The organism is Lysinibacillus sphaericus OT4b.31, assembly GCF_000392615.1.
Classification (GTDB): Bacteria; Bacillota; Bacilli; order Bacillales_A; family Planococcaceae; genus Lysinibacillus; species Lysinibacillus sphaericus_B.
On the sequence record NZ_KB933398.1, the window covers coordinates 2,128,362 to 2,186,032 of the forward strand.

Here is a 57,671-nt window from a genome sequence, read left to right on the forward strand (position 1 = left end):
AAGCAGAGGACCTTGTGAAAAAGCAAGGAACGGGAACGGGGCCAAATTTATTTTACTTTGAAACGGGACAGGGTTCTGAACTTTCAGCAGAAGCACATATGGGCATTGACCAAGTCACGTTAGAATCCCGCAATTATGGCTTTGCCCGTCATTTTAATCCGTATATTGTCAACACAGTTGTTGGCTTTATCGGCCCTGAATATTTATACAATAATAAGCAAGTCATCCGTGCTGGTCTTGAAGATCATTTTATGGGCAAAATGCATGGCATCCCTATGGGTGTCGATATTTGTTATACGAATCATATAAAAGCAGACCAAAATGATATTGAGGATTTAAGCGTTTTACTAACGGCGGCTGGTGTGAACTTTATCATTGCCGCGGCAATGGGAGATGATGTCATGCTGAACTACCAGTCGATGAGCTTCCACGATGTAGCCACATTGCTGCAAACGTTTGGCAAAAAGCCAACCCCTGCCTATTTAGCATGGCTAGAAAAAATGGGGGTCTATGAAAATGGCCGTCTTTCAGCGAGGGCTGGCGATTTATCTTTGTTTGAAAGGTAGGTGATTAATGTGAATGAACAGTTAGTATCAATGATTACACAACTCGTAATGGAAAAGATGGGACAAAATACGGCAGCTGATTTACCTAAAGACATCGCTACTCCAATAGAAGAAGCACAAGAAACAGGTATGCCATTTTACGAGACGGCTGTCACGCGTCCTGCTGAAGCGTCAATCGCACCAGCAGCACCTAAAGATACATTGATTAAGCTTTATAACAATGCATCACATAAGCAACAACAGTCGTATGAGCCAAGTTTTGATGAGCCGACTTACTCAACGGACCCTCTGACAACCTTTCAATTTGAAGAGGAGAACGTCTCAGAAAGTGTACAGGCAGCAAGAAAACATACACCAGCTAGGATAGGTGTCGGACGAGCGGGGACAAGACCTAAAACGAAAACATGGCTTAAGTTTCGACTCGATCATGCAGCTGCTGTGGATGCGGTCTATGGAGAAGTGACAGAGGATTTATTGAAACAGTTAAATGTCTTCCAAGTGACAACAAGAGTAACTGACAAAGAGGAATACATTACAAGACCCGATTTAGGTCGCCGTTTATCGGACGAATCAAAGGACCTTATTCAAAGTAAGTGCCAAAAAAACCCGCAAGTCCAGATTATTATGTCGAATGGATTAAGTGCAAGTGCAATTGAAGCAAATGTTCAAGATGTCTATTTAGCATTACAGCAAAGCTTAAGTAATTTAAATGTTGACATAGGGACTACTTTTTATATCGATAAAGGGCGCGTGGCACTAATGGATGAAATTGGGGAGCTTTTACAAGCAGAGGTGGTTGTTTATTTAATTGGCGAGCGTCCTGGTCTTGTCTCTGCTGAGTCGATGAGTGCCTATCTATGCTATAAACCAAGATTTGGCACAGTAGAAGCTGACCGGATGGTTATTTCGAACATCCATAAAGGTGGTATTCCCCCATTAGAGGCAGGTGCTTATTTAGGAACGGTTGTTGAAAAAATATTGCAGTACAAGGCAAGTGGTGTTGGCCTTGTGGCAAAAGAAAGTTAGGAGGAAAGCGACATGAATCCTCAAAAAATATTGGCCGAAATATTAGCTATGCAAATTATTCCTAGAGTGAATAACGAGTTAGCACAGCAATTAGCCTTAAAACCAAATCACACTAGCATTGGCATCGTAACACTGACAATTGATGATGTTGGCTATGTAGCCTTTGACGAAGCAACAAAAAAAGCAGATGTCGAAGTAGTCTATGCAAAAAGTTTTTATGCAGGTGCCGCGCATGCATCGGGCCCGCTATCTGGCGAAGTAATTGGCATCATCGCAGGAAGCTCACCAGATGAAATACGTAGTGGTTTAGAAGCGATTCAGCAGAAAATACAGTTTGATACGTATTTTGAAGCGATTCTCCACAATGAAAATCATGCACTTTTTGCGCATACTGTAGCGAGCTGCGGTACGTATCTTGCCGAACAGGCCAATGTAAAAGAAGGAACAGCTATTGCTTACTTAATCGCACCACCACTGGAAGCTGTTGTTGGTTTAGATGCAGCATTAAAGGCAGCCGATGTGGAGCTCAAGGTATTCTTTGGCCCCCCTTCTGAAACTAATTTTGGTGGCGGCTTATTAAGTGGTAGTCAATCGTCGTGCCAAGCGGCAGCAGATGCTTTTAGGGAAGCAATTGACAATTTGGCGAGAAACCCGGTGATTTAGAAAGGAGGTGGCGTAATGGCCACATTAGATAAAGATTTACTAGCAATTCAAGAAATGAGAGATGCCGTGACCCGTGCCAATAGTGCACAGGCTGCTTATCTACAATTTTCACAGCAACAAGTAGATACGATCGTCAAGGCGGTTGCGGACGCAGCTTTTAAAGAGGCAGATCGATTGGCGAAAATGGCAGTGCAAGAAACAGGGATGGGTATCCCCAATCATAAAAAAATGAAAAATGAAGTTGCTTCAAGAGATGTTTATGAAGATATTAAAGATTTAAAGACGGTAGGCGTTATTGGTGTTGATCGCCTGAAAAAAGTAACGGAAATTGCTAGCCCTTTTGGCGTCATTGCAGGCATTGTTCCAACAACAAATCCGACATCAACAGCCATCTTTAAAACGATTATTTCGTTGAAAACAAGAAATGGCCTTGTGTTAAGTCCCCACCCATATGCTGTTAATTGTACGAAGGAAGCTTTGGATGTTTGTAGAGTAGCTGCTGAAAAAGCAGGTGCTCCAGAAGGATTACTGCAATGCTTAACGATGTCTTCAATGGAAGCAACACAGCAATTGTTAAAGCATCCTAATATTCATTTAATATTAGCGACGGGTGGCGGAGCATTGGTGAAAGCAGCCTATAGCTCGGGCAAGCCAGCTTATGGGGTAGGACCAGGTAATGTGCCAGCCTATATCGAAAAATCTGCCAATATTGCAAAAGCCGTACGTCAGCTTGTTCAAAGTAAGTCATTTGATAATGGCACGATTTGTGCTACAGAGCAGGCCATTATTGTAGATAAAGTGATTGCACAGCAAGTATTGGCGGAGTTAAAGAAAAACCATGCTTATATTTTGAGTGATACAGAAAAATTGAAAATGGAGAAATTGATTTCGCCGATTCCCGGTAAAGTGAACCCACAAATCGTGGGTAAATCTGCGGCATGCTTGGCAGATTCGGTTGGCATTACTGTGCCAGATGACACAAAAGTACTTGTCGGTCTGGAAACGATGATTGGTAAGAATATTCCATTTTCACTTGAAAAACTCTCACCGATATTTGCCTTGTACACAGTAGAGGGCAGTACAGAAGCGAAACAGGTCATGATTGATTTATTGAATATTGGTGGACGTGGACATTCTTGCGCAATCCATACGGAAAACGAAGCCTTAGCTGAGCAGTTTGCCATTGATTTGCCTGTTTCACGAATTGTCATCAATACGCTATCGTCCATCGGTGCTGTTGGAGGGACTACGGGACTTGCACCATCCTTCACATTAGGATGTGGGACGTTCGGAGGCAATATAACGTCCGATAACATTACAGCGAGACATTTAATGAATATCAAGCGCATGGCATACGGCATTAAGGATGTAGAAGTACCAAAACCAGAGTTCGAAGTACCACCAATAGTAGAAACAATCAAGTCACAAGAACCAACTTTGGATACCACAGTGGTTCAGCAAATCGTGGATGAAGTATTAAAACAAATTGTCTTACAAAAAAAATAATTTACTTGGAGGAATGACAAATGAGTACAGCATTAGGAATGGTAGAAACAAAAGGATTAGTAGGGGCAATTGAAGCGGCAGATGCAATGGTGAAGGCAGCAAGCGTTAACTTAGTAGGAAAAGTACATGTTGGTGGCGGTATTGTCACAGTATTAGTACGCGGTGATGTTGGGGCAGTGAAAGCAGCAACTGATGCAGGTGCTGCAGCAGCAGGACGAGTTGGAGAATTATTATCTGTCCATGTAATTCCACGTCCACACAACGAATTAGAGTTAATCTTGCCAAAATCAGAAGCTTAACAACAATGTAGAAGTTTACTAGATATAGAGGTGACCAGCTTGATAACAGAGGTAAAGACATTCCCTGTGGCCGTTTCAGCTCGTCATATACATGTAAGTGAAGAAGATTTACAGGCACTTTTTGGTCCCGATGCCACGTTAACATGGGATTTTGATCTTTCGCAGCCGGGCCAATTTGCGGCAAAAGAACGCGTGTCCATTGTGGGACCAAAAGGTGTTATTCATAACGTACGTGTATTAGGACCAGTCAGAGCAGCAACACAGGTAGAAGTAAGTCGAACAGATGCCGTGAAATTAGGGTTATCAGCCCCGTTGCGACAATCGGGTGACATTGAAAACTCGGCTAGCATTAACATCATTTTTGCAGACAAGGAAGTAACGTTAAAGCAAGGTGCCATTATTGCACAGGCTCATATTCATATGACACCAGCAGATGCTTTAGCTTTACAAGTAGAAAACAATGAATTGGTAGCTGTTGAAGTGGCTAGTGAACGACCTGTTACTTTTCGTGGCGTCGTTGTCCGTGTGTCAGAGGATTTTAGTTTAGAGATGCATATTGATACAGATGAAGCCAATGCCGGTTTTATAGAGCAACAGGCGCAAGGGAAAATTATTAAATCATGGACGTAAGGAGGAGGTCGGATGCAAGAAAATTTAGTGCAAAAAATTGTTGAGGAAGTATTACAGCAAGTGTTAAAAAGTCAACCTTCCCTTCAATATGATGGAAAAATCCCTATTGGTGTGTCAGCACGTCATGTCCATCTAGCACAAGCAGAAGTGGAACTGTTATTTGGTGAAAACTATCAATTGACGCCGAAATTTGAGCTTTCTCAACCCGGTCAGTTTGCCGCAGAGGAAACGGTCGTGATTGCAGGTCCGAAAGGCTCTCTTGAAAGGGTACGCATTTTAGGCCCAGCTCGTGCATTATCGCAAGTGGAGATTAGTTGGACAGATGCCATGAAAATTGGCGTTAAACCACCATTGCGAATCTCAGGAGATATTAAAGGTTCAAGCCCGATTACACTGATTGGACCACAGGGTAGCGTGGTGCTATCGGAGGGACTGATTATTGCCCAAGCACATATTCATATGTCACCAGTGGATAGTAGTCGACTTCAAGTTGTGGATGGGCAGTCTGTGCAGGTCAAGGTAGAGGGGATAAGACCGATCATTTTATCGAATGTTATCATTCGTGTTTCAGAGCGCTATCGCTTAGAAATGCATATTGATACTGATGAAGCAAATGCGGGTTTAATTCAACAAGGTGCCAAGGCTGAAATCGTCAATGCACCGTCTACAGCACGTATAATCCCTATGGAAGTACAGCCAGCGGTGAAGCAAGCTGAGGAAAAATCCATCTACCATTTTGACAAGAAGTTGCTTTCCCAAGGAGAAGTACTTGAAATAGAAGCGCAAGAAATTATTGTCTCAAAGAAGACAATCGTCACAGCATTAGCCTATGACAAGATACGCGAGTTAAACAAAACATTAACGATTAGCACTGGGTAAAGCGAGTAATCTAGCCTAGGGTAAAGAGGGTGAATGCATGCAAATGGGAAGAGTCATTGGCAGTGTATGGGCGACAAGGAAGGAAGAAGGGTTAAATGGTTTAAAATTATTAATCATTCAACCTATCGACTCAAATCAACAGCCGATTCGCACTGAAATTGTGGCAGCAGACCGAATAGGGGCTGGTGTTGGAGATGATGTACTCATAACAAGTGGTGGGTCATCACGTTACATTATGAAAGAGAATCCATTGCCCATTGATGCAGTCGTTATCGGCATTATTGATTCTACAGAAGTTATGCGAGGTGAGGGAAATGAGTAGCGCAATTGGAATGATTGAAACAAAGGGATTAATCGGCTCGTTAGAAGCAGCCGACGCAATGATTAAGTCCTCCGATGTGACCATTGTGAAACAGGAATTTGTCGATGGTGGGATTGTGACAATCGTTGTCAAAGGAGATGTTGGCTCAGTACAAGCTGCAGTCGATGCTGGTAAGGCGGCAGCGATGCGTGTCGGTGAATTACTAGGCGCACATGTGATTCCTAGACCGGATGATGATGTCTATCACATGATTAATGGACCACAAACCCCGAAGAAAAAGCCGTTACCTGCACGTGCCAAAAAAACAACAGAAACAGCGGCTAGTGAAGGTCGAGGTGAGTCGTAATGGCTTTTCAAAAAAGTAAAATTGCAGTGATTGGTGCTGGTCATACAGGAGCAACGTTAAGCTTATTTTTAGCTCAAAAAGAGTTAGGCGACGTTGTACTGTTAGACATTCCGGAGGCAGAAAATCCTACCAAGGGAAAGGCACTTGATTTACTACAAACAGGACCGATTGAAAAGTTCAATGTCTCGATAACAGGAACAAGTAATTATGAGGATATAGCGGATGCAAAAATCGTCGTTATTACAGCAGGCATTCCACGCAAACCTGGCATGAGTCGAGATGATTTAGTGACAACGAATGCGAAAATTATTAAACAAGTATCCGCTCAAATCAAAAGATATGCACCACAAAGTATTGTGCTCGTACTAAGTAACCCAGTAGACGCCATGACTTATGTTTGCTATAAGGAGACTGGTTTTGCGAAAAATCGTGTAATCGGACAATCAGGTGTATTGGATACAGCACGATTTAACACATTCGTAGCACAAGAGTTACACATTGCACCAGAGGATGTCTCAGGTTTCGTATTAGGCGGTCATGGAGATGAAATGGTGCCGCTCATTCGCTATTCTTATGCAGGTGGCATTCCACTAGAAAAACTGATTCCCCAAGAAAGATTACAGCAAATAGTGGAACGCACGCGTAAAGGTGGCGGCGAAATTGTTGGTTTGTTAGGTAATGGAAGTGCCTACTATGCACCAGCTGCGGCCTGTGCCCAAATGGTGGAAATCATCATGAAAGATCAACGAAAAATTATTCCTTCCATAGCCCTGTTAGAAGGCGAGTACGGCTATCACCAATTATTTTTAGGTGTACCGACAATTCTAGGCGGAAATGGTATCGAATCGGTCATCGAATTACAGCTGACAAATGAAGAAAAAGCAGCCCTGCATCATTCAGCAGAGGCGGTCCAACAAGTATTGAAAATTTTCCAAAATATATAATCGCAGAGCAAAGCACTATAAATAGCACGCTTGCTCAGCCACTTGGATATATATTTATCCCCAAATATATATCCTGATATAAGACTTTGCTGTAATTTTGAATTGCGAAACCCATAGAAATTACGCTTGAAAGCCATTTTAATATCTTGCTTGAAAACCCCAAAAAAATTAATATAGAATCAGCAGTTCTCTTCAAGCGTGAAAACGTTAGAGGGAACTGCTTTTTGCATTTACGCAAAAACTTCGAATCCCCGTAGAGGTCAGTAAAAACTATATATCGTTGTGCGCTGTCGAACACTAGCCTATATTGCTTACGTTTCGTTCAAGGTTTCACCTGTCGTTACTGCAAACATCCATCATGTAATTCCGCTTACTAGGATGTAGGACACAGTATTTGGGGATTATATACAGGCCTACTTTACATAAAACCACGGGAGTCTCATGATGCTTGAAATCCTTTAATAGAAAGTGAAGACTACTGTACTCCATGTAATGCCGTTTAATATGATGATGTATACAATATTTGGTAATTGTATACAGGCCTACTTTAAACAAAATTTTGAAGTTGACTTTGCCCTTAGGGAAAGGTGTATAACTGAATGGAACAAGATGTGTATAAAAAAAGGAATGGAGGTGGCTTTTTGCTATCAATTGGAGAATTTTCAAAGATATGCGGCGTATCTACTAAAACGCTGCGATATTATGCCGAAATAGGTTTGATTACGCCTGATGACATAAATACTGAAAACGGTTATCGGTATTATTCTATCAAGCAACTAAAAAAGATGCTCTTTATCAATCGTTTGAAATCCTATCATTTTTCTCTGGAAGAAATTAAAGTCCTGGTGGAATTGGAAGCCGATCTAGCAGAAGAGAAAATTTGTAGTGCTTTTAATCGCAAAAAAAGAGAAATGGAGAGAGAACTAAATACGTTAGCATATACCCTCAAACAAATGAGCACGGATATTGAACATATAGAGAAGGGCATACCCATAATGTCTTACCTTGACAAGTTTGACGTTCAGCTAGTTGAAACGCAGCCAATGACGATCCTTTACATGCGTCAAATCCTGAGTAGTGATGACTTTGATTTGGGCTATGGAAAATATTTCAGCACGCTATATGAAAAGATTGCAATCGAAAACCTTACTATGTTAGGTATGCCAATGACTTTTTATCACAGCACGGAGTTTAATCCTACTGGCAATGATACAGAGTTTGCTATTCCAGTTAAAGAGGCTGTCAAAGCAACGAGAGATTTGCCGGGATGCCTTTGTGCGAAGTCCGTTTTAAAGGGGGGATATCCAGAATTGACATCTGTATACGCAAACCTAATGGCATGGATAGAAAATGAAGGTTATGAGTTGGTGAAATCACCATATGAAGTATATATTACCGACCCTAGTGAAGCCGCAGCTATTCCTGAGGATATGATTACCGAAGTGTACTTTCCTGTAAAGAAAAAAGCAACAAGATAAAGAATCTATCAAAAATTTTAGGAGGACTGTCTCATGCAAAAAAATTACTGGCCAACTGCAACTTGGCAAGCCGTAGATCCTGAAAATGTGAAAATGGACGCGAACAAGCTTTCAGAGCTTGAACCGAAGATAAAATCTGAGTACAGCAATATCAATGGGATTGTTGTGGTGAGAAATGGCAGTATTGCTTATGAAAGATACTTTCATGGATATGGTCCGGATGACACGTATCATGTGGCTTCTGTAACAAAAAGTATCCTATCTGCGCTCATTGGTATTGCCATCCATGCAGGTTATATTAGTGATGTAAATCAGAAGGTGCTAGCTTTTTTCCCCGAATATGTTCCTGATGCTACTGACAAACAGAAACAAGAAATCACCATACGCCATCTTCTTACAATGACAGCTCCCTATCCATTTGCAGATTGGCATGAGCCATTAGACAAATTGTGTCAACAAGCAGACTGGGTAAAATACACCCTAGACATGTTGGGTGAACAGGGTGAAATCGGTACTTTTAAATATTCCACTTCAGGAGCGCATCTGCTTTCAACCATCATGACTCGTAGTACAGGCAAAAATGCCAGAGCATTTGCCAACGAGCATTTATTCAGTCCTATTGGCATGAGAACAATCCCTGATTATGACATGAAATCATTTGGCTTTGAAGATTTATTTGGGCAAAATGTGAAAGGCTGGGTGGAAGATCCAAAGGGCAATGCCACTGGTGGATGGGGACTAACACTAACGGCCCGTGATATGGCCCGTTTTGGATTGCTCTATTTGAACGGCGGTCAGTGGGATAATCAGCAAATTATTCCGACATCATGGATCAGCGAATCTACTGCGATGAATCCCAATAACTACGGCTACCTATGGTGGTTAAAACAAGAGGACGGGGTGTCTGCTTACTTAGCACTAGGCGATGGCGGCAATGTCATTTGTTGCATTCCAGAAAAAGACTTAGTGATAGCCATTGTCTCTACATTCATCATGAATCCCCTTGATAGATGGACGCTCATTAAGGAACAGATTATGCCAGCAATACTAGAGTAAATATATATTCGCCATGGGTCAAGGTCTTAGTACGTTTAGAGTGGGGGGAAACATCTTGGTAGGGGTGAAGTTGGGTGTGTGGAAGAAGCGCTCAGGTAGGCTTCACCATCGCCCGGATCAGCAGAAAGCCCCACTCAATCAAGAGCCTCCCACCCCTCAAGTAAAACCCCCCCATCAACCGAGGAAACATTCCGGAAAAGCGAATATATACAGGCATGGAATCAACAACAAGTATATTTACCGGAGGCTAAATACTTAAAAAGTCCATAATATCCAAAATTTTCGAAAATATGATAAAATAGTAGCGAGAAAAAGGAGGATGATGGCATGGCCGTACAACGATTTATAGACTATGTGAAGAAAATGGAACATTATGAAGAAGCGCTTGGTGTGATTTATTGGGATATGCGCACGGGGGCACCTAAGAAGGGACTAACCCAGCGCTCTGAAGTGATTGGGACGCTATCAGCCTCACTATTTGACATGCAAACGAGTGAAGAATTAGGGGAGCTGCTTACGGATCTTGAAGCGCAAAAGGAAGAGCTCGATCATGTCACACTGCGCTTAGTCGAGGAAGTGCGCAAAAACTACGACAATAATAAAAAAATTCCTGCACATGAGTACAAGGAATTCGTGATTTTGCAATCGAAAGCGGAAGCGATTTGGGAAGAGGCGAAAGCACAAAATAATTTTGCGCTATTTTTACCATATCTAGAAGAAATCATTACTTGGCAAAAGAAATTCATCGGTTATTGGGGCATGAAAAATGGCTCTCCATACAATACATTACTGGACCAATATGAGCCAGAGATGACAACGGAAATTTTAGACCGTGTTTTTGGGGAGTTACGCGCAACGATTGTATCGCTCGTACAAAAAATTACTGCATCATCAAATAAACCAGATACCAGCGTATTATTTAAGCATTTCCCTCAAGAGGAACAACGAGCACTGTCACTAGAAATTTTAGCGCAACTTGGTTATGACTTTGATGCTGGTCGTTTAGACGAAAGTGTCCATCCGTTTATGATTGGTTTAAATCATGGGGATAACCGTATTACAACGAAATATGATGAAGCTGATTTCCGTTCGGCAATATTTGGTACAATTCATGAGTGTGGACATGCCATGTATGAACAAAATATTGATGAGCAGCTTGATGGTTTACCTTTAGCGCAAGGCACATCGATGGGCATACACGAATCCCAATCATTGTTTTATGAAAACTTTGTCGGTAGAAATGAAAAGTTTTGGGAGCATAATTATGAGCGCCTGCAAAAGTATTCACCGGCACAATTTGGTCATGTTGCATTAGACGATTTCCTGCGTGCTATTAATATGGTGGAACCGTCACTAATACGTATTGAAGCAGATGAGTTAACGTATGCACTGCATATTATGATCCGTTATGAGATTGAGCGTGACTTGTTCAATGGCGACTTGCAAGCTAAAGATTTACCACAAGTTTGGAATGCTAAGTATGAGGAATACTTAGGCATTCGACCGCAGACAGATGCTGAAGGGGTACTGCAAGATATGCACTGGTCAGGTGGCATGTTTGGTTATTTCCCATCCTATGCCTTAGGTCTGATTTATGCAGCACAGTGGAAGCATGCGATGGACAAGGATATTCCAAACTTTGATGACCTGCTAGCAAGAGGCGAGCTCCTGCCAATTCGTGAATGGCTAACGGCTAAAGTGCATCAATATGGCGCACTGAAAAAGCCTTTCGAGCTACTACAAGCGGCGACAGGGGAAGGCTTGAATGGCAACTATCTAGCAAACTATTTACAAGACAAGTATACGAAACTGTATCAGCTATAAACGAAAAAGCGATTTCTCTATTACAGAGAAATCGCTTTTTTAAATGAAGATGCATGTGTTACCAAAGCTTATAGCCTTTTGAACCAGGAGGTGCATTCGAAATAATATCAATTATTGGAACGGTGTATGCAAATAAAATTAATGCCACTAAAATAACGATCCATAGTTTGAAGTTTTCTAAAATGGCAGGTGTATGGCCACTGTGTTCATGTACTTCACTCACTGGGAATTCTTCTTCACCTTTTGGAGCGAACCAAGCTAGTTTTACAACGATATACATGATTACTAGAATGGCAATGAATAGAATGGTACCACCAACTGCTTGCGCAATTTGATAAGGAATCCAATCATATGCTTGTTGAGCGCCACCATACTCAGAGTAATCTGAGCGACGGGGTGCACCGATAAGACCTGCGATATGCATAGCAGAAGACATAATGGTCATACCAACTGCCCATAAAATCCCAGCGAAATTACCAAGATTGTTTAAAGATTTTGTTAGCGTACGACCTGTTAAATGCGGAATTAACCAGAACGCAGCACCGAAGTAAGTTAATACGACAGCCGTAGCAATTGTTAAATGGAAATGTCCAGTTACCCAAATGGTGTTATGGATTAATTGGTTCATTTGATAGGATGCATTGACGATCCCGCCAGCACCACCAGGAATAAACGATACCATACCGATAAATGGTACAAAGAAACGTACATCAGTCCACGGTAACTTTTTGAACCAACCGAATAGACCTTTACCACCTAATTCACGACCGCGTAATTCAAACATTGCGAACATAGAGAAGGCTGTCATTAGGGACGGTACGATGACGGCAAATGTTAAAATAACTTGAATGAATTTCCATGTAGCATCAATACCAGGTTCTGTTAATTGGTGATGAATCCCAACTGGTACAGAGAATAGTAAGAAAAGAATAAATGCTAGTCTAGCTAGAGAATCCGAGAAAATTTTCCCGCCAATTATTTTTGGAATCATCGTATACCACACCATATAAGCTGGTAATAACCAGAAGTATACGAGGGCATGCCCGAAATACCAGAATAATGTTCGAGATAAGGCAACATCAACCCGTTCGATGAAACCTAATGACCAAGGCAGTAACTGGAATAGGACAGAAACCGCTACACCTAGCGTTGCAACGAACCACATAAGGTTGTTAATGACAACCATAAATGATAGTAATGGGCTCGGTTGACCGCTTCCTTTGTTTTCTTTACGCCATTGCGTATAGCGTAAAATTTGACCTGCACCGCCAACCCAAGAACCTACAACGACTAAAGTTAAGCCTAAATAGAAAATCCAGTGTGCTTGGAGTGGGGCATAGAAAGTATATAGAACGGTTGCTTTATTTAGTAAAACCATTGTTGCTGCAGCTGCTGTACCAATCGTCATTAGCCAGAAACCAATCCAACCAAGACGACGTTGAAAAGCTGAGAATGTACCAGAAGTACGGCTTACACTGGCAATTTGGAAACCGAAAATAAAGTACGTTGTTAAAATAAGACCGAGTAAGATACCATGTACTGTTAAAACTTGATAATAACCAATACCTGCTGGTAACGTGAATTGACCAGAACGGACAAACACTTGTAATAAACCTGCAAGACCACCTAATAATAATGCGATAAATGCGACATAAATATGCGCCATCGCGAGCTTCGCATCACGACGATCCACCTTTGTCAAATTATTCGTGAGACTCATTTGGATCCACCACCTTTAGCATAGAGTGCATCATCGTATGTCCTGTACCACAGTACTCATTACATACGATTAAAAACTCGCCTACTTTATTTACTTCTGTAACATATTCAGAAATATAACCAGGCTCAAGCATCATGTTAATATTTGTGCCGGCAATCTCAAAGCCGTGTATGACATCTTCACTTGTACCGATGAATTTCACTTTTGCTCCAAGCGGCACTTCGATTTCAGGGGGATTGTAATAGAATGCAGAAGCTAAAACAACAACTTCATAATCCCAATCCTTCCCCTCCACTTTATGGACGCCAGGGTTATCGAATGGCGCAATTTCTTTTGCTTTCTCGTAATCCAGTGTTTTTTTACCGTTGTTCGGATGTGAGCCTTGATGGAATGCACCAATGCCGAGAATAACGAGGAATGCCACTAAAGTAGTGACTCCAAACACTAGCCAATATTTCTCATACTTATGTAAGTGCATATATCTCTGTCCCTTCTTTCTTAAATCAATTACAACTTGCTGAAAATGCTTAACCCGCTGCAGCTATGCTTATGGGCAAAAACACATTGGTAAATCTTCACCGAATTAACGCACGCCAACTACTTTTGTCATACTTAACAAGAATGATAAAAGTAGGTTACTGCGTTAAATTAAAAACGATCGATAAATAAATTGAAGCAGTACACCCATAGTAAAATAATAATGATGCCGACTCCGAACACTGCATAGAGTGAACCTTTTAGATTATCTTCTGATTTCTTTTTATTGGCCATTGTTGCTCCCTCCTACGCTTTCATAGTGGACTTTCTTAATGTCATCATATAGAAATTCGTGTCGTTTTGATGTGAAAAAAATCACACATTCGAGGGCAAAGTGTGAAAAAAATGTGAAATGTATGAAGAAGGGGAATAAAAGTAGTCATTTTCTGAATAGGTAGAAAGGCATTTTAGTAGATTTCCTATCAAAGTTTCATTTATAGACGATCGACCAACGCAGTGAGCATTGAGACCTAGTACATCACTTAAACGATTGCTTTGTGGCGATGCATACGAAATGTTCGTTCAGCAGAAGCCTTAAACAAAGAAAGAGGACTGTCCCTAAGTGATGATTTTATCACTTTAGGACAGCCCTCTTAATTATGCGAATACCGAAACTTATTCATAAACGCTTGATGCTAAGGCATAAGATATATCATTTGCGACACAAGAGTCTAGTTTATTCTTCATCTTCTTCAATTGTTAATAGAACCGTTAGTGCACCAATGTCTGGAATCGTAACAGGGAGTACAAAGGCTTTTTCAAAGCCATATAATTTTGTGTTCCCAACCATGACAGTTGGTGGTGTAATATCAATTTCAATATTTTGTTGTCCGACAGTCGTACATAAATTACCTGCAATCATGTTTCCAAACTCACCTGTAAAGGATTCTAACATTTCTCCTTCAAGCGGCATACCAAACATGGTGTTGCCAATGCCACTAAATATTTCAGGTGAGGAATCAATGATAACACGGCCCTTTAAATCTCCAATGAGCCCAATTAATACGCCCATTTGTTGCTGTTGAAAGGGTTCAGAAATAATACTTGGCGATTTCACCTGGATGTCCATAGGTAGTATCGATTTTAACGCATGGATTGTCCCGTTTAAAATAGTTTGAAAGTACTTCGAATTACTCATCATTACCGCATCCTTTTTCCGACTTTTCTACATCTTACCATGTTGAAAGGGTAAGATGAAAGTATGTCTTGACGAAATTGGATGAAATTTATATTATATTAGTGAGAATGATTTTCATAGTCAATCAATTGAAGTTCTACTTACTTCGGAGTAATTCTTTAGTCCTAAATTTGGGTGAAAAGGAGTGGTCAGCAATGACATTCGTATTCATTGGTGCAGCAGTGGCTATTTATATTGGTGTGGGGAGATACGTCATGAAACAGGCGACTGCACATTTAAAATAGTAAAGTTTACATTTTAGCTATTGCGATATAAGATAATTATTTTAATAAAGGTGAGTATGACACAAAGTTTCTTTTGAGTCATACTCTTTTTTTGTGGTTTTTGGCCTGAATCTCCTTCGTAACACTATCGGTATAACGACCAATCCCGTATATTTTTGCACTTGGCAATGTATAAGTACCGAGAGATGGAAGCGACACTAACTTACTCATCTGTAAGTATTTTACGTTACCCCCAATGGGTGGCACTTGATATAATATCAGAAGTGACAGACGAAATTGTGTATGATGAGAAATTAAATTCATGTATTCAGGCTCATATGTTATTCAATCAGGCAATTATCGAGGCGGCTGTCTCGACACCAGTCAATAAACAAAATCAAAATGGGCGGATGATCAAACAACGTCCAATAGAAATCTAGGTGAATAAAATGACAAAAATATTATTAACAGGGTTTGTGCCATTTCTTGACTATACAATGAATCCAACAATGCAAATTGTAGAAGCGTTGGATGGAACGGTAATGGATGATTATGAGATTACTGGAGGCATATTGTCTGTAGATTTTCAGCAATCTGCCCAGCAGTTGAAACAATATATAGCTGATATTGAGCCCCAAATCATCATTTCATTAGGATTAGCTGGAGGGCGTTTTAAGATTACACCAGAACGAATTGCGATTAATGTTAAAGATGGTGAGGCTGATAATAATGGTTATACACCAGTGGACGAAAGCATTCATGACGGTGGAGTCGATGCCTATCTAACGAATTTGCCTATCCGTAATATGGTGAACCGTTTACACAATGAAGGATATCCTGCCGAAATTTCAAATACAGCAGGTACCTATTTATGTAATAATATTATGTATGAAGGGCTTCGTTACGCAAAGCAAAATGAAGGCGTTCTTGCTGGATTTATTCATATTCCTGCTTCATTTGATTTGGCCATTCAGCATGGCAAAATACCAGGATGGAATATTCAAGATTTAATCACTAGTATCGAGATCTGTATCAAGGAGACAATTTGTGCTGCAAATGATTGATTTTCCTCATACAATGTGGATTAGCCAATACACAGTTCGTTTTGCATTTAATGAGGACATATCCCAAGAGAATTTTCAAATAGTTCAAAAATTTGATCGGTTTCTGAAAAAAAATCTACAGCACAAGCTAGTTGAAACGGTTGCTAGCTATCACACAGTTACGGCGTATATAAATCAGAAAATTGATATGAAAGTTTTACAAAAGCAATGGCTTGTTATGCAAATGTCCACAACAGACGAAGACGTAGCAAGTCGTCATTTACAAATTCCAATTTGCTATGATGAAGAATTTGCCTTAGATATGCAACGTGTTATGGATTCTACGTGCTTATCGTATGAAGAGGTAAAAGCACTGCACATGTCTAAGGCATACCTTGTGTATTTAATTGGATTCTTACCGGGATTTCCTTATTTGGGTGATCTACATGAACAATTGTTTGTACCACGTTTGAAGAAACCAAGAAAATCAGTATCTGCAAGCTCAATCGGCATTGGTGGTTCACAGACAGGGATTTATCCACTCGATTCACCTGGTGGTTGGAATATTATTGGTAAAACGCCATTTACTTTATTTGATGTACATGAGAAAAAAAGCTTTTTATTTTCCCTTGGGGATCAAGTACGGTTTTATGAAATAACAAAGCAGGAGTTTATAGAAATAAAAAGCAAAGGAGTGTAGCAATTGAAGCCACTTCTTATGGTGAAAAAGCAAGGTGTATATGGGAGCTTGCAAGACCAAGGGAGATACGGCTATCGGGCATACGGTATTCCTCTATCTGGACCTATGGATAAAGTGTCATTCCAAGCAGCACAGTATATTTTAAATAACGACAAAAACCAAACTTCATGTGAATTATTTATTGGTGGGTTTGAATTTGAGGCTTTAAATGTGGGCACTTATGTATTAACGGGTGCAAAAAGTGAATGTTGCGTGAATGATACTCCTGTTGAAATGTGGAAGTCTTTTCAATTAGCACAGGGAGATAAATTAACGATAAAAAATGTCAGTGCTGGCTCGATCGTTTATCTAACGCCTAAAGGCGGATTTCAAACAGCGCAAATACTTGCCAGTAGTTCGTGTTTTCCCTTAGGAAGTATAGGCGAAATAGTAAGGAGAGGTAGCATTTTGTATGGGCAAGGAACGGAGTCATCTGAGTCAATGCCATTTACAAGGGGCCTATATGCACCATTTCGCCCAACCTTTAAAAACGCCATTACAGTAAGCGTTTTTAAAGGACCTCATTTTGATTTATTTACAGAAGAGAGTCAACAACAATTATTGCAGGGTTCATTCCAATTTACAGGTGGAAATCGGATGGGCTATTATTTGAAAGGTCCTGTACTGCAGCTGAAGGAAAAGAAAGATATCCTGTCAGAGGCGACACAATTTGGGACAATACAAGTGCCACAAAATGGGGAACCAATTATATTAATGGCAGATGCACAAACGGTTGGTGGCTATCCAATAATTGCAACAGTTCATGAAGATGATTTACATAAAATTGCCCAAATGCGTGTGTTTAACACCGTGAAATTTGCACTAATGGAGGGATAGGTATGCCATTTGATATAAATTGTGATATGGGTGAAAGCAACGATTCTTTTATAAGGGGCAATGATGAAGCGATTTTAGATTATGTGACGTCCATTAATATCGCATGCGGCTATCATGCTGGTAATCATACAATTATGCATCGTACGGTAAGAAATGCCATACGAAAAAATGTCCATATTGGCGCACACCCCGGCTATCCGGATCTCGAGGGGTTTGGTCGCCGTAATAGGGATTTTAGTGCAGAGGAAATTTACAATATGGTTGTTTATCAAATAGGCGCATTACAAGCTTTTGTCACTGTAGAAAATGGAACACTACATCATGTCAAGCCGCACGGGGCGCTCTACAATCAAAGTGCCAATGATATCGAAAAGGCAAAAGCAATTGTGAAGGCGGTATTTGACGTAAACCCTGCATATATTTTATATTGCTTGTCCGGCAGTAAAATGGCCACTATTGCAAAAGAACGAGGATTACTTGTTTACGAGGAGGCTTTTGCAGATCGCAATTATAATGATGACGGTACATTAGTGAGTAGACTGGAACCAAATGCGCTCATTCAGACAGAGGAGGAAATGCTTGTACACGTCAAAGGTATTTTCACAGCAAATGAGGTAATGTCTGTGCAGCAAAAAAAAATCAAAATCTCCGCCCAAACACTGTGTATACACGGAGATGGCCCACATGCACTCGCCTATGCAAAAAAAATACATGGGCTGAATGGTCAAACAGGAAATTAGAAAACGGTAGGCTTAAAAAATTATTAAAGGAAATGACAGCTATACTTATACATGTAGCAAGTAATCCAAACTGGTTGGAGCGCTAAAAAGACCTTGTGAGGAAAAAGTTAAAGAACAGTCGACTTTTACTGCACGCACCATGTCATTTAATCCGTTGATTATGGGCGGGGCCTACGCTAAGGGTCTTCTATTTTGTTATTTATTGGTACACAGTTAAAGCCTGCGTAGACTTATGCGTTCATAGCTGTCAACTTTAGATTTACAATATGGTTATATTTGGATATATTTAGGTAAATTGAAGGTATTTAAAGGCTGACAGTCACTTTGGTGATCTTGGACTAAGTCTTTAAATGCCTTCTCTTTTTATGCTTAGCTCGTAAAATCTCTGTAGCGCTACTCCGGATGCCGACCATCTCACTAATTTCTATTTCCTTCTCTTCCCAAATGAAATTTAATATTCAACTTAATTTACCAACGCAAGTGATATCATTCAAAATTTGGCGGGCACAAACCCACTCAGAGAGATTGGATATATCAATCGGAATGCCTGCTAAATCACGTACCACTTGTTTAGCGCCTTTCCTGATTTATGGGCCGATGCATTGTTATATCTATACAGTAAATAGTTGTTCTAATGGAGTAGGAGTAGTTGTAACGTCAATCAATATACTTTCTTTATATGTAAATATGTATTCATAGTTGCTTGTTTCATCCAGCATTTTCGGTAAGTAATATTTTAAATCTGCTATTCCTACATTTTGTATTCTATAAATAAGTAACACAGCATGGCTGTGTCGAGTGAAAGTAAATAAACGAAAATAAAAACCGGAAAACCTTTCTATGCCGTTGCAAATTTATAAAACGTAATTTTAAAACAAGCGTACCTTTACAAAAGCTCGAAGCAGATACACTCAGTGTTTGTTTATCTGAGGGATGCACACTGCACAGTAATCAAGGTTCAGTGTACATATCTTATCGAAATCAAAAGATATCGAAAAAAAGGGCATAATCATGAGCATATCCCGTAAAGGTACGCATGCTGATAATATCCCCATTTAATCGTATCGTTCAGCAAAAGAAATACTACAACGGCAATCGTAGAACAAACTATCAAAGTTTATTAAAAGTATTATAACTATATTTGAATATAAGCGAAACTAAACAACCGGTCGCCGGTACAATACCGACAACTGGTTGGATGAATGCTTTACCTTTTGTCTTTTATATCGGGACAGTCCTTTGGTCACTGACCAACTTTTCCTACTTCAATCGCTACGTTCCACTCACACTTTTGTTGCGAATATAATTCTAGAGGCAGCAATTAATTTCCGTTATCTATCCATTTGTAGGAAACCAAGGTTACCTTCTGGACGTTAAAGTTCCTCATGTTTGATTTGTGTGAATCGTTCATTCTGCTCACAATGTGCAAGAAGCTTAGTGGTTTCTTTATATGATTGTTATCAATCCGCATAACTAAACCCTAATGTTCTTGCATGTTAAGTTGTCGTCACGAACTCTACAGCCTCTACAACTAATGGCGTTCCAGCAGAAATAAGGCCTGTAACCGTGTTAAAGGTTAACTCGCTTGCAGAAATTGTATACGAATCCCCCTCTTGTAAGACACCATTTACATAAAAATTATAGTAACCATTCGTTACGATAGGAAAGGTAGTTGCAGCAACTCCACTATCATTTAGGAAGGCAGTAGCAGGGATAGTGGTACCGTCAGCGACTGTTAAAGTTGTTGCTAATATATTAAAAAACCTTGTCGAAGACCCAGTCACATTGACATTAATATTAATAATGGAAAGTGGCATTTTTTCACCTCCTTTCATAGTGGTTGCACGTCATGTAGTTGTGAATCCGAGTGACTCCACGATAATCGGAGTTCCTGCATAAATGGTTGTAGCATAAGGATTTAATGTTAAGGAATTTGCCGTTACTGTGTAAATTCCACCTTCTTGCATGACAGCGTTGATGTAAAGATTAACGTAGCCATTTGGGCGGAAAATCATAAATTCAGTCACTTGGTTGCCATCATCACCGTAAAATAAATTCGCAGGAATGGTTACGCCATTCGTTAAATCAATATCTGCCACTGGAAGATAAAAATATCGATTTACTGTGGGGATGATATTTCCTTCAGCGTTATTCACTGGGGGAGGGGTGCTTATGCATGCAGAGTTCGCCGCCTTTATCCGCTGCATGCAAGGCATTCTATCTTCACATGGATGTTCTTCTATTTCCCTCCATATTTTCCGCCTTTTTTGTTTTTCCATAGGTTAATCACTTCCTTCCTCTTCTTTATAAGCACAACAATGTATGGTTTTCTTGAAGCGTTTTCCTGTAAGGGTGAGGAACATCTGTCTTGAGTGCGCTAACAAATCTATCGGACAAAAATATTCATTAACTTACACTATGATGGAATCTCTTGTATGATTGGTTGTACATCCAAACTTTAAAGATTTTCCTACCAAATCCTACTTTTTTATGCAGTATCTTGTATGGAAGGAAATACGAATATTGCGCCTGAAACCTTGATATATATGCTTTTTAAAGTAAATTAGTGTTATACTTTGAATGTCGAATAAGGTAGAATACTAAATATGAATAACTAAAGGGTAAAGGAGTTACAGTTTTTATGAAAGAATTTGAACAACAACTTGAGGGGCTTTTAAAGCAAGCTTCGTTACAATACATAATATATCAGCATAATGGTGATACAGAGCGCATGGAGAAAACATCGCTTTTTGCACGGAAATTGCAACAGAAAGAATATGTCATTGGCTTTGCAGGCCATTTCTCAGCAGGTAAATCGAGCATGATTAATGCATTATCTGGCGAAGATTTATTGGCTTCCAGTCCGATTCCGACGAGTGCCAATATCGTAAAAGTCCATAAATCGGATGAGGATTTTGCAATTGTTTATATGCACAATGAAAAGCCTGTGAAATTTGAGGCAGGGTATGATTTTAAAACGGTAAAAGAGCTAAGTAAGAATGGTGATTTGGTATCACAAATTGAGATTGGCCACAGCACTTCGACATTACCAGTTGGCGTAACCGTTATGGATACACCTGGTGTTGACTCGACAGATGATGCACACCGTATGTCTACAGAATCAGCTCTTCATATTGCTGATATTGTATTTTATACAATGGACTACAATCACGTTCAATCCGAGTTGAACTTTCAATTTACCAAGCAATTAATGAAATACAATCCGAATGTCTATTTAATCGTCAATATGATTGATAAGCATAAGGAAAATGAATTGAGCTTCGAGGAGTTTAAGGCCACGGTTCATCACTCCTTTTCTGCATGGGGTGTAGAGCCAAGGGGCGTATTTTTCACGTCTTTGAGAGAGCCTGAACATCCAAATAATGATTTTGAAGCTGTCAAAAAAATCGTGATGGATAGCATGAATGATTGGCAGGATCAGCTTGTGCAAACAGCAACCAATACGCTGCGTTTATTGCAAAGCGAGCATGACAATTATTTAATAGAAGAAAGACAAGATCGATTAGATTTAGATGAAGACATTTTAAGCGCAGATGATTGGGCAAGCCATCAGGATATTTTAGAGCAATATAATAAGTTGAATCGCCAGGTAGAATTATTCTCAATCGAGGCATGGAACGAAACGTTTGAAGAAGAACGCAAGGAGCTACTTGCGAATGCAGCCATTATGCCGGCAGATTTACGTGACAAATTACGTCTTTATCTAGAAAGTAAGCAGGAGGGTTTTAAGGTAGGTGGCTTATTTACGGCCAAGAAAAAAACCGAGGAAGAGCGTAACCGTCGTAAAGATGATGCATTTAGTAGCTATCAAAAAGTGGTCCATGCACAAATAACTGGGCATTTAAAAGGACTGATGAAAAAGGCGTTAAAGGATGTAGGCGCCTTAGGTGAAGAGCGTGCGGCGGCTATAGATGCTTATGTGTTTGATTTGCCATTTTCACTCATTGAACAGCAAGTGCAAATCGGTGCGATCTTGACAGGGGATGCTGTGTTGAACTTTGCTAACCGCGTAGCAGAGGCGACAAAACGCTATTATATTCAGGAAACGGATAAGTGGAAAGATACGCAAGCTACTACGTTAGAAGCGGTCGCTACAGAAACAGCCGCACCAGCGAAATTAAAAATGGCTGGCATGCAAGATAAAGTAGACGCTATCAATGCGGTATTAGAAATCGAAAGTTACCAACAATATAGTGCGGGTGTCATGCATCAGGCAAGCAATGAAATTCGTAAGGAAGCGAATAACCAGCTGGCTTTCTGGGACAAAGCTTTTGAACAGGCATTAGCCGAAATTCGATTATTTGATGAATCGATGTTAAAACCAAAAGAAGTAGCACTTCAGGAGGAAGAAATACAGCAAGCTACTAGTGCCACTAGCTTACCAATCGATGGTGTGATTAAACGTGCACTGCATACTGCAAATGCAGTCAAAGAGGTACAGGGCTTTGCCGAAGTGGCGAGTTATTTAGAAAATAAAGTGGAACGATTACAGAAAAAAGATTTTACCATTGCATTATTCGGTGCGTTTAGTGCAGGGAAATCGTCCTTCTCGAATGCATTAATGGGAGCGAAGGTATTACCTGTATCACCAAATCCAACAACAGCAGCCATCAATAAAATTCGCCCTGTCACTCCAGAACATCCCCATGAAACGGCAGATGTCCAGTTAAAGACAGCTGCACAAATGTTAGAGGATATTCAGAGCTCTTATGCTGCAATCGGCTTATCGGTTTCTTCACTAGATGAAGCCCTAAATCGTGCAGATGAAGGCCTTGCAGTGCAGCTATCAGATGAACGACTTAACGTCCATAAATCATTTATTCGTGCCTACAAGGAAGGCTACCCAACATTTAAAACGGAGCTTGGCAAAGTGTTACGTGTCGAGCGCGAAGAATTTGAAAAATTTGTTGCGCAAGAAAACAAATCTTGCTTTGTTGATAATATCGATTTCTATTATGATAGCCCGCTGACACGTATGGGCGTGACATTAGTCGATACACCAGGAGCAGATTCCATCAATGCACGTCATACAGGCGTTGCGTTTGAATATATTCGTAATGCAGATGCTATTTTATTTATTACGTACTATAATCATGCGTTTGCCAAGGCAGACCGTGAGTTTTTAATCCAGCTAGGGCGTGTGAAGGATGCCTTTGAGCTCGATAAGATGTTCTTTATCGTCAATGCCATTGATCTGGCGACAACAGATGAAGAGCAGGAAGATGTAAAAGGCTATGTACGTTCAGAACTACAACGTTTTGGCATTCGTTTCCCACGTCTTTATGGCGTATCCAGCTTAATGGCCTTGAAGGAAAAAGTAGAGGGCGCTGATTTTGCATCAGGCATGCCGCCATTTGAGGAGAACTTCCATACCTTCTTAAATGACGAGCTGAGTGCATTGGCAGTGCAAGCACTGGCGGAGGAAGTAGACAAAACAGAACAACGTTTAGGTGATTTAATTGCGCAAACAGAGGATAACTTAAAGCGTAAGGATGAGCGATTAGCCGAGCTGACAACACTTGAACAGCACATAAAATCGAAATTGAGTGCGCTGAATACAAGCATGATGGAAAGTGAGACCAAGCAGGAATTAGATGAATTACTGTATTACGTCTTACAGCGTGTCTACTATCGCTATCCAGAGTTCTTTAAGGAAGGCTACAATCCGTCTACCTTTGCGGCGATGCCAGCACAGCAAGCATTAGAGCATGCATTAAAAGAAGTACTGCAAAGTCTACGTTTTGACTTTACACAGGAAATGCGTGTGACGAACTTCCGTTTATCGCAGTTCATTAGCAAGAAGATGCAATTACGCTTTAAAGATGAAGTACGTGATCTGAAAGAATTGAATCGTAGCTTCTCATTTTTAGCCTTTGAAACATCTGAGCCCGATTTACTTAACTTTGAAGGACCTTTTGCAGAAATAGCGAAATATACAGGAGTGAAGTCTCACTTCCGCAATCAAAAGGCTTTCTTTGAGAAGAATGAAAAAATGAAGTTAAGTGAAGCGTTGGAAGCATTAACAAAGCCAGATGCACAAAACTATTTAGATGGTCAAAAGGTCTCGCTAATGACATGGGCCATTACCTTTATCGGTGAGGAAGCAGAGCGATTACGTCTGCATATTTACCACCAGGCATTAGAGCAAATTGCGACAGAGCGACTTGCGTTACAAGAGGAAAGCCGTCTAGCATCATGGAAATCAATTTACGCACAATTACAATACGCATGAGGTGATTCAAATGGGAAAAGTATTCAAAACAGTTGAGGAAATTCAGATTGATGGCGTCCGTTTTGTGGATGCACGCTTTGATTTACAGCACAAAGAAGCGGGCAAACTATTATTTGAAGAAGGGCATGTACCTGGTGCTATTTTTGTGGACTTAGAGCATGATTTATCGGATATGGAGAGTAGCAATGGCCGTCATCCAATGCCAAGTAAGGAAAAGTTAGCGTCTGTTTTTCAAGGGCTAGGTTTACGTTATGAGGATGAGATTGTTGTCTATGATCAGGGCGCATCCCCCTTCGCACCGCGAGCTTGGTGGATGCTAACGTACGCGGGCTTCCCAAACGTTGTGATTGTCAACGGTGGTGTGGCTGCTCTTGAGAAGAAAATAACGTTCACGAAGGATATTGTAAAATACCCACCAACTACGATTGAATTTAATTGGCAAGATCACCTATATGCGCCACGTGAAGCAGTTAAAGCCATTGTAGATGGTGATGTTCAAGCAACACTGTTAGATGCACGTGCCGCAGCCCGTTATCGTGGGGAAGTGGAGCCACTGGATCTGGTAGCAGGGCATATTCCCACTGCCAAAAATTTTGACTGGGAGCACTTGAAATCAGAAGGTACACTCCAAGCAAATGATGCGCTCCGTGCGAAAGTTGCACGTGACGAGCACGTGGTCGTATACTGTGGCAGTGGTGTCACAGCCTCTCCATTGTATGCCGTGTTGGCAGATGAAGGCTATGAAAATATTCAACTCTATACAGGCAGCTTTAGCGACTGGATTACAACGTACGATGTAGAAAAAGGCACAAACGAATAACAGATTAAACGAAACGCTCACCTCGGTGGGCGTTTTTTTCTGTAGGCAGAGGTTGAGAGAAGTGAAGGAAAGAATCGCGGAAGTGGCGGAAAGAATCGCGAAAGTGAAGGAAAGAACCGCGGGAGTGACGGATAGAACCGCGGAAGTGGCGGATAGAATCGCGGGAGTGACGGATAGAACCGCGGAAGTGGCGGATAGAATCGTGGAAGTGAAGGAAAGAATCGCGAAAGTGGCAGATAGAACCGCGGGAGTGACGGATAGAACCGCGGAAGTGGCGGATAGAACCGCGAAACTGACGGATAGAACCGCGAAACTGACGGATAACACCCCCCACCCCCTACAACAAAGTTACGTACTTCTGAAAATGACTCGTCATTCATTTTATGCTACACTCTTTTTACAAAGGGAAAAGGGGGAGAAAAGGTGTATAAACTAGAGAAAAGCATTGATATTGAACAGAATCAGGGTGTGCAATGTGCGCATGGCAAGGTAGCCGTTCAGGGAATCGGTATGAGTGTTTATAGTTTCTTTGTGGACGGTTTACTAATCGATACGGGTTCTAACTCGCTGGCGCAGGAATTTCAATCATTTTATAATGAGCTAACAATTGAACAGGTAGCACTGACACATGCACATGAAGATCATTCAGGAAATGCCGCATGGATTCAGCAGCAAAAAGGTGTGCCGATTTATATTCATCGTGATTCTGTCGGCATTTGTGCAGAGGATGGAGATTATCCATTGTATCGACAGGCTTTGTGGGGGGAGCGTCCAGCCTTTGTGGCCCAGCCGTTTGGTGACACACTGCAAACGAAATCCACTACATGGGATATTATCTCGACACCTGGACATACAACAGACCATCTATCGTTTTACAATCGCGCAACCGGTGCCATGTTTACAGGGGATTTGTATATCCAGACGAAAACGAAGGTTGTGCTAGATGAAGAAAACATCGTACATACCCTGGCATCGTTAAAAAAACTATTACACTACGATTTTGAAACGATTTATTGCTGTCATGCCGGCTTTTTAGTAGATGGTCGCACGAAAATACAAGAAAAAATAGCGTACTTAGAGGAATTAGAGGGCGAGGTACGAAAGCATTATGACCAAGGCCATTCAGTCGATGAAATAACAAAAGCGATCTTTCCCCGCAATTACCCAATCACCAAAGCTTCAGGTGAACAGTGGTCTTCAAAACATATTATCACAGCCTTCACAAAACACTTTATGCAAGAGTCCTTACGCTAAGGGCTCTTTTTTTGCGTGGTTTGAGGGCGAGGAGCAGTTGTTCGCACGAGTGTAGTGAAGGACCGCTCGGGTAAACCGCTCAGGTGCTGTTGCAGAAATGCTACATTCCTAAAGGTTTCTATACAATAGTAAAAATGATTGTGAAAAAATATGGATAAATTGTGACGAAGTCAGTTGTAACAATGGATGCGCTTACATTGGTTTGTGAAATTCTTCTCATTTACTGAAGAAAAATACTATGTGAAAAGTTGAACAGGTTAAAAAGCGTTACAAGTACATTTTCGACAAGGTTATGTTGCGTTGTTGTTATATAAAAATAATAGATTGTGAAAATAATAACAAAACAAAAAAATGCTTTTTACGCTAGTTAATATGAATTAATAAAGAATACTTTGTAATTATCAGAATTTTTCGTTGACTATGTTTTCACAAAGTATTATGATTCTGGAATATAATAAAAACTCAAAGGGAAAAGGATGGGGTCCAATGGATATTATGAAAAAGGCATTAGATATGCATGCGAATTATAGTGGAAAATTAGAGGTTATTTCAAAGGTGCCGGTGCAGGATTCATATGATCTCAGCCTAGCTTACTCACCAGGTGTAGCTGCTCCATGTGTGGAGATTGAAAAAAATCCATCGTTAGTATATGACTATACGATGAAGGGCAATATGGTGGCGATTGTGTCAGATGGTACGGCAGTACTTGGCTTAGGGGATATTGGGCCGAAAGCGGCGTTACCTGTAATGGAAGGAAAGGCTATTTTATTAAAGCGTTTTGCCAATGTTGATGCTTTTCCAATTTGTTTAGATACGAAAAGTACGGATGAAATCGTCAGCATTGTGAAGGCGCTTGCCCCAACATTTGGTGCTGTGAATCTAGAAGATATTTCGGCACCACGATGCTTTGAAATTGAAGACCGTCTGCGTCAGGAATGTGATATTCCTGTATTCCATGATGATCAACATGGAACAGCAATTGTCGTGGGTGCAGGCATGATTAACGCCAATCGGATCGTGAAAAAAGATGTGGAGACAATGAAGGTTGTCATTAACGGTGCAGGTGCAGCGGGTATTGCGATCCTCAGAATTCTTGTGCAGATGGGCTATAAAAATATTTATATGTGCGATACTAAGGGACTTATTTATGAGGGGCGTACGGAAGGCATGAATCCGATAAAAGAAGCTGTTGCCCACTTAACAAATCCACAAAAAGCCCACGGTACGTTGGAGGATGCGCTAGTTGGTGCTGATGTCTTTATCGGCGTATCCGTAGCAAATTTACTGACAGAAGCGCACATTACTTCTATGAATGATAATCCAGTTGTCTTTGCACTAGCGAATCCAAATCCAGAAATTACGTATGACAATGCAAAGGCGTGGGGCGTGCGTATTATGGGGACTGGACGTTCAGATTATCCAAACCAAATCAATAATGTGCTGGCTTTCCCAGGGATTTTCCGTGGGGCACTGGATGTACGGGCGACAGATATTAATGAAGCGATGAAGCTTGCAGCAGTGGAAGCCATTGCTTCACTTGTAAGCGATGAAGAATTGAAGGAAGAATATATCGTGCCAAAATCATTAGATGAAAGAGTTGTAGCAATCGTTTCACGCGCTGTTAGTGGGGCAGCTGTTGAATCGGGCGTATCTGAGCTATTCCAGCAAACGACAGTCCTTACAGTATAAAAAATGAGTTACCTAAGAGAGGCCATCAAAGCAGATGGTCTCTCTTATTTTTTTTGATCAGCAGTAAATCGCAAGTGCATCTTTGTTGTTCATGTCTTGAAAAAGCTCGAAAAATGTTGTTTTTTGTCTAATTGTATACTAAAATGAGTATTAAGTAATAATAAGCTATTGTATTTTATAGCCTTAATATTCATTTTTTAAAATAATGATGAATATTAATAGTCTTAAAGTACTTAAAATTAACTATTCGTTAAACGGATAAAAAGTTTTATGAGCCGGAAAAATATACTTTAAAAAGGTGTGAGTAAATTTGAAAAAATTTCGTTCCATCAAAACAAAGTTAATCATTTTCTCATTGTTCCTTTTAATTATTCCATTAGTGATTTTGGGCTATTTAAGCTATCAACAAAGTAAGGCAAGTTTAGAGACTGTCGGCAAAGAAAATTTAAAAAACAGCGTAGAAATGACTATCGGAATGATAGAATTATTAGACAAAGATATTGCGACAGGCAAGTTTTCAAGAACAGATGCACAAGAGAGAGTAAAAGTAGCGATCCTTGGTGAAAAAACGGCTGACGGTAAAAGACCACTCAATGAAAATATTAAGCTAGGTGACAACGGTTATATTTTCATACTCGATGAAGATGGGAATACACTTGCCCATCCAACTAATGAAGGGGACAATGTATGGGATGCAGTTGACAGTAAGGGAGACAAGTATATTCAAGAAGCCATTAAAGTAGGGAAAGAGGGCGGCGGTTTTGTATCTTATGAATGGCCTTTACCAAATACCGAAACACCTGCAGAGAAGAGTGTATATGCAAAAACCGATCCAAATTGGGGGTGGGTCATTGGTGCAAGTACATATATTGTAGAATTCGATCAGCCAGCAGCTCAGATATTAAACTTAACATATATTGTCATTGCAATGGCAATTGCTTTTGGGATTTTAGCTATTTGGAAATATGCAAATAGTATGGCTAAGCCAATTAACCAAGTAGCTGAAGCGATGGTTCTTTTGGCAGAAGGTGACTTAACTGGCGAAAATATTGCAATCAAATCAGCGGACGAAATTGGCAAATTAGCAAGTGCGATGAATCAAATGCACAACAAATTAACAGATATGATATACGAAATTTTGCAAGCTTCAGATTTAATTAGCCGTTCAAGTCATGAGCTAACACAAGCTGCCCATGAAGTAAAAAAGGGTACGGAACAAGTGGCATTGACGATGCATGATTTAGGGGCTAATGCAGAAGGCCAAGCCCATCATGCGAGTGAAATAACGTCTTTAATGGAAGATTTCACTGCTGATTTACATGAAACAAATAAACACGGTGAGCATATTCACCAGGCATCCAGTGAGGTATTGAATCTTACTAATGATGGTAGTCATTTAATGATGTCTTCAACTAAACAAATGTCAAAAATCGATGACATTGTCCAAAATGCAGTAGAAAAAGTAAAAAAATTAGACGCCCAATCTCAAGAAATTTCGCAACTAGTGATTGTCATTAAAGATATAGCCGATCAAACGAATTTATTGGCATTGAATGCAGCTATTGAGGCGGCAAGAGCAGGTGAGCATGGCAAAGGCTTTGCGATTGTTGCAGATGAAGTAAAAAAACTTGCTGAACAAGTGGCCTTTTCTGTGAATGATATCACAGACATTGTGACGAATATCCAACATGACTTTGAGGTCGTAACTAGCTCATTAGAAGATGGCTATAAAGAAGTAAAACAAGGAACAGATCAAATTAACCTAACGTGTGAAACTTTTAATACCATCAGTCATTCCATTACGGATGTTGTCGAAAGCGTTCAACTGATTTCAACGAATTTATCAATAGTAGCTGAAGATGGACGTAAAATGAATAGCTCTATTCAGGAAATTGCCGCTGTCACACAACATTCAGCAGCGGCAATTGAACAAACGACAGCTCGATGGAAGAGATGGCAGGGAAATCTGCACAGCTAGCTGAATTAGCACTGAAGTTAAAAGAGTTCATTGCCTATTTTAAACTATAGATTGCTTACAAGCATTTACTAAAAACAATAAAATCTCCCACTCTCATTGTAGAGAGGGGAGATTTTTTTACATCATGCCGATACCAATTGCCCCAATAAAAATGACAAGGAAAAGGACAAGGATAATGATAAATATTATAATAGATGGAATAAAAATGGTGAAGAAAGCCTTCCAATTAGAAAATTGGTGTGCCTCTGCGACAACACCTACAGAGATGACAACGGACCATATAGCCACAACCACTGTCGCGAATGTTGAAAGCCAAAAAATCCAAGGTACCGATCCTGCAAAGTTAGCATCCATTAAAGATTCAGGTGATATAAATAGCCAAATTATAAAAAGTGGAATCAGTACCGTATATGGAATAGCTGTTAAACTAAGCCCTTTAAATAAATCTGAATAACTAGCTGTTCCTTTGAATAATTTACCTACTAACCATGTGATGAAAGCGGAAATAGCTGTACCGATGATTCCTGAAATAGGTGATAAAATAATACAAAATAGTATGATAAGCCAAGGTGAAAAATCTAACATAGAATCCTTATCAATAAGTTCTGTCAGCGTTAAGCCGATATAACCAATAGACATGATGAGAATCGCATACCAAACTGATTTTACATCAATCATGTAGCGAGCTGTTTGCTTTGGATGTATCCATGCATTCAAAAACGGATTGACTTTTTGCCTTTCTTGCGTTGTCTCGTTATAGTTTTCCATTAAACTACCTCCAAAAATAATAGAATAATTGCATCGTGCGTATAGTTAATATACGGCTAGTGCCATGAAAAGTTTCATAAAAAATAAAGAAGATGACTTAAGGCTCGTTAAGTCATCTTCACGACAGCTAACGGAAGACAATAAAAAGAGCCGCACACAAGCGACTCCCTTTAGCTTATTATTCAGCTAGCATAATTTTTTCAAGTTCTAATGGCTCGATGTATTGTTCGCCTTTGTATGCGCGCATATTGCCACCAGAAATTTCATCAATTAATAAAATTTCATTTGTTTTGGCGTCGCGACCAAATTCTAATTTAATATCGTAAAGTGTTAAGCCTTTTTTTGCAAGCTCTGCGCCAACGAATTTTGAAATTTCAATCGTGCGTTGCTTTAAGATGGCATATTCTTCGTGTGTTAACAGGTTTAACATAGCTAAAGCATCTTCAGAAATAGGAGGATCTAGGCGATCGTCATCTTTGATTGTTACTTCTACGAAGGAATCTAATTGTTGTCCTTCTTGTACGTAAGCACCATAGCGGCGTAAGAAAGAACCAACAGCCTTGAAGCGGCAAATTACTTCTAACCCTTTACCGAAAACCGTTGCAGGTTTTACAGTCATTGTTGCATCGTCGAAGTTTGCATCAACGTAGTGAGTAGGGACACCTTGTTCGTTTAGTTTTGAGTAGAAATAAGAAGTTAAGCGAAGACCTGCAAGGCCAGCACCGTCAATTGTTAAACCTACAGTGTTTGCGCCTGGATCGAATACGCCGTTTTCACCAGTTACATCATCTTTGAATTTTAATAAGTAATGACCATCTTCTAGTTTGAACACATTTTTCGTTTTACCTGTATACAATAATTCCACAAAAAACCCTCCAATATTTCATAGTACATCATCATTATAACACGAATGTTTTCAATGTTTAATATAAAAAATGTTCGTTTTAAATAAAAATTTCTGCGTTATTTTACTTAGAATCTATAAAAAACAAGGTGATAACGAATATTCGTCATCACCTTATGTGGAATTAAGAAAATTTAAACTCTTTCAATAGAAGTATACTAGTGCAAGAATATTATTAATATACGCCTTCAGCTAGCATACCGTTTGCAACTTTTACGAAGCCAGCGATATTTGCGCCAACAACTAGGTTGCCAGGGTAGCCGTATTTATCGGCAGCTGCTTTACTATCCGCATAAATGTCTTTCATAATTTGGTGTAGTTTCGCATCTACTTCTTCAAATGACCAGAAAATACGGCTTGAATCTTGTGCCATTTCAAGCGCAGAAACAGCAACACCGCCAGCATTTGCTGCTTTAGCAGGGCCGAATAATACGCCAGCATTTAAGAATTCATTAATTGCTTCAAGGTCAGATGGCATGTTTGCACCTTCACCGACAGCTTTTACACCATTTGAGATTAATGTACGAGCAGCCTCAGCGTCAATTTCGTTTTGTGTTGCACAAGGTAATGCGATATCACATGGAATTGTCCAGATACCTGTGCATCCTTCTGTAAATGTAGCATTTGGACGATAGTTTAAGTAGGTTGAGATACGCTCACCTTTTACTTCCTTGATTTCCTTAATCGCATCAAGGTCTAAACCGTCTGGATCGTAAACATAACCTGAAGAATCAGAGCAAGCTACGACCTTTGCACCGTATTGCTGTGCTTTTTCGATTGCGTAAGTTGATACGTTACCTGAACCAGAAACCACAACTGTTTTGCCTTCGAATGAATCGTTTGCATCTTGTAGCATTTCTTTGACAAAGTAAACTGTACCGTAACCAGTAGCCTCTTTACGAGCTAAAGAACCGCCGTAACCAGGTGTTTTACCAGTTAATACACCAGATTCGTTTGCTTTTGTTAGACGTTTGTATTGACCCCATAAATAGCCCACTTCACGAGCACCTACACCAATATCACCAGCAGGAACATCGACATCTGGACCGATATGACGGTATAATTCAGTCATGAATGCTTGGCAGAAGCGCATGATTTCTGAGTTTGATTTTCCTTTTGGATCGAAGTTAGAGCCGCCTTTACCACCACCGATTGGTTGGCCAGTTAAAGCATTTTTGAAGATTTGTTCAAAACCTAAAAATTTGATGATTGATTCATTAACGGAAGGATGGAAGCGCAGACCGCCTTTGTATGGACCCATTACGTTGCTATATTGTACACGGTAACCACGATTTACTTGAACTTGGTTGTTATCATCTTGCCATGCTACACGGAATGAGATGATACGGTCTGGCTCAACGATACGAGATAGAATATTTGCTTTAATATATTCAGGGTGTTGTGCAAATACAGGCACTAATGAGATGAAAATCTCCTCAGCTGCTTGTAAGAACTCCGCTTGATGACAATTTTGTTGTTTCAGTTGTTCGAATACGCCATCTACGTATTCTTTCGCTAATTGGTCGTTGCTTACAGATGTTGTTGTCATAGTGAAAACCTCCAAATGTTTGATAGATGTATCGTATATTTATTTTTCGCACTATTCAATAAAATACTTTTTGCAAGGACGCTAAGTTTGTGAAAAAATGAGCAAGTGAGGTGTTGAATTAATTATATTAAAATAATAATAAAAAGATGGATTCAACTAATTGTGAGAAGGGAATGATGCCTTATTGTGAAGTTATTAATTGACGCTGATGCCTGTCCAGTCGTGGATTTAGCGCTATCTATATCATCTGAGTTTGAGATTGAAACTATCTTGTTTTGCGATACATCTCACCGTATTGAACGTGATAATGTAATAACAATTATGGTGCCAAAGGGTCCGGATTCGGTTGATTTCACGCTAGTGAATGCGCTTTCAAGACATGATATAGTCATTACACAGGATTATGGTTTAGCTGCCATGGTTTTGGCGAGGGGTGGCTATCCAATCGACCAAAATGGACGGGAAATGTCAGATGAAAATATCGAACGTTTGCTCGATATGCGCCATGTTGGACAGAAAATTAGGCGTGCAGGTGGACGAACCAAGGGACCTAAAAAACGGACGCAAGAAAACAATATTTCGTTCGAATTGAAATTTCGACAAATTTGTGAACGAGCAATTTTAGCGAAGAAAAAGGAGGCATCAGCAGATGAAAATTGAACGAGAACACGAACTATTTAATCGACATCCGTTATTAAAAGACATCGCTAATAAAGATACTGTCTTTTGGGAAAACACAAAATGGATAAAAATGGCCAAAACGGAGCTCTTTTCGATGAAAGAAGTGGATGATGCGGAAGAAACGCTTACTCGCTTTTCTTCCTATTTAATAGTGGCATTCCCTGAGCTTGCGAAAAGTAGGGGGCTTATTGAATCAACTATTAAAGAGATACCAGCTATGAAAGAAGCGCTTGTAAAACAATACCACCTATCAATCCCTGGTCAATTCCTGTTAAAATGCGATTATGCGTTACCTATATCAGGTTCTATTAAAGCTCGTGGGGGTATTTATGAAGTATTAAAGCATGCGGAGCGTCTAGCCATTGCGAATGGGAAACTAAAAAAAGAGGATGATTATGCTGTGTTAGCAACGGATGAACTAAGGTCGTTGTTCCAACAGTACACGATTGCAGTAGGTTCTACTGGTAATTTAGGGTTAAGTATCGGCATTATGGGCAAAAAACTCGGTTTTAATGTCGTTGTACATATGTCCAGTGACGCAAAAGAGTGGAAAAAAACGTTGCTGCGAGAAAAAGGTGCAACCGTGATTGAATATGAAGCTGATTATAGCGTAGCTGTTGAACAAGGTCGCAAAGAAGCTGCACAAAATCCGCTGTGCCATTTTATAGATGATGAGAACTCTAAAGACTTATTTGCAGGTTACGCAGTCGCGGCCAAACGTCTGAAGGGTCAACTTGAAAAGACGAACATTCTAGTCGATGAAGCCCATCCATTGTTCGTGTATTTACCTTGTGGTGTCGGTGGTGGACCAGGAGGGGTAGCATATGGATTACGGGAAATATACGGGGAACACGTCCACATTTTCTTTGCTGAACCAGTCGCATCTCCTTGTATGACAATTGGATTGATGACTGGTTTACATGATGCCATTAGCGTGGAAGATATCGGTCTTGACAATAACACGGAAGCGGACGGATTAGCGGTTGGCCGTGCTTCGAAATTCGTAGGGAAAGTGATGGAAACGTATATTAGCGGCTGTTATACAGTGAAAGATGAAGAATTGTTTACGTCACTCGGTTTAGCCATGGAAACGGAAGGACTATTTTTAGAGCCTTCTGCACATGCAGGAATGTTCGGACCGATTCAGTTAATGAAAAACGGACAAAGTTATTTGGAAAAGCATAACTTAGCGGACAGAATGGAACAGGCGACACATCTTATTTGGGCAACAGGTGGAAGTATGGTGCCGCTAGAGATGCGTGAGGAATACTTGAATAAGTCTAAATAGAAAACATAAAAAAGCCTCCCAAATCTTATTTACCGGAAGTAAGGTTTGGGAGGAGGAATTTAAAGTTTACAACAAGCCAAAAGAATGCATTTTGTAAATCACTTAAAATGGAATGGATTCTTTTTAGGGCTAATGGGAGAAATGCTCCTGCTATTTAACAAGACGGAATAGTCAAAGTATAATAGACAAAACGTACCTTTTGGCCATTCATTTCGAATGCTTCCACACTGGTATCTTCTCGTTCAAAACCATTTTTCTCTAAAACTTTTTGAGAGGCTATATTATTAGTAGTTGTTTTCGCTTTAATCTGTTTGATGTCTTGACCAAGTAGTGTTTCTGCTAATAATAATTTCAATGCTTTATTTGCAATACCTTTTCCCGTATGTATTTGGCCCACTCTATAACCTAGATGACCGACCTTTTGATATTTATTTATCTCGACTAAATTAATTCTTCCTAAAATTGAATTATTTTTATCTTTAATTAAAAAGAAATATGATGTACCTAGGGCTTGTTCTTCCAGTAAGGTTTCATGTCTCTTTTTAAAAATCTCTGGATGATAGTAGTCATCTCCTCGAGTCGGTACCATCTATTCGAAAAAAGTTCTATTTTCAAGTTCAAACATATATAAATTTTCTGCATCATTAACATGTAGTTTTTCGAGAAATACATCTATGTATAAGCTCCTCCATTCGACCATTCTTTTATCTCATCGAACTAACTTGCTTTCGTCATTTCAATAGTATATCGCAAAAAAGTGAATTAGATGAATAATTAGCAATCCTAAATGACACATTACATAGAGGAGGTGGAAGAATATTGACTAGAATAATTGGTGTTGAACAATCGTTATCAAATGTTGAAGATGCATTAAAAGCAAAAGGATACGAAGTTATGCAGCTTCGTAATGAAGAAGATGCAAAAAAATGTGATGCCTGCGTCATCACAGGGCAAGACAAAAATGTTATGGGCATTAGCGATCCTGTAATGGCGGGACCTGTCATTGATGCTAATGGACTTTCTGCTGACGAAGTAACGCAGCGTGTAGACAAATTTTTTAACTAAATACGTTACAGGGTGCTATCTGAGGGGCTTTTTTGACTTCTAGGGTAGCACCTTTTGATTTTTTAATATCAGGTAGTGTCCACAAAGATGCCTAAAGACCCAACTATATATTTATTTATGAGATATCGGTTTTTCTGGTCGGTTAGGGCAATATTTACATTTAGGGTCATTACATCTTGATTCAGTCCATCGATTACATTTAGGACAAAAATAAGCATCAAAATCTTCATAATAAACTAAATTAAATTTGCATTTACTACAACATTGTTTATGGACAATATGACCATAAAATTCAAAGCCATCAATGATTACTTTGTCATCATCTTTTACTTCTCCTATTTTCATAAATAACCTCCTCAAAATTATTAATTGAACAACATAGCCTATTTAATCAATTGAAATAACACCATCCGTAAAGCACTGATAATACAAATTATATATTTCCCATCATCTTCTACAACAAAAGAGGTTGTCAACTTATCGGAAACGGGAGCCGAAAAAATTTAATGCCTGTTTTTTCACTAAATTGCTGCTTTCGTGCAATAACTTCAACAAAAAGAGCGTCAATTCTATTTGAATTAACGCCCCCATTTATTTGCTCTTTTTTTAGTCCTTATTAAACCACAGTTCATCTTTGTCATCAACGTCGCCATTATAGTTAATGAAAATTTCATCTCCTGCTTTTATATCTGTGTAAGCATAGAAATCAAATGTGTGATTATCAAAATTAATCTCATACGTTGCATTCGGCTCATAAGAATGATTAAACAGCATGCCGTAACCAAGAAGGATAGCAGAATGTCTTATCCCATACTCAAAAGCGTAATCAGCAAGGAGGGTTTGCTCAACATATTGATGCTGTTCGTTTGGATATGAAATAACAGGTGCTTCGTGGAAAAGCTCTCCTTTTTTGATATCACTTTTAGCAAATACCCCTCTATTGAATTCTCCATCACTTATTGGAGATGTTTTTACCTCAATCATATTGTTCTCCTACTCACATAAAAAATTTTCTTTCTAAGAATAACATTAATTTGAACATTGAGCTCTTTTTATTCGTTTTTAAACGACTTTATAGTAAATTAAGTACCTTTATTGTCACTGAACAGAAATAACCATCTACTATAGTAGTGTTCACAAGGTTAAATTGGTGGTGTGTGCTAAAGTCTTAGCCATAAAAAATCACCTCGCCTCTAAAAAGACAATAGGGCGTAAGGTGATTTTAATCAAACTAATCATAAATGTCTAATTAAAAAATGTATGCTTTACGTCTTAAAAAATAAAGCCAACTTCTCTTGCATAGAAATCGGCACCTCGTTTACGAACTATATGTTTAGCGTGACGCTTTTGGTGGTTGGCAGACGTCACATTTACGTTGGTTTTTATTTTTAAATTTTGTAAACGTTTTTTCAAAGTTGCTACCACATGCACATTTGAAAAGTAATTTTTGAGAAAAACCATGATATTCCGTCGTGAGCAACTTGCTTTCCGAATTTTTTTCAACAAATTCTTTAATATTACCAATCGTCCATTTTTTATTCATTCTCTTACACCTCCATATTTTAACGCTAAGCGGAGGCTTTTCTTGGCATCCGATCAATTCAAAATTAATAACCTTAAGCTTCTTATTATAGCATGAGCTGTCACACAATTAAACAGGTGGAAGGTATCTTTTTGAACTAACATGTTCCGTTCGTTCAAAAAATGTGTGACTAATTCGGTGAAACATTCAAAACTGTATGACTTTCTTACACGAAATAAAGGATTGATTAACACTAAATGACTATGTCGTTAACCAGTCAATTGGTGTTTCAATACGCAGCTAATTCAATGCATTATTATTTATTATTTGCGCTGTGCAGCTAAAAATACTTCATGGGCTGCACGCACGCCTGCACCTGGCTCAAAAGCATAAGAAAAGTCTTGTAACGCGGCTTCCATTAAAGAAACGGCTTGTAAAACATCGCTAGGGAAGCAATAGCCCATGTGTCCAAATCTGAAAATTTGCCCTTGTAAATGACCAAGCCCACCAGCAAAATCTAAATGATAGTGTTGTTTTAGATGCGTCAAGAACTCACCTAGAACAATTCCTTCTGGCGCCAGGATGGCTGTAATTGTTGGGGATGCATAGTCGTCAGCTGTTAACAGTCCGATACCGAGTGCTGTCATTGCACTGCGTACCATATTTTTCATCAGTTCATGACGTGCAATGGTTTTGGCAAAGCCACCTTCTTCTTCAATGAGCTTGCACACCTCATACAGTCCATAAATAAGCGTAACGGCAGGGGTATTTGGCGTCATACCTTTTTCTGCCCAACTACGATAGCTTAATAGATTTAAGTAATAAGAGGGCGTTTTAGTTTCTTCAATGACTTGCCATGCTCGATCGCTGACACTAACAAGGGAAAGCCCAGGTGGTAGCATCATAGCTTTTTGTGAGCCAGTAACGAGAATATCCACGCCCCACGCATCCATTTCAGCCGGTGCTCCGCCAATACAGCTAACACCGTCTACAATTAATAGCGCATCACTTTCTTCACGAACAACCTGTGCTAATTGTGCAATGGGATTTAAAATACCCGTTGACGTTTCATTGTAGGTCACAAAAACAGCTTTAATATTTTGTAAAGGCTGTAAAAATGCGCGCAGGTCCTCAGCTGTGCATGCTTGGCCCCATTGTTTTTCAAGCTTATGTACGTTATAGCCATGTTGTTCACAAATCGAAACAAAGTAGTCGCCGAAAGCCCCAACGGTAATGACAACCACATCTTCTCCAACAGAAACGGTATTGACTGCTGCCGCTTCCAATGCTGCTGTACCGCCTGAGGGCAGTAGTAAAATTTCTTGCTTCGTCCCAAAAATCGGTTTAACAAGTTCGATTGTTTCACGGTACAACTCGATGAATTCATTGCTACGATGGCTGAAGATATCCCGATTCATAGCAAGTTGAACTTTTTTTGGAATAGGTGTTGGCCCCGGATGTCTTAAAATGTTTTCATACATAATCATGATCCCCTTTTCTTGTGGAATTCTAAATTTTCTAATTATAATATAGCATATTGATAGTTATTTCGAACTCCTTTTTAGAAAAATGGGCAGAGATCCTAACTTTATGCATATGAACGAAGGTTATCCAAATGGGTATGTTCAGATAAGAAAGGGATAACGAAGAACTATCCGGATGATTTTAGATGAATAAGGCTGGTATAGAAAAAATGAAAAAATCCTCTTTCGGTCTTCAAAGACAAAAAGAGGATTTTTGCGTGCAAGTAATTATACTTTGAATGGACGCTTCATGCGCATTAAGCCATAAATCATAAAGAATAAACCACCTGTGATAATCGACAGAATGATGTAAAGTATGGCTTTACCAGATTCGCCTGACCACCGATACATTAAGCGATAACAGTAGTAAATCACATATCCAAGCATAGCAAGCGATGCGAGCATACCAACTAAAGGGACAAATGAAACAATAAATAATCCCGCATAAATCAGTGTATTCTTTTTCGCTGCTGCACGGACAGTAGTATCATCCTCACCATTTGCCGTCAGTAGAAAAAGACTATAAACATTAATAATAGGAATCCATGCAATATAAGCAACATCGCTAAAGCCATTCGTTTTGGATGACATAAAATAGATCAGTGAACTAATAATATAACCAATAATAGCCAATACAAGGCACACCAAAATAGCAATTAACAGGAATCCGCCAAAGACTGCATCATAATCACTATAATAAGGATCATAATAATTCATCAAAAAACCTCCTTTTCATGAAAATGCTTTTTAATAATAACAATAGTAGAATATCAAAGCTATACCAATTTTTAAGTAATTTTTAGTAGAATTCCCAGGTTAGCTCTGAAAAAATTTAGAGAACACTAGAATATCTTATGTACGAATACTTTTGCTGATGAATATTAAATTTGATAAAAAATACAATTTTGTTAGAAAATATTGGTATACTCAAAGTGGAGAAACATCAACACAGGATAATATGCCAGCATATAAAAAAGTAGTACAATTTCGATTTCAAAAGGGATTATTACGGATGGCTATTAAGTGCTTGCCCTTGGATTAGAAATTTTAGTGGAACTATTGCAATTACCGGGGGGGATGAGGGTATGATGTTAATCGTGTTTTTATTATTATGCATGACGGCAACGCTAGCCTTTTATTGTAAACAAAGGGCTTATCGTAAAAGTATTTATTATGAACGGACACATCATAATTTGATGACGGTTATGTTCAATAAAGGTAGGTATGGTGAGTATTTAACATCGCGAATCATCGAAAAGCATGCACTGAAAAGTCATCAACAGTTAGTCAATGTCTATGTACCAAAAAGAAAGTCTCAGGACATGACGGAGCTCGATTTACTTTATATAGATCGAACGGGACTTTATGTGATTGAATCGAAAAACTACAGTGGTTGGATTTTTGGCAACGAAGCACATCAGCAATGGACACAAACGATGCCCAATAAGAAAAAATTTAAGTTTTATAATCCGATTCGCCAAAATGCTACACATATCAGAGCTGTTCAAGATTTCTTAGCATTACCAAGTGAAGTGATTCATTCTGTGATCGTTTTTAGTGAACGTTGCGAGCTGAAAAAAATTGAGGTGACTTCGCACAATGTCCACGTCATAAAGCGCAAAGATTTGCCGCACTTTATCGAAACGCGTAAACAATCTGGCAAGCAATATTTTACGCAAGCTGATATCGATGCTATCTACAAGAAGCTCTTGCCTCAAATGCACGTATCGCAAGAAGTAAAAAACCGACACATCCAAACGATTCAGCAGAAATATGGGAAATGAAGGAGTCATGATAGTAATCTACTTTAAAGATATTGCTATACTACTACCATATGAGTATTAATGTTTAAAAAGGAGTACAGTAAATGCCTGTCTATAATAAATTAGTGCGGGATTTGATTCCTCAAGTAATTGAAGCAACCGGTAAAACATGTGTGACCAGAGTGTTAGAACCAAGCGAACTTTTAAATGAAATTAAAGCGAAAATGCAAGAGGAGGCACTGGAATTTCAAGAGGCCACTTCTCCAAAAGACGCAATAGAAGAACTCGCTGATATTTTGGAGCTAGTACATACGGTTTTAGATGTTTACGGAGTGACATATGAACAAATAGAACAAATTCGTGTGCAGAAGAAGGAGCAACGCGGCGGATTTTCAGAAGGTATATATTTAATTGAGGTGGAGGAGTGATGAAAATACATCAGCGCAAGCATTTATAAGAAGCGGAAATGATTGTTATAGAGACTATGCAATTCAACCGAAAGAATCAAGTCAGAATAAAAAAAGACTGAGTGCTGTAACACCCAGTCAATGTAGCTGACATACCGCTTGAAATGCGGTTGGCCAGTTTAGCTCAAAGAGTAATTACCCTGCTTACATGCCGTTAGCGGAGGGTGGTTACTTCTTTTTATTGGCAAAATAGAGCAATCATCGCTACGACAGCAATTGTAGCTGTTGTGAGGAACAAAAAAGACTGTAAACATTAAGTGTTTTCTAGACCAGAGATGCTACTAATGGATAGATAACATTAAAATCAATAGCAGCTTCCAATTTGCGTACTAAATGATCTTCAGGCACCATTTGGTCAATTGCCAGCATTTTTAAATTTATGTCTTTCATTATTTATATCATCACCTCAATCATTTATAGACGTACACTAGTTGATTGGAGCGCAGGCGGCGACTTCTGCAAAGAATAACATGAGCGAAAAGCGTCCGCCGTAAAACGGGTTCATATAGATACTTTTATGTTTAAAAGAAAAAGTCTGTAAAAACTCATTTTTTTGGTCAGAGCAGTCTTGCGGTTGGTGCAATTAAAAAGAGCAAAGCTTTTTTTTATATTGATTTCATTGCTGAATGAATATAGGATATAATTTTATAGTCCTATCATTTACAGATAAAGTAGGATTTAAAATTAATAGAAAGTTTTATTGGAGGTTTAATATGAATTACAGAATTATTAAAAAACAAGTATTTGAACAGGCACAGGTACGATCGGTTTCAGACGTTCCATTTACTGAAGAAGAACTTGAAGTGGGGATGAAGATAGTTGTCTCTAAGGCGGATGAGACCCTTGCTTTATATTTAGTGGATGTAGACGGTCAAAAGAAATTCGAAGTGCGTTGGGATGATTCGTCCGAAATTTTCAACGGCTGGTATTCTGCTTGGGATAATTTCTGCTGGTGCCTAAATATCGTTAATAATTAAAAATGATTAATTTTCTAATATCAACTAAAACAAACATTTATTTTGTTTTTAGTTGATATTATTTGTTTACAACAAAATTTTAGCATTCTGTAATACCAGCGTCTTACGAATTGTAATAGTATGCACTTAGTATCGAGTGTAGGTAGATGGTCTTCAAGTGCTTTTTTATGATAATGCCAGGTTGCTTGTCATTGAAAATCCCTAGTTTGTGTGGTTTATAGCCAGTGGTCATATTTCGCTGGAGCAACAAAACGCCCCCTAAGCTGTATATTAGGTCGTACTAATATACAGTAGGGGGCAGGTGAAAACGAATTCCAAAATTTATATAGTTGTTTCCAAGTAAGGTTAAATGTTAATTATATTGCAAATAGTGTTAAGCGCAGCTACAGCAGCACGAGTGCTTTTTGGAGTCACTGTTCATGTAAAGTAATTCCCTTCGATTTTATCTTAATCTGTGCGTTCCAAGACCAATTTGTCCAAATTCGAAGTATCGTTTCAAATGGTCCTCGATTAAATTTCTTTAAATAAGCAAGGCTGAACATACATTGCAAACTGTAAAGAACTATGCCGAATAGAATTCCGCCAAAAACGCCTAATTTCCCATGTAATGCTAAACCATATTCATTAAGCTATTATTCTTTAATGATATATTCGATTGTAAAGGTTAACCAACCTTCTCTATAATCAGCCTTAATTGTTCCACCATGGAGCTCTATAATTCTTTTAGAGATGGCAAGTCCAATACCAGACCCTCCATCTTCCTTTCTCGCCTTATCCCCTCGTCAAGGGTGGTTTGCTCACTCCCATTTTGAAAGTGGCGTGGTGCCATTGACAGTATTGGAAGCATTGATGGTTTATGTAGACTTTAATTATGAGCAGTAGTTAACGTTCTCAAGGTTAGCTTACTGCTCATTTTTTTATGGTTAAATACTATATATATGAATGTAATTTGTATAATTCATTGATAATCTTCTTTTAATAGCCCAATTTTTATGTAAAGCAAATATTTTTTGAATATTCAATTGACTTTCTGCTACAATACGAAATATAATTTGGTTGGTCAACCAAACAATAAGGAGAGATAAAATGAGTGCTAATGATAAACGTCAACGATTAATTGATGCGGCGTATAAAGTGTTTAGTAGGAAGGGATTCAATAATGCCTCTATTAAGGACATTGCTCACGAAGCTGACATTACTCCTGGACTAGTTCATTATTATTTTAAGAATAAGGAAGAATTGTTATTCTCCGTGCAGAGTGCTATTCAAAAACGATATCATATTCAATATGATGGCAAAAAAGAGTCGGAAATGAATCCATTGGATGTTTTGTTTGAAATTAAATCAAGAGTAGAAAAAGATCCTGATTGGTATCGTTGGAGATATGAGCTTTATTCTTTAGGATTAAAAAATGATCCATATAAACAAGAAGTAGCAAACATTTTACAAAACGGGAGAGAGAGTCTTTCTAATCCCTTGAAGAACCTAAATGTTGAAGCCAAAGAAACTGATGCCCTTGCCAGTATTTTATTGGCTTGCTTCGATGGACTAGCCCTCCAAAAAATGTTCGATGACGAATTTGACCTTGATCAAACGTATACATTGTTAATTGACTTATTAGAGATCTATTTGAAAAAAGAAGCAATTAAAGATTAATAGAACGTAGATTGTTCATATGAGGAGAAAAACAATGAAAAAAGCAATCATTTTTATAGGGAGCTTACTACTCCTCCTAACCCCTTTCTCTGTTTCTGCTAAAACGGAAGATACTAAACAGAAAATAACAAAGTTTATGGAAGAGTCCTTAGTTATGTATAATATTCCCGGCACATCATTGGCGATATTAGAAAACGGGGAAACGATTTATCACAATCAATGGGGTATTTTAAGTGATGGGTCAAATGTCACAGTAGACACACCGTTTCTTATCGGTTCTTTAAGCAAACCAATTACATCTCTGGCAATTATGATGTTAGTGGAAGAGGACAAAATAAAGCTGGATGAACCAATACAGTCCTATATTCCATCGTTTACCTATAAAACAGACAGTTCCAAACCAATTACAGTTTTGCATCTATTAGAACAAACAAGTGGTATTAGTGAGCTTGAAGGTCTTAAAGTGACGGACAAGGATAGGCCGAAAGAGGGGGCAATCAATCAAGCTATAAAAGAACTAAGTGGTGTAGTGTTATCTCACGTGCCTGGAGAGGTTTATGAATATAACTCTGCTAACTATTTACTCTTAGGGGCAATTATTGAAAATGTTTCAAATCAAACCTTTTCAGATTTTTTGAATACGAATATTTTTACCCCGCTTGGTATGGAAAATACCGCTGCTGATTATGAAAGTGCGGTAGAAAAAGGGTATGTATCTGGTTTTGAGTCATGGTTTGGTAAGCCAGTTGTTAGTGATGGATTCTATGATCATGCGGGAGCACCTTACGGCTATATCGCTTCAAGTTCAAATGATTTAGCGAAATTTTTAACATTTATGTTAGATGGCGGAGACTTAATATCAGAAGAAAACCTGGAGTTATTAAAAACTCCTCCAGAAGAAGGTAAAACATATGGTTTCGGTTGGCATTTTTCTAAAACAGAACATTTCCCTTTCCACGGTGGGGCAACATCTGATTTTAGAGCGCAAATGTTTTTTATACCTGAAGAGAATATTGCAGCAGTGCTTTTAACCAATAAATATAATTTTATAGAAGATGCTCAAGTGTCTCATATAATGAATGGAATTCGTTCTATCCTGAACGGAAAAGAACCAGATGAATTGCCTGTTCAGAGCTATAGTATCCAATGGAGTCTACTGGTGGCTACATTCCTCTTAGCTATTTTAACGATATTCCATTTCTTCAGTCTTAGAAGAAAGAAGGTTCTAAACAAAAAAATAACGTTCTCGGTTGGAATTATCTCACTCCTCCTAGCTGTTGGATTAATCCCACTATTTGTTTATGTTATAGGTACCCCATGGAAAAGTGTTAGTTTTTTCGCACCGGACATAGCATTATTAAGCTATTGTTTGGTAGTAATATTTGCTCTTAATGGAATTATGACATTAATTATAACTATTATTAAAAAGAAATTTATCTACTAAGCAAATCCTTGGGCTACTACAAATAATAAAATATTCAATTATAGGGCGCTTTATTGAGCAAGGATCACAAAAGTTATCAAACTTTTTATCCCGTAATAATGGTCAGTAAGACGCCCACCTCAAGCGGAAAGATGAGAATGAGTCAACTAGGTGGTCGATCAACTGACCGTAAAAGCCCGATTGGTTCAACTAACAATCAGTGGGGGATGAAGAAAAACTCCACTGATTGAAGTTTCACTTTATCAAAGGATGATTCAATTGCAAATAGAAAAAGTTTGTTTTGATCAAACTTTTTTTAAACACGCTTTTCTATTTGTTCTTTTTATTAAGGTTTATTAAGTTTATCGAATCAATCTTTATTCCAAAGCATTTGAGTTTTCTTATGAAAAAATGCTGGAGTACATGAAGAAACTAGTCCCGGATTTCAAGACTAGTCTTTACAGTAATTTATTTATTCTTTATTTGTTGTGATTACACTTGGTTTCGTCGCACTATTTGAAGCATCAGGAACAAGAGCGGCATTCTGTTCTTTGCCTTTATTTGTTGAGATGACATGTGGTTCCGTCGTACTATTTGATGCACCCGTAATAAGAGCCGCATTTTGTTCTTTGTCTTTATTTGTTGAGATGACATGTGGTTCCGTCGTACTATTTGATGCACCCGTAACAAGAGCTGCATTTTGTTCTTTGCCTTCATTTGTTGTGATGACACGTGGTTCTGTCGTACTATTTGATGCATTAGTAACAATAGCTGCATTTTGTTCCTTGCCTTCTTTCAGCGTTGGTGGCTCTTGGCCAGTTGCTGCAAAGACGGTCATTCCTCCAATGACTAATGTACATGCTAATGCTGTTCCTAAAAACGACTTTTTCTTTAAGGTCATAATGGACACTATCCTTTCTTCAATCCCATTTTTACTAAAATGATTACAAAGCGGCGCAACCGTATAGGTTTCATCTGCCATATTGATGAGAGATCGTGCATATGCAGACTTTGCCTTATCTCCAAACTGCCTAATAACCCTTTCGTCGCAGGACAATTCAATGTCCCTGTTTACTAAAAAATACATAAGCCACACTAATGGATTAAACCAATGTAAAGCTACCATAATCGTTAAAATGACTTTCCACAAAACGTCAAAGCGTTTAATATGAATTAATTCATGCGTGAGAATAAACTGAATACTTGCAGCGTCTTCCCAATTTGTTGATTTTGGCAATAAGATGACTGGTTTAAAGATTCCATATGTTAAAGGGGTTGTAATTCTATCTGATACTGCAATTTGAATCGTTCTTTTTAACTGATGTTCGTTTAGCCATTGATTGAGATACTCATTATTCCTCACTGGGATGGCTGTTTGAAATTCTTTATAAAATCTAACATAGGCCACTACAAAGAATAGCAAAACCCCGATACCGCCACATGCCCAAAGGTACAGAATGAAATCGCTTGTCATTACAAGCAAAAGCTGATGATAGAACGTGTTTGATGTTTGTGCAATTTCGATTGTATTGTGCATACTTTCCGAATTATTTGAGTGAGTGAGCGTAACAAATAAGTTTTTCAGCATAGGCTGTATGCTCAACTTTGAATAAAAAGAGTAGGGGATGAGTAGTTTACATGCAACGATTCCCCAAAGAATTAAAAATGTTTGCTTGGGCACTTTATTTCTTACTAATATCCTCATCAATAGCACAATGATGAGGAGGAGAGATGCGTCTACACTCATGTTGAGAATACTCATATCATAATTCCTCACTCAAGATCTTTAACAATTTGCTTTAATTTATCGATCTCACTCGCGGACATTTTCTTTTTGTCTAGTAAGGATGCAAATAGTAAAGATTTAGAACCATTAAATACTTTATCAATCAATTCCGTCGTTTCTTGTTCTTGTATCTGTTCTTTTTTGATGATTGGATGACAGATAAAGTTAGGTTCAATTCTTTCAATGGCCTCTTTTTTTATACATTTTTTTATGACTGTATAGGTGGTATTTTTATTCCAACCTATTCGTTCGTTTAGTATTTGTGAGAGCTGTTTAGCTGTCAAATCGCCTTCTTCCCATAAAATATTCATGACTTGTAATTCCGAATCAAACAATTTAACTTGCATACGCGCATGCTCCTTTTCTTAAGTGGACTATTGCAATAGTTTGCCACAAACTAATACTACTGCGATAGTCTGTGGTTGTCAAGACTATTGAGATAGTCTGTTGTAGAAAACCCGTTTTAAGGGCATAATTATATCGATAAATGAACCTTTCGATACTGTGTCTAACCCATTTAACATGTATTAAAAGCTTAGTAAAGTCTTCATCGATGATGGCTCTGTTAATGTGCCTCGGCTTCAATTTACAGTTGACATCAAACTGAATTTTAAGTGCAGGTTCTAAAGCAAATCTGTACATGTATTTAATAATACAACCCTAATTAATTTTGATTGCGCTGGCGTTCGCAGCGTTGATTGGGTCTATTCTTTCATTTAACCATAAAAAATAACCCATCCTTGAGTTAACGGCTCAGATGGGTTAGCTAACCTATAAGTAGCCAGTCCCTTTGAGGGAACTTGCTATTATATTTGGCTGATGGATGTACCCCCATCAATCAGTCTTTTAATTTATTCAATTCTTCAATTTATTATACTTTTTGAGGTCTTTTTACAAGATGATTGATGGCTTTAAACTTTAGATTCTTTCATTCAAAAGGTCACACGTTCCATTACTTAAATTTAAAGGTTTCAAAGTTGATGTCGGCGTCGCGGTTGTTGGATTTGAATTGCTTTGAGAAGCGTTTTACCATTTTTTCAGGGCCACACATAAAGATGCTGGTATGAGCAGGCACGTTATAATTTTCAAAAGAAAGCCTGTCCATTTGCGTTGTGTCAATAAAGTTCACTTTGAAATGTGGATTATACTTCGCAAAGTCTTGTAAAAAATCTGTGTGGATGGCGTCGTCCTGTCCGTGATAGCTGTAAAACAATTCAATATCTTGATTCACTGGCGTAGATTTTAAATACGATAAAAAGGGGGTAATGCCGACTCCACCTGCTATCCAAAGTTGATGTTTGTTGCCAGCTTCGAAGTTTAGATGACCATAGGGGCCTTCAATGGAGACGGATGTATTTAGCTGAATCAGTGCATTCACTTTTTTCGTGAAATCGCCAAGTGCCTTAATCGTGACATTTATTTTTTGCCCATCTCCAGCCGTTATGGAGAAGGGGTGAGGTGCTTCCTCTAAATCCTCTTGAAATATTTTCAAAAAGATAAATTGTCCATCACGATAAGCGAGTTTTTTATCGAGTGTCAATTCTATTTCAACGGCGTTTGCAGTAATTTTTCGGATGCCTGTAATTTTACCTGTGTGCTGAAAACGCATGTCCTGATACATAGTGAGCATGTAAAGGGCAGACATGAATCCGATGGTTGCAGTGAGTGCTGTGAAAATACCTAAAGGTGTCGGCTGTAATAAATCATAGCGACTCGAAAAATAGGCATGATAGAGACCGAATGCATAAGGGATGAGTAATAACCGGTGGATGATGCGCCAGTGCTCATATTTTAGAAATTTGGCAAATAGGGCAATCACAATAAGTGCGATAAAGCCATTTTGTGCAAGTTCTCCAAAATTTTTAGCCAATTCGGTGAGTGAAGTTTTTGTCACTTTATCCCAGTCAGGCACCATATTTTGCAATTGCCCATGTAAAATCACAAGCCCTAATGATAGAATAGCCAGATATTTATGATAAACATAGACATGCTCTAAGCCGTGGAACCAGCGTTCGATGCATTTCATTCTTGTAGACAATAAAAATACTAGAAAGAATCCTGTAATGGCCAAACCTGCAATCATATGACTGAGCTTATTTAGTTCATGAATTGTCTCTATCGGCTTCGCAAAATACCACAGGAAAGCACTACCACACATGATGATGATGATAAATAAAATTCCTTTATAAGATTTCATAATAACCTCCAGTACTCATTTTTATCGTTTGCCATACTAGATATACAATAAATACCGGAATTGTTGGTGATTTTTACAGATGACGGTTCAATTTTTTTAGTATTTTTTTGCGTTCTGCTTCAAAATCAATAGGAAGTGCATGTTCACTTTCCTCATGAGCGTGTGCATTCTGACGCTTTTGGAACCAATGTGGAATGATTTCGGTGCGCTGTTGTTTAAGCCCAGCTTGCCGTTTTGTTTGAGTCGATTGCTTATAAATCTCCACATCTCCCACAGTTTTTAGCTGTTTATGCTGCCAATCCTTTAACACCGATTCGACATAGCTCCATTTCGGCACTTGATAGTTGATGGCTGTTTTCATGGCAAATATCACTAAGTCCTCATTCAAAATGATTTTTCCAAAAAGCTATTTTTTGAGCAATATAGGGGTTTAAACGACCAAAGCCATTGTCAATATGAAACTGTTCAGCGGTTGGCACAGCTTTCTTGTCATGCTGTGAATCGAATGAGGTAGTCTCTGTTGTGTTTTCTGTGTAATCTTTTGGTATTGCTGACGTCAAATTGCTGGCACCGTTCTCGTCGTTTTGCTGGCATGGAAGTTCGGAAGATGCACTTGTGGGTTCAGTCATTTTGCTAACTTGCATGTCATCATGTTGCGTACATTGATCCGTACACAGGTCTGCAATCGCTTCTTGATTTAATCGATACCATTTGGTGCGATCCATTTTCAAGCGATTGTAATGCCCAACCACTATCAACTGCTGTTCCTCCAGTTTTCGGATAGTACGTTCAAGTGTACTTTTTGACCAAAATGGAAATTCCTTATGCCAATCCTCTAACGTTTTATAAATCCACTTATGTCCGTCCCGATAGTTCTTAGCAATGCGCAACCAATAATACATTTGCTGTAAAACGAGAGCTTGATTGAGTCCAATTTTTACAGCGAGTGTAGGCAATACTTGCAGCGGGGATTCGTTTATTAGTAAGTTCATTATCGTCACGTCTCCTTCAAGTCGGTTTGTGAGATGAGAAATGCTATACAAAGCATTTTTCATGTCAATCAATATATATCGTTGTAGGACTGAAAGAGGGACAGAAAATAGAAAAAATATTGAAATAAGCGTGAATACGAGTGTATGTTCGGAATGTGTGTTCTCTTTTTGTGCGAAGTGTGTTAAATTAGGAAAGTAGATTTTTATCATACATAAGGAGGGGAAATCATTATGCAAGGGAATACACATATCGTTGGGGGCATTACAGCAAGCCTTGCCTTTGCACAAATTTCCAATGATAACCCATTCGTCTTAGTAGGGGCGGGCATTGTCGGTGCATTACTTCCGGATATTTGCCATGGCGGTAGTAAAATCGGGCGGACGTTTCCCATCATCTCGAAAATCGTCAATAAGCTATTTGGACATCGTACCTTCACACATAGTTTACTGTTCTTATTTCTAGTCGTGACACTATTGCACGCATTTATGCCCTTTGAAGCCATTACGGCGGGTATCATAGTCGGAATGGTTAGTCATATACTGCTCGATATGGGCACGAAACAAGGCGTCAAGTTATTTTTCCCCATAAAAATTTCGGTGCGTTTTCCACTCACAACGAAAACGGGAGGGAAAGTGGAAAAGGTCGTGTTAGCACTGTTATCAGGACTCTCACTATATTTTGGCTATGAACTCATTAGTCAATTCGTTCGTGTTATCTGAAAAGTAAATAACCCCTGCGTGAACTGTGCGCAGGGGTTATTAAATTGTGTGAAAATTGTGTGCGTGCCAGGCACCACCTAATCTGCCTTTACCTCTTCAACGGTTTGCTCAACCTCGGCGCGTGTCATTTTTTCACGGCCATCTTGCATCGCTTTCAACGTTTTATGTGCTAATGCAAGTGGAAGACGGCAGAACAGCAATACTGTACGTTTATGAATATCCTTCATATACAGGTCTGCTTTCGCTAAGTTCTCCTCCGCATAGGCAAATAAATCATCGCGAGTCCAGCCATCTGGCACGAAACTGACACCGCGTTCATCCAAATCTTCGTGTTGATTGCGTAAAATATTGACAGCTTGTAGCCCACGCCCATAGCCAATTGCCAACTCACGGTCAGTTTGAATGTCTGCACCCCACGCCCAAAGCTCTGATAGCATGGTACCAACCAGCCCTGCCACGTAGTATGTATAATCATCCAAATCCTCACGTGTATGCACTTGCCAGTTTGCTTTTGCCCATTTCGCCATCCCAAATGCCATTTCACTTGTGGATGCTTGGACAATGTTACGTGCGCCTTCTGGGCAAAATGTCAGCCAATCTGCTAAACGAAGCGATACTTCAGGCAATTGCTCAGCATAAGGGTTTACTAACGCAGCATACGCTTCAGCATCGAAGTCAGCCATTAATAATTCACTTGTAGCTGTAAGTAAATCGAACTTTAAATCGTTTGACAGCATTTCGTGGTCTTCGATTTCATCAATTGCGCGCATCGCTAAATAAGCGGCTGCAACAGACATTTTCAAATCGTTTTTTAAAAAAGTAATCGGTATATAAAATGTGCGACTTGTTTCTTTTAAAACATGCATCGCTTCTTTATAGAGTTTTTTTTGATCTTTCACTTGTATTCCTCCGTTCAAATGGTACCACATCTATAGTATATCGTATCGCAAAAGTGGGGAAAGATAAAACAGATTGTTCAATTTACAGCCATATTCTTTGTAAATGCTTAAAAAAAGTGATAAAGTTCAATAGTAAACTATTTAAATCTAAACAATATATTGATAAACATTAATGTGGAGATTTAAAGGTATTGGACCTGGCTGTTGTTATTGTGTGTGAAATGAACATAACTACGCCGAGGTGAATTTAAATGAGAGGAAGTTTTTAAGCATGGGACGATTAGACAATAAAATTGCCATTATTACAGGTGGCGCATCAGGAATGGGTGCCGCCATGGCAGAATTGTTTTCCAAAGAGGGCGCAACAGTCATTGCAGCCGATATTAACGAAGAAAACTTAGCAAAAATTTCTGAATTAACAAACGTAGAAGGAATGAAATTAGACGTTTCTTCCGATGAAAACTGGGCACAAGTGACAAAAGCTGTCGTTGAAAAATACGGTCGTATTGATATTTTAATTAATAATGCAGGTATTGCAGGTAAAAAAATGCCAGACGATATTACAGAGCAAGACTGGGCACTGATGCACAAAATTAACTCATTTGGTCCTTTCTTAGGTATCAAGCATGTTTCGAAGTATATGATAGAAGCGGGTAAAGGCTCAATTGTTAATACTTCATCGTATACAGCTATTATTGGTTCAGGCTTTAACGAATACTCGGCTTCAAAAGGTTCATTACGCGCAATTGCCCGTGCTGCAGCTGCTGAATTCGGTCAATTCAATATCCGTATTAACACTGTTTTCCCTGGTGTCATCGAAACACCAATGACTGCTAATATTGGTCAATTTAAAGAAGCAATGGACATGTTGATTCGTGCCACACCGATGGGACGTCTAGGACAAGCAGAAGAAGTAGCCAAAGCCATTTTATTCTTAGCATCTGATGAAGCTTCCTACATTACAGGCGGAGAGCTTGTCATTGATGGCGGCTACTCAGCCCGTTAATTAGCTAAAATAGATATTCATAAAAGTGGAAATGCATGTAATCACTGCATTTTCACTTTTTTGCATTTTTTGATAGAGTAAAGATAAAGTAAAACTCTATCAGTGGTTTTTTTGCATCCCCACTGAACGTTAGTTGAACCAATCGGAGTTGATAGACCACCTCGTGTGCTTACTTGTGGTGTGCGTCTTACTGACCGTTAGTTACGTTCATTGCTTGAATTTTTAACGACCATTAATCGAACTAAGGTATTAAAATGAAACGCTATAATCGTGTAAATAATAAAAGGATTTTGATATTTTTCGTGTTTTTTTCATGAAAGTTTGCTAAGTTATTGCACAATCATTTCAACAGGGGTAAAGTTTAGGGAGGGCGAATATTCAATTACACCTCGGCATAATTGTCGCTGACGCTTTGTTGTTACTTCGCAAGCATGCAACTACACATGGCGTCGAGATTTTGAATTGTGGAAGTACAATGACTGTTTCAAAATCCGTGACATTCGCTGGGGGCATGAACTATATTCAGGTGGCGCTTATGCATTGACTGAATAAAAGCTAAACTAGTATTCATCTCAGCATCTATAGAGATAGGAGATTTCTACTGAATAAAGTAAAAGGAGAATGGTATGCCAAAGGCTATAGGTATTGATGCAGGCGGCACATTGACGAAAGTTGCTTATTTAGACGAACATAATGAACTTATTCTATCAACTTTCCCGTCTAATGATTTGCAGGCTGTAAAGGATTGGATTATAAATAATCCAGATATTGAGGATATTGGCGTTACGGGGGGACGTACGGAACAATTACTTGATGTCATTAAAACAATGAAATCGATTCATTATATAGTAGAATTTGAAGCTACATTGAAAGGTGTCCGTTTTTTGTTAAATAAAGAAGGGTATCTCTTTGAACGTAGTATGATTACCAACATTGGTACGGGAACTTCCATTCATTATATGGAAGGAAATACGCATATTCGTGTTGGAGGAACAGGTGTTGGCGGTGGCACATTAATTGGATTGTCAGCGCTTACAACGGGCATTACTGATTACAACGAAATACGTGAAATGGCCGTTAAAGGAAAGCGGGAAGATGTTGATTTACTGGTAAAAGATATTTATCAAGGAATGGACACACCCATTGATGGACATTTAACGGCAAGTAACTTTGGCAAGGTTGGTATTACAGAAGCCATTAAACAGCCAGCAGAGGATATCCTTGCAACTGTTCAAGGGCTTGTGGGGGAAGTAATTACAACGCTTAGCATTCAATATGCCGAGGAAAAAAATGCCCAACATATTGTCTATATCGGCTCAACGCTTAGCAATAATGATCATCTCGCCAATGTAATCGCCAATTACACGCGTACGAAAAAGCATACACCGGTTTTTATCAATGATCACGGCTTTTCAGGTGCAGTTGGTGCACTGCTTAATATTACAGAATATACTACTGTCTAATCGACTGGTAGGAATGGAGGTGTCTCAAAAGACTTTTGAGGCACCTCCATTTTTCTATCGTCAGAAGAAATATTCCTGAAGCATAAAACCTTCTATCCTGAGCACATTAGAATCGAGGAGGTGAACAGCTAATGGGAAATAAAAACAACAAAAAGACAATGAATGTCAGAACGCATAATCCTTTTGATACCTACAAAAGCAAAGACCTTGACGACAGTAATAGTAATAACAATAACCCGAATGACAACCTAAACGAAGAATTCTCTGCAGAATTTGATGCGAAAGCAAAGAACAAAAACAATAAAACGAACCATGATAAAAATCAGCAGTCCAATAAAAGAAAATAGTCAATCTTAGCTGGAGGTGGAATGGCAATGGCGAAGAAAGGTAAAACAAGTTTTAAAAAGAAAAAGCAAGAACATAAAAAAAAGAACAAGAATGATCGTGAAGAATATTCAGCTGAGTTTAATGCAGTGATTCATAATAACGTGCAACAACCGAAACAAAGCAATAAATAAAACAACTACAAAATAAATGCCCCTAAAGAAGGCTATAAATACTTATAGTGCATTTATTTTTTACTGTTACAGCAAATCTATGCCAACTGATAAAGATTTGTTTCCACTTAATATTGGTGGCTAAACAGAGCCGATGCCATTTTCTTCACGTTCCAAGGAATAAATGATATTCAGTAAATTGCGCAATCTATAGTAAAAGGAGGCGTTCAATGATGCGAAATTTATTTATTGCACTTGGAATTTTTATGATGGTTAATGCTGCGCCTCTTCATATGCCAACGATTACTCATGCGCAACAACAAACGCCTAGCTACGCGAAATGGGGAAGGCTTGCTATCATAGAGACACACGCCAAATATCCCCGTGCGAAAATTGTTGACTATCTGCATGAAGGAAGCGAAACTTCTGCACAGTCAACGATAGAAAAATTTAAGCTATGGCTAAAAGATGGTAACAAGGAATTCGGCGTTTATGTAAGAATTAAGTATACGACTGCAACGGAAAAAGTGGAGAATATTGAGTTTCAAGAAACCGCTAGATAAACATTTGTACTCAACGATAAAAGAGGGTGCCTACATTGTTCAGGCATCCTCTTTACTGTAGTTAACCTTGTAATTTTTGAATGAACTCACGCATGACACCAGGTAAATCAGGCCATGCATGACCACTTACGAGATTGCCGTCTGTATGCAAGTTCGCATCAATATAAGTAGCACCTGCTACTTGGACTTCAGGCTTGCAGGCAATATAGGCTGTTAGCTCGCGCCCTTTAAGTACCTCGGGAATGGTCGCGAAAATTTGAGCTGCATGACAGACTGCGGCAATCGGTTTATTGGCTTCAAAGAAATGGCTGACAATCGCAGGGACATGCTCGTTTAAACGAATGTATTCCGGTGCTCGGCCACCCGGAATGATTAACCCATCAAATGTCGATGGATCAATATCTGCAAAGGCAGAATGGGCCTCTAAGCCATACGCAGGACGCTCGATGTATGTATCGAAGCCTTCAACAAAATCATGCAGTACCGTTTGCAATTTCTTCGCAGAAGGTGCTGCAATCGTCACGTTATAGCCAGCCTCTAAGCAGCGATAATATGGATAATAAATTTCCAACGCCTCTACAGCGTCACCTGCAATAATTAAAATATTTTTCCCCATAACTCCATCTCCTTTTCTTTGTGAATCTAGTAGCTTTATTCGACACTTTAGGAAGATTCCCTGCTGAATTGGCTAATTTTACAGGAAATTTAAGGTGACATTTAGTTAGCAGATTTAGTAATAGATAGCACTGAAAGAACCGAGAGATCGCTGATAGAACATGAATAATCGCCGGTATAACCGTCAGAATCGCTAGTAGACCATGAAATATCGCTGATAGAACCGTCAAAATCGCCGCTAAAACCACGAAAATCGCCGGTAGCGCAGTCGATGAATGTCCAAGCAACTTTCTTTACAATGAAAAAAATGAAGCGTATAGTATTTATTTAGCTAGGTAAATAAATGAGGCGGTGATAATATGAATCCAATATTCCATGCTTTATTCCAAAAAAGTCGTTATTTAACGAATTGTTTAAATGAAGTATTGAAACAGCATAATCTGTATAGTTCGCAATGGACAATTTTATATTGCTTACAGAAGCACGGAGCCATGACATTAACACAAATTTGGAAATATTTAAATGTTGAGGCACCAAGCGTGACAAGAGGGATTTCTCGACTTGAAGATTTGGGTTGGGTGGAGCGAATTGATGGGGAAGATAAGCGTGAAAAAATTGTGACCTTATCTGCGATGGCAGAGGAGCGCTTACCTGCGATTACTGCAACAATTTTAGCATTTGAGGCAGAAATGGTTGGTTCACTGACTGTGGAAGAGCAGCAGCAATTTATGAACCTATTGCAAAAAATGAAAGGTTGATTGGCATGCAACAAGGGGAAAGTACTCAAATATGGACGA

At 39.0% G+C, this 57,671-nt stretch carries 62 protein-coding genes and 3 pseudogenes (2 of these 65 cut by a window edge); 40 read left to right on the top strand and 25 right to left on the bottom strand.

The genetic code is table 11. The features are described from left to right. The 13 genes from H131_RS09715 to H131_RS09780 all read left to right on the top strand — a co-directional run. A protein-coding gene (locus tag H131_RS09715; RefSeq protein ID WP_051112144.1) for an ethanolamine ammonia-lyase subunit EutB crosses the window boundary here: on the top strand, nt 1-566 show its final stretch. The gene continues 805 nt to the left of window position 1, outside the view; the window shows 566 of its 1,371 coding nt (coding positions 806-1,371); the start codon falls outside the window, past its left edge; it ends in the stop codon at nt 564-566. A 9-nt stretch (nt 567-575) separates the two neighbouring features. Beyond that, on the top strand, nt 576-1,592 hold the full coding sequence (gene eutC, locus H131_RS09720) for an ethanolamine ammonia-lyase subunit EutC (protein ID WP_010858944.1): 1,017 nt from the start codon (nt 576-578) through the stop codon (nt 1,590-1,592). A gap of 12 nt (nt 1,593-1,604) precedes the next feature. Then, nucleotides 1,605-2,255, top strand: coding sequence for an ethanolamine utilization microcompartment protein EutL (gene eutL / locus H131_RS09725; RefSeq protein ID WP_010858945.1), 651 nt, complete (start codon nt 1,605-1,607; stop codon nt 2,253-2,255). Between the two features lie 15 nt (nt 2,256-2,270). After that, nucleotides 2,271-3,761 carry an aldehyde dehydrogenase family protein gene (locus H131_RS09730; RefSeq protein WP_010858946.1) on the top strand — a complete coding sequence of 497 codons (1,491 nt, stop codon included), beginning with the start codon at nt 2,271-2,273 and terminating at the stop codon, nt 3,759-3,761. A 20-nt stretch (nt 3,762-3,781) separates the two neighbouring features. After that, nucleotides 3,782-4,060, top strand: a complete 279-nt coding sequence (locus tag H131_RS09735; RefSeq protein WP_010858947.1) for a BMC domain-containing protein — start codon at nt 3,782-3,784, stop codon at nt 4,058-4,060. A 39-nt stretch (nt 4,061-4,099) separates the two neighbouring features. Beyond that, nucleotides 4,100-4,690 (top strand): phosphate propanoyltransferase, encoded by a 591-nt coding sequence (gene pduL / locus H131_RS09740; protein WP_010858948.1) that lies wholly within the window; start codon nt 4,100-4,102, stop codon nt 4,688-4,690. A gap of 12 nt (nt 4,691-4,702) precedes the next feature. Beyond that, nucleotides 4,703-5,569, top strand: a complete 867-nt coding sequence (locus H131_RS09745; protein ID WP_010858949.1) for a phosphate propanoyltransferase — start codon at nt 4,703-4,705, stop codon at nt 5,567-5,569. A 37-nt stretch (nt 5,570-5,606) separates the two neighbouring features. After that, entirely contained in the window at nt 5,607-5,891 is a 285-nt protein-coding gene (locus H131_RS09750; RefSeq protein WP_010858950.1) for a EutN/CcmL family microcompartment protein, read from the top strand. Continuing rightward, nucleotides 5,884-6,237, top strand: coding sequence for a BMC domain-containing protein (locus tag H131_RS09755; RefSeq protein ID WP_010858951.1), 354 nt, complete (start codon nt 5,884-5,886; stop codon nt 6,235-6,237). The genes H131_RS09750 and H131_RS09755 overlap by 8 nt, the downstream gene beginning before the upstream one ends. After that, entirely contained in the window at nt 6,237-7,181 is a 945-nt protein-coding gene (mdh, locus tag H131_RS09760; RefSeq protein WP_010858952.1) for a malate dehydrogenase, read from the top strand. The genes H131_RS09755 and mdh overlap by 1 nt, the downstream gene beginning before the upstream one ends. A 641-nt stretch (nt 7,182-7,822) precedes the next feature. After that, on the top strand, nt 7,823-8,659 hold the full coding sequence (locus H131_RS09765) for a MerR family transcriptional regulator (protein ID WP_036131283.1): 837 nt from the start codon (nt 7,823-7,825) through the stop codon (nt 8,657-8,659). A 33-nt stretch (nt 8,660-8,692) separates the two neighbouring features. After that, nucleotides 8,693-9,715, top strand: a complete 1,023-nt coding sequence (locus H131_RS09770) for a serine hydrolase domain-containing protein (protein WP_010858954.1) — start codon at nt 8,693-8,695, stop codon at nt 9,713-9,715. Between the two features lie 327 nt (nt 9,716-10,042). Then, the gene (locus H131_RS09780; protein ID WP_010858956.1) at nt 10,043-11,539 is read left to right on the top strand and encodes a carboxypeptidase M32; all 1,497 of its coding nucleotides are present in this window, start codon (nt 10,043-10,045) and stop codon (nt 11,537-11,539) included. Between the two features lie 58 nt (nt 11,540-11,597). Here H131_RS09780 and H131_RS09785 read toward each other — a convergent pair whose 3' ends face one another. The 4 genes from H131_RS09785 to H131_RS09795 form a co-directional block, all read right to left on the bottom strand. Then, complete coding sequence (locus H131_RS09785) at nt 11,598-13,259, bottom strand: b(o/a)3-type cytochrome-c oxidase subunit 1 (protein ID WP_010858957.1); 1,662 nt, start codon at nt 13,257-13,259, stop codon at nt 11,598-11,600. Then, on the bottom strand, nt 13,243-13,737 hold the full coding sequence (locus H131_RS09790; protein WP_010858958.1) for a cupredoxin domain-containing protein: 495 nt from the start codon (nt 13,735-13,737) through the stop codon (nt 13,243-13,245). The genes H131_RS09785 and H131_RS09790 overlap by 17 nt, the downstream gene beginning before the upstream one ends. Before the next feature lie 170 nt (nt 13,738-13,907). Continuing rightward, entirely contained in the window at nt 13,908-14,030 is a 123-nt protein-coding gene (locus H131_RS25840) for a hypothetical protein (protein ID WP_010858959.1), read from the bottom strand. Nucleotides 14,031-14,472: 442 nt separating this feature from the next. Further along, nucleotides 14,473-14,934, bottom strand: coding sequence for a chemotaxis protein CheX (locus H131_RS09795; RefSeq protein WP_010858960.1), 462 nt, complete (start codon nt 14,932-14,934; stop codon nt 14,473-14,475). A 469-nt stretch (nt 14,935-15,403) separates the two neighbouring features. Here H131_RS09795 and H131_RS09800 point away from each other — a divergent pair, with 469 nt between their 5' ends. The 5 genes from H131_RS09800 to H131_RS09820 are packed head-to-tail and all read left to right on the top strand — an operon-like array spanning nt 15,404 to nt 18,556. Further along, a complete protein-coding gene (locus tag H131_RS09800; protein WP_010858962.1) occupies nt 15,404-15,637 on the top strand; it encodes a hypothetical protein in 234 nt (77 codons plus the stop codon). A 9-nt stretch (nt 15,638-15,646) separates the two neighbouring features. Then, nucleotides 15,647-16,261, top strand: a complete 615-nt coding sequence (locus tag H131_RS09805) for a pyroglutamyl-peptidase I (RefSeq protein ID WP_010858963.1) — start codon at nt 15,647-15,649, stop codon at nt 16,259-16,261. Then, nucleotides 16,254-16,940 carry a 5-oxoprolinase subunit PxpB gene (gene pxpB / locus H131_RS09810; protein WP_010858964.1) on the top strand — a complete coding sequence of 229 codons (687 nt, stop codon included), beginning with the start codon at nt 16,254-16,256 and terminating at the stop codon, nt 16,938-16,940. Before H131_RS09805 ends, pxpB begins: the two co-directional genes overlap by 8 nt. Nucleotides 16,941-16,943: 3 nt before the next feature. After that, nucleotides 16,944-17,816: a 5-oxoprolinase subunit C family protein gene (locus H131_RS09815; protein ID WP_010858965.1), complete on the top strand. Its 873-nt coding sequence runs from the start codon at nt 16,944-16,946 to the stop codon at nt 17,814-17,816. A 2-nt stretch (nt 17,817-17,818) separates the two neighbouring features. Further along, nucleotides 17,819-18,556, top strand: a complete 738-nt coding sequence (locus H131_RS09820; protein WP_010858966.1) for a 5-oxoprolinase subunit PxpA — start codon at nt 17,819-17,821, stop codon at nt 18,554-18,556. A 1,496-nt stretch (nt 18,557-20,052) separates the two neighbouring features. Here H131_RS09820 and H131_RS09825 read toward each other — a convergent pair. Both H131_RS09825 and H131_RS09830 read right to left on the bottom strand, forming a co-directional pair. Beyond that, complete coding sequence (locus H131_RS09825; protein ID WP_010858967.1) at nt 20,053-20,373, bottom strand: DUF4183 domain-containing protein; 321 nt, start codon at nt 20,371-20,373, stop codon at nt 20,053-20,055. A gap of 30 nt (nt 20,374-20,403) precedes the next feature. Then, nucleotides 20,404-20,712 carry a DUF4183 domain-containing protein gene (locus H131_RS09830; RefSeq protein WP_230491835.1) on the bottom strand — a complete coding sequence of 103 codons (309 nt, stop codon included), beginning with the start codon at nt 20,710-20,712 and terminating at the stop codon, nt 20,404-20,406. A gap of 485 nt (nt 20,713-21,197) precedes the next feature. Here H131_RS09830 and H131_RS09835 point away from each other — a divergent pair, with 485 nt between their 5' ends. The 6 genes from H131_RS09835 to H131_RS09860 all read left to right on the top strand — a co-directional run bounded on the left by H131_RS09835 (nt 21,198) and on the right by H131_RS09860 (nt 30,550). Then, nucleotides 21,198-24,809, top strand: coding sequence for a dynamin family protein (locus H131_RS09835; protein ID WP_010858970.1), 3,612 nt, complete (start codon nt 21,198-21,200; stop codon nt 24,807-24,809). A gap of 10 nt (nt 24,810-24,819) precedes the next feature. Beyond that, nucleotides 24,820-25,629 carry a sulfurtransferase gene (locus H131_RS09840; RefSeq protein WP_010858971.1) on the top strand — a complete coding sequence of 270 codons (810 nt, stop codon included), beginning with the start codon at nt 24,820-24,822 and terminating at the stop codon, nt 25,627-25,629. 61 nt (nt 25,630-25,690) lie between these two features. After that, nucleotides 25,691-26,065: a methyl-accepting chemotaxis domain-containing protein gene (locus H131_RS24945; RefSeq protein WP_010858972.1), complete on the top strand. Its 375-nt coding sequence runs from the start codon at nt 25,691-25,693 to the stop codon at nt 26,063-26,065. After that, entirely contained in the window at nt 26,053-26,883 is an 831-nt protein-coding gene (locus H131_RS09850) for an MBL fold metallo-hydrolase (RefSeq protein WP_036130057.1), read from the top strand. The genes H131_RS24945 and H131_RS09850 overlap by 13 nt, the downstream gene beginning before the upstream one ends. 486 nt (nt 26,884-27,369) lie before the next feature. Continuing rightward, a complete protein-coding gene (locus H131_RS09855) occupies nt 27,370-28,572 on the top strand; it encodes an NAD(P)-dependent malic enzyme (protein ID WP_010858974.1) in 1,203 nt (400 codons plus the stop codon). Nucleotides 28,573-28,882: 310 nt separating this feature from the next. Continuing rightward, nucleotides 28,883-30,550: a methyl-accepting chemotaxis protein gene (locus H131_RS09860; RefSeq protein ID WP_010858975.1), complete on the top strand. Its 1,668-nt coding sequence runs from the start codon at nt 28,883-28,885 to the stop codon at nt 30,548-30,550. A 117-nt stretch (nt 30,551-30,667) separates the two neighbouring features. On the opposite strand, the gene H131_RS09865 is transcribed toward H131_RS09860, so the two are convergent. The 3 genes from H131_RS09865 to gdhA form a co-directional block, all read right to left on the bottom strand. Continuing rightward, the gene (locus H131_RS09865) at nt 30,668-31,318 is read right to left on the bottom strand and encodes a Yip1 family protein (protein ID WP_010858976.1); all 651 of its coding nucleotides are present in this window, start codon (nt 31,316-31,318) and stop codon (nt 30,668-30,670) included. 178 nt (nt 31,319-31,496) lie between these two features. Then, entirely contained in the window at nt 31,497-32,183 is a 687-nt protein-coding gene (locus tag H131_RS09870; protein ID WP_010858977.1) for a phosphoribosylaminoimidazolesuccinocarboxamide synthase, read from the bottom strand. Nucleotides 32,184-32,397: 214 nt separating this feature from the next. Beyond that, a complete protein-coding gene (gdhA, locus tag H131_RS09875) occupies nt 32,398-33,771 on the bottom strand; it encodes an NADP-specific glutamate dehydrogenase (protein ID WP_010858978.1) in 1,374 nt (457 codons plus the stop codon). Between the two features lie 186 nt (nt 33,772-33,957). Here gdhA and H131_RS09880 point away from each other — a divergent pair, with 186 nt between their 5' ends. After that, nucleotides 33,958-34,431: a YaiI/YqxD family protein gene (locus H131_RS09880; protein ID WP_010858979.1), complete on the top strand. Its 474-nt coding sequence runs from the start codon at nt 33,958-33,960 to the stop codon at nt 34,429-34,431. After that, nucleotides 34,421-35,740 carry a D-serine ammonia-lyase gene (locus tag H131_RS09885; RefSeq protein ID WP_010858980.1) on the top strand — a complete coding sequence of 440 codons (1,320 nt, stop codon included), beginning with the start codon at nt 34,421-34,423 and terminating at the stop codon, nt 35,738-35,740. The genes H131_RS09880 and H131_RS09885 overlap by 11 nt, the downstream gene beginning before the upstream one ends. Nucleotides 35,741-35,894: 154 nt before the next feature. Here the strand turns inward: H131_RS09885 and H131_RS09890 are convergent. Beyond that, nucleotides 35,895-36,440, bottom strand: a pseudogene (locus H131_RS09890) (GNAT family N-acetyltransferase). A gap of 119 nt (nt 36,441-36,559) precedes the next feature. Between H131_RS09890 and H131_RS09895 the strand changes: the two are divergent. Then, complete coding sequence (locus tag H131_RS09895) at nt 36,560-36,805, top strand: YkuS family protein (protein WP_010858982.1); 246 nt, start codon at nt 36,560-36,562, stop codon at nt 36,803-36,805. A gap of 111 nt (nt 36,806-36,916) precedes the next feature. On the opposite strand, the gene H131_RS09900 is transcribed toward H131_RS09895, so the two are convergent. The 5 genes from H131_RS09900 to H131_RS09920 form a co-directional block, all read right to left on the bottom strand. Next, nucleotides 36,917-37,150: a hypothetical protein gene (locus tag H131_RS09900; protein ID WP_010858983.1), complete on the bottom strand. Its 234-nt coding sequence runs from the start codon at nt 37,148-37,150 to the stop codon at nt 36,917-36,919. Nucleotides 37,151-37,411: 261 nt separating this feature from the next. Next, complete coding sequence (locus tag H131_RS09905) at nt 37,412-37,789, bottom strand: SET domain-containing protein (protein WP_010858984.1); 378 nt, start codon at nt 37,787-37,789, stop codon at nt 37,412-37,414. A gap of 349 nt (nt 37,790-38,138) precedes the next feature. After that, nucleotides 38,139-38,348, bottom strand: coding sequence for a hypothetical protein (locus H131_RS09910; RefSeq protein ID WP_010858985.1), 210 nt, complete (start codon nt 38,346-38,348; stop codon nt 38,139-38,141). A 302-nt stretch (nt 38,349-38,650) separates the two neighbouring features. Then, nucleotides 38,651-39,808 (bottom strand): pyridoxal-phosphate-dependent aminotransferase family protein, encoded by a 1,158-nt coding sequence (locus H131_RS09915; protein ID WP_010858986.1) that lies wholly within the window; start codon nt 39,806-39,808, stop codon nt 38,651-38,653. A gap of 270 nt (nt 39,809-40,078) precedes the next feature. After that, nucleotides 40,079-40,567 (bottom strand): hypothetical protein, encoded by a 489-nt coding sequence (locus H131_RS09920; protein ID WP_010858987.1) that lies wholly within the window; start codon nt 40,565-40,567, stop codon nt 40,079-40,081. Nucleotides 40,568-40,935: 368 nt separating this feature from the next. Between H131_RS09920 and H131_RS09925 the strand changes: the two genes are divergently transcribed. Together H131_RS09925 and H131_RS09930 are read left to right on the top strand one after the other, a co-directional pair. After that, complete coding sequence (locus tag H131_RS09925; protein WP_010858988.1) at nt 40,936-41,634, top strand: nuclease-related domain-containing protein; 699 nt, start codon at nt 40,936-40,938, stop codon at nt 41,632-41,634. A gap of 83 nt (nt 41,635-41,717) precedes the next feature. Next, nucleotides 41,718-42,041 carry a nucleoside triphosphate pyrophosphohydrolase gene (locus tag H131_RS09930; RefSeq protein WP_010858989.1) on the top strand — a complete coding sequence of 108 codons (324 nt, stop codon included), beginning with the start codon at nt 41,718-41,720 and terminating at the stop codon, nt 42,039-42,041. A 303-nt stretch (nt 42,042-42,344) separates the two neighbouring features. Here the strand turns inward: H131_RS09930 and H131_RS25845 are convergent, their stop codons facing one another. Continuing rightward, the gene (locus H131_RS25845; RefSeq protein ID WP_010858990.1) at nt 42,345-42,470 is read right to left on the bottom strand and encodes a hypothetical protein; all 126 of its coding nucleotides are present in this window, start codon (nt 42,468-42,470) and stop codon (nt 42,345-42,347) included. 323 nt (nt 42,471-42,793) lie between these two features. On the opposite strand from H131_RS25845, the gene H131_RS09935 reads away from it, so the two are divergent. Then, nucleotides 42,794-43,057 (top strand): hypothetical protein, encoded by a 264-nt coding sequence (locus tag H131_RS09935; protein ID WP_010858991.1) that lies wholly within the window; start codon nt 42,794-42,796, stop codon nt 43,055-43,057. Between the two features lie 410 nt (nt 43,058-43,467). Here H131_RS09935 and H131_RS23625 read toward each other — a convergent pair. Together H131_RS23625 and H131_RS24340 are read right to left on the bottom strand one after the other, a co-directional pair. Beyond that, nucleotides 43,468-43,668 (bottom strand): annotated as a pseudogene (locus H131_RS23625) (DUF418 domain-containing protein); the annotation flags it as partial. 21 nt (nt 43,669-43,689) lie between these two features. Next, nucleotides 43,690-43,839, bottom strand: a pseudogene (locus H131_RS24340) (ATP-binding protein); the annotation flags it as partial. Nucleotides 43,840-44,143: 304 nt separating this feature from the next. On the opposite strand from H131_RS24340, the gene H131_RS09940 reads away from it, so the two are divergent. Together H131_RS09940 and H131_RS09945 are read left to right on the top strand one after the other, a co-directional pair. After that, nucleotides 44,144-44,713 carry a TetR/AcrR family transcriptional regulator gene (locus H131_RS09940; protein WP_010858992.1) on the top strand — a complete coding sequence of 190 codons (570 nt, stop codon included), beginning with the start codon at nt 44,144-44,146 and terminating at the stop codon, nt 44,711-44,713. 34 nt (nt 44,714-44,747) lie between these two features. Beyond that, on the top strand, nt 44,748-46,157 hold the full coding sequence (locus tag H131_RS09945) for a serine hydrolase domain-containing protein (protein WP_010858993.1): 1,410 nt from the start codon (nt 44,748-44,750) through the stop codon (nt 46,155-46,157). A gap of 451 nt (nt 46,158-46,608) precedes the next feature. Here the strand turns inward: H131_RS09945 and H131_RS23100 are convergent, their stop codons facing one another. The 5 genes from H131_RS23100 to H131_RS23105 form a co-directional block, all read right to left on the bottom strand. Beyond that, nucleotides 46,609-47,898 carry a M56 family metallopeptidase gene (locus H131_RS23100; protein WP_080647649.1) on the bottom strand — a complete coding sequence of 430 codons (1,290 nt, stop codon included), beginning with the start codon at nt 47,896-47,898 and terminating at the stop codon, nt 46,609-46,611. Between the two features lie 11 nt (nt 47,899-47,909). Further along, nucleotides 47,910-48,269 (bottom strand): BlaI/MecI/CopY family transcriptional regulator, encoded by a 360-nt coding sequence (locus tag H131_RS09955; protein WP_010858995.1) that lies wholly within the window; start codon nt 48,267-48,269, stop codon nt 47,910-47,912. 605 nt (nt 48,270-48,874) lie between these two features. Beyond that, nucleotides 48,875-50,119, bottom strand: coding sequence for a ferredoxin reductase family protein (locus H131_RS09960; protein WP_010858997.1), 1,245 nt, complete (start codon nt 50,117-50,119; stop codon nt 48,875-48,877). A gap of 73 nt (nt 50,120-50,192) precedes the next feature. Further along, entirely contained in the window at nt 50,193-50,507 is a 315-nt protein-coding gene (locus H131_RS09965; RefSeq protein ID WP_010858998.1) for a DnaD domain protein, read from the bottom strand. Continuing rightward, nucleotides 50,500-51,111, bottom strand: coding sequence for a hypothetical protein (locus H131_RS23105; RefSeq protein WP_010858999.1), 612 nt, complete (start codon nt 51,109-51,111; stop codon nt 50,500-50,502). The genes H131_RS09965 and H131_RS23105 overlap by 8 nt, the downstream gene beginning before the upstream one ends. A gap of 231 nt (nt 51,112-51,342) precedes the next feature. Between H131_RS23105 and H131_RS09975 the strand changes: the two genes are divergently transcribed. Next, nucleotides 51,343-51,831: a metal-dependent hydrolase gene (locus tag H131_RS09975; protein ID WP_010859000.1), complete on the top strand. Its 489-nt coding sequence runs from the start codon at nt 51,343-51,345 to the stop codon at nt 51,829-51,831. 77 nt (nt 51,832-51,908) lie between these two features. Here H131_RS09975 and H131_RS09980 read toward each other — a convergent pair whose 3' ends face one another. Then, entirely contained in the window at nt 51,909-52,730 is an 822-nt protein-coding gene (locus H131_RS09980; protein ID WP_010859001.1) for a squalene/phytoene synthase family protein, read from the bottom strand. A gap of 271 nt (nt 52,731-53,001) precedes the next feature. On the opposite strand from H131_RS09980, the gene H131_RS09985 reads away from it, so the two are divergent. From H131_RS09985 to H131_RS10000, 5 genes are all read left to right on the top strand, one after another. After that, nucleotides 53,002-53,736: an SDR family NAD(P)-dependent oxidoreductase gene (locus H131_RS09985; RefSeq protein WP_010859002.1), complete on the top strand. Its 735-nt coding sequence runs from the start codon at nt 53,002-53,004 to the stop codon at nt 53,734-53,736. A gap of 626 nt (nt 53,737-54,362) precedes the next feature. After that, the gene (gene coaW, locus H131_RS09990; RefSeq protein WP_010859003.1) at nt 54,363-55,199 is read left to right on the top strand and encodes a type II pantothenate kinase; all 837 of its coding nucleotides are present in this window, start codon (nt 54,363-54,365) and stop codon (nt 55,197-55,199) included. Nucleotides 55,200-55,330: 131 nt separating this feature from the next. Then, nucleotides 55,331-55,546, top strand: a complete 216-nt coding sequence (locus tag H131_RS09995; protein ID WP_010859004.1) for a hypothetical protein — start codon at nt 55,331-55,333, stop codon at nt 55,544-55,546. A gap of 27 nt (nt 55,547-55,573) precedes the next feature. Further along, nucleotides 55,574-55,717, top strand: coding sequence for a hypothetical protein (locus H131_RS24950; protein ID WP_010859005.1), 144 nt, complete (start codon nt 55,574-55,576; stop codon nt 55,715-55,717). Between the two features lie 209 nt (nt 55,718-55,926). After that, nucleotides 55,927-56,259, top strand: a complete 333-nt coding sequence (locus H131_RS10000) for a DUF3889 domain-containing protein (RefSeq protein ID WP_329600435.1) — start codon at nt 55,927-55,929, stop codon at nt 56,257-56,259. A gap of 61 nt (nt 56,260-56,320) precedes the next feature. On the opposite strand, the gene H131_RS10005 is transcribed toward H131_RS10000, so the two are convergent. Beyond that, nucleotides 56,321-56,875, bottom strand: coding sequence for a DJ-1/PfpI family protein (locus H131_RS10005; RefSeq protein ID WP_010859007.1), 555 nt, complete (start codon nt 56,873-56,875; stop codon nt 56,321-56,323). 358 nt (nt 56,876-57,233) lie between these two features. On the opposite strand from H131_RS10005, the gene H131_RS10010 reads away from it, so the two are divergent. Together H131_RS10010 and H131_RS10015 are read left to right on the top strand one after the other, a co-directional pair. Next, nucleotides 57,234-57,632: a MarR family winged helix-turn-helix transcriptional regulator gene (locus H131_RS10010; RefSeq protein ID WP_010859008.1), complete on the top strand. Its 399-nt coding sequence runs from the start codon at nt 57,234-57,236 to the stop codon at nt 57,630-57,632. Nucleotides 57,633-57,637: 5 nt separating this feature from the next. Then, nucleotides 57,638-57,671: the start of an MFS transporter gene (locus tag H131_RS10015; protein ID WP_010859009.1), read on the top strand. Its footprint extends 1,157 nt past the window's final position; only the first 34 of its 1,191 coding nucleotides appear in the window; its start codon is at nt 57,638-57,640; its stop codon lies beyond the right edge, outside the window.

Coding starts and splice junctions, on each gene's coding strand:
- eutL (WP_010858945.1), top strand. CDS start 1,605: ATGAATCCTCAAAAAATATTGGCCGAAATATTAGCTATGCAAATTATT.
- H131_RS09730 (WP_010858946.1), top strand. CDS start 2,271: ATGGCCACATTAGATAAAGATTTACTAGCAATTCAAGAAATGAGAGAT.
- H131_RS09735 (WP_010858947.1), top strand. CDS start 3,782: ATGAGTACAGCATTAGGAATGGTAGAAACAAAAGGATTAGTAGGGGCA.
- H131_RS09745 (WP_010858949.1), top strand. CDS start 4,703: ATGCAAGAAAATTTAGTGCAAAAAATTGTTGAGGAAGTATTACAGCAA.
- H131_RS09750 (WP_010858950.1), top strand. CDS start 5,607: ATGCAAATGGGAAGAGTCATTGGCAGTGTATGGGCGACAAGGAAGGAA.
- H131_RS09755 (WP_010858951.1), top strand. CDS start 5,884: ATGAGTAGCGCAATTGGAATGATTGAAACAAAGGGATTAATCGGCTCG.
- mdh (WP_010858952.1), top strand. CDS start 6,237: ATGGCTTTTCAAAAAAGTAAAATTGCAGTGATTGGTGCTGGTCATACA.
- H131_RS09770 (WP_010858954.1), top strand. CDS start 8,693: ATGCAAAAAAATTACTGGCCAACTGCAACTTGGCAAGCCGTAGATCCT.
- H131_RS09780 (WP_010858956.1), top strand. CDS start 10,043: ATGGCCGTACAACGATTTATAGACTATGTGAAGAAAATGGAACATTAT.
- H131_RS09785 (WP_010858957.1), bottom strand. CDS start 13,259: ATGAGTCTCACGAATAATTTGACAAAGGTGGATCGTCGTGATGCGAAG.
- H131_RS09790 (WP_010858958.1), bottom strand. CDS start 13,737: ATGCACTTACATAAGTATGAGAAATATTGGCTAGTGTTTGGAGTCACT.
- H131_RS25840 (WP_010858959.1), bottom strand. CDS start 14,030: ATGGCCAATAAAAAGAAATCAGAAGATAATCTAAAAGGTTCACTCTAT.
- H131_RS09795 (WP_010858960.1), bottom strand. CDS start 14,934: ATGAGTAATTCGAAGTACTTTCAAACTATTTTAAACGGGACAATCCAT.
- H131_RS09800 (WP_010858962.1), top strand. CDS start 15,404: ATGGAAGCGACACTAACTTACTCATCTGTAAGTATTTTACGTTACCCC.
- H131_RS09805 (WP_010858963.1), top strand. CDS start 15,647: ATGACAAAAATATTATTAACAGGGTTTGTGCCATTTCTTGACTATACA.
- pxpB (WP_010858964.1), top strand. CDS start 16,254: ATGATTGATTTTCCTCATACAATGTGGATTAGCCAATACACAGTTCGT.
- H131_RS09820 (WP_010858966.1), top strand. CDS start 17,819: ATGCCATTTGATATAAATTGTGATATGGGTGAAAGCAACGATTCTTTT.
- H131_RS09825 (WP_010858967.1), bottom strand. CDS start 20,373: ATGCCACTTTCCATTATTAATATTAATGTCAATGTGACTGGGTCTTCG.
- H131_RS09835 (WP_010858970.1), top strand. CDS start 21,198: ATGAAAGAATTTGAACAACAACTTGAGGGGCTTTTAAAGCAAGCTTCG.
- H131_RS09840 (WP_010858971.1), top strand. CDS start 24,820: ATGGGAAAAGTATTCAAAACAGTTGAGGAAATTCAGATTGATGGCGTC.
- H131_RS09855 (WP_010858974.1), top strand. CDS start 27,370: ATGGATATTATGAAAAAGGCATTAGATATGCATGCGAATTATAGTGGA.
- H131_RS09865 (WP_010858976.1), bottom strand. CDS start 31,318: ATGGAAAACTATAACGAGACAACGCAAGAAAGGCAAAAAGTCAATCCG.
- gdhA (WP_010858978.1), bottom strand. CDS start 33,771: ATGACAACAACATCTGTAAGCAACGACCAATTAGCGAAAGAATACGTA.
- H131_RS09885 (WP_010858980.1), top strand. CDS start 34,421: ATGAAAATTGAACGAGAACACGAACTATTTAATCGACATCCGTTATTA.
- H131_RS09900 (WP_010858983.1), bottom strand. CDS start 37,150: ATGAAAATAGGAGAAGTAAAAGATGATGACAAAGTAATCATTGATGGC.
- H131_RS09905 (WP_010858984.1), bottom strand. CDS start 37,789: ATGATTGAGGTAAAAACATCTCCAATAAGTGATGGAGAATTCAATAGA.
- H131_RS09910 (WP_010858985.1), bottom strand. CDS start 38,348: ATGAATAAAAAATGGACGATTGGTAATATTAAAGAATTTGTTGAAAAA.
- H131_RS09915 (WP_010858986.1), bottom strand. CDS start 39,808: ATGTATGAAAACATTTTAAGACATCCGGGGCCAACACCTATTCCAAAA.
- H131_RS09920 (WP_010858987.1), bottom strand. CDS start 40,567: ATGAATTATTATGATCCTTATTATAGTGATTATGATGCAGTCTTTGGC.
- H131_RS09925 (WP_010858988.1), top strand. CDS start 40,936: ATGATGTTAATCGTGTTTTTATTATTATGCATGACGGCAACGCTAGCC.
- H131_RS09930 (WP_010858989.1), top strand. CDS start 41,718: ATGCCTGTCTATAATAAATTAGTGCGGGATTTGATTCCTCAAGTAATT.
- H131_RS25845 (WP_010858990.1), bottom strand. CDS start 42,470: ATGAAAGACATAAATTTAAAAATGCTGGCAATTGACCAAATGGTGCCT.
- H131_RS09935 (WP_010858991.1), top strand. CDS start 42,794: ATGAATTACAGAATTATTAAAAAACAAGTATTTGAACAGGCACAGGTA.
- H131_RS09940 (WP_010858992.1), top strand. CDS start 44,144: ATGAGTGCTAATGATAAACGTCAACGATTAATTGATGCGGCGTATAAA.
- H131_RS09945 (WP_010858993.1), top strand. CDS start 44,748: ATGAAAAAAGCAATCATTTTTATAGGGAGCTTACTACTCCTCCTAACC.
- H131_RS23100 (WP_080647649.1), bottom strand. CDS start 47,898: ATGAGTATTCTCAACATGAGTGTAGACGCATCTCTCCTCCTCATCATT.
- H131_RS09955 (WP_010858995.1), bottom strand. CDS start 48,269: ATGCAAGTTAAATTGTTTGATTCGGAATTACAAGTCATGAATATTTTA.
- H131_RS09960 (WP_010858997.1), bottom strand. CDS start 50,119: ATGAAATCTTATAAAGGAATTTTATTTATCATCATCATCATGTGTGGT.
- H131_RS23105 (WP_010858999.1), bottom strand. CDS start 51,111: ATGAACTTACTAATAAACGAATCCCCGCTGCAAGTATTGCCTACACTC.
- H131_RS09975 (WP_010859000.1), top strand. CDS start 51,343: ATGCAAGGGAATACACATATCGTTGGGGGCATTACAGCAAGCCTTGCC.
- H131_RS09985 (WP_010859002.1), top strand. CDS start 53,002: ATGGGACGATTAGACAATAAAATTGCCATTATTACAGGTGGCGCATCA.
- coaW (WP_010859003.1), top strand. CDS start 54,363: ATGCCAAAGGCTATAGGTATTGATGCAGGCGGCACATTGACGAAAGTT.
- H131_RS09995 (WP_010859004.1), top strand. CDS start 55,331: ATGGGAAATAAAAACAACAAAAAGACAATGAATGTCAGAACGCATAAT.
- H131_RS24950 (WP_010859005.1), top strand. CDS start 55,574: ATGGCGAAGAAAGGTAAAACAAGTTTTAAAAAGAAAAAGCAAGAACAT.
- H131_RS10000 (WP_329600435.1), top strand. CDS start 55,927: ATGATGCGAAATTTATTTATTGCACTTGGAATTTTTATGATGGTTAAT.
- H131_RS10005 (WP_010859007.1), bottom strand. CDS start 56,875: ATGGGGAAAAATATTTTAATTATTGCAGGTGACGCTGTAGAGGCGTTG.
- H131_RS10010 (WP_010859008.1), top strand. CDS start 57,234: ATGAATCCAATATTCCATGCTTTATTCCAAAAAAGTCGTTATTTAACG.